General features: G+C 61.3%; 46 protein-coding genes and 2 pseudogenes (1 of these 48 cut by a window edge). 27 read left to right on the top strand and 21 right to left on the bottom strand.

Features of this window, described 5'->3' with window-relative positions:
* Nucleotides 1-206 precede the first annotated feature (206 nt).
* A pseudogene (gene fabF, locus NMG46_RS23015) lies at nucleotides 207-1510 on the bottom strand (beta-ketoacyl-ACP synthase II).
* Between the two features lie 46 nt (nucleotides 1511-1556).
* The gene (locus NMG46_RS23010; protein ID WP_254819816.1) at nucleotides 1557-2135 is read right to left on the bottom strand and encodes a TetR/AcrR family transcriptional regulator; all 579 of its coding nucleotides are present in this window, start codon (nucleotides 2133-2135) and stop codon (nucleotides 1557-1559) included.
* Between the two features lie 80 nt (nucleotides 2136-2215).
* Here NMG46_RS23010 and NMG46_RS23005 point away from each other — a divergent pair, with 80 nt between their 5' ends.
* Complete coding sequence (locus NMG46_RS23005) at nucleotides 2216-2578, top strand: hypothetical protein (RefSeq protein WP_254819815.1); 363 nt, start codon at nucleotides 2216-2218, stop codon at nucleotides 2576-2578.
* A gap of 130 nt (nucleotides 2579-2708) precedes the next feature.
* Here the strand turns inward: NMG46_RS23005 and NMG46_RS23000 are convergent, their stop codons facing one another.
* The gene (locus NMG46_RS23000) at nucleotides 2709-3668 is read right to left on the bottom strand and encodes a LysR family transcriptional regulator (protein WP_254819814.1); all 960 of its coding nucleotides are present in this window, start codon (nucleotides 3666-3668) and stop codon (nucleotides 2709-2711) included.
* A 123-nt stretch (nucleotides 3669-3791) separates the two neighbouring features.
* Here NMG46_RS23000 and NMG46_RS22995 point away from each other — a divergent pair, with 123 nt between their 5' ends.
* The 10 genes from NMG46_RS22995 (at nucleotide 3792) to gph (ending at nucleotide 13766) form a co-directional block, all read left to right on the top strand.
* Nucleotides 3792-4838 (top strand): class 1 fructose-bisphosphatase, encoded by a 1047-nt coding sequence (locus NMG46_RS22995; protein WP_254819813.1) that lies wholly within the window; start codon nucleotides 3792-3794, stop codon nucleotides 4836-4838.
* A 5-nt stretch (nucleotides 4839-4843) separates the two neighbouring features.
* Nucleotides 4844-5716, top strand: coding sequence for a phosphoribulokinase (locus NMG46_RS22990; RefSeq protein WP_254819812.1), 873 nt, complete (start codon nucleotides 4844-4846; stop codon nucleotides 5714-5716).
* Nucleotides 5717-5726: 10 nt separating this feature from the next.
* Nucleotides 5727-7733 carry a transketolase gene (gene tkt, locus NMG46_RS22985; protein ID WP_254819811.1) on the top strand — a complete coding sequence of 669 codons (2007 nt, stop codon included), beginning with the start codon at nucleotides 5727-5729 and terminating at the stop codon, nucleotides 7731-7733.
* Between the two features lie 11 nt (nucleotides 7734-7744).
* Nucleotides 7745-8824 (top strand): class II fructose-bisphosphate aldolase, encoded by a 1080-nt coding sequence (fba, locus tag NMG46_RS22980; RefSeq protein WP_254819810.1) that lies wholly within the window; start codon nucleotides 7745-7747, stop codon nucleotides 8822-8824.
* Nucleotides 8825-8860: 36 nt separating this feature from the next.
* On the top strand, nucleotides 8861-10339 hold the full coding sequence (locus NMG46_RS22975) for a ribulose-bisphosphate carboxylase large subunit (protein WP_254819820.1): 1479 nt from the start codon (nucleotides 8861-8863) through the stop codon (nucleotides 10337-10339).
* Nucleotides 10340-10357: 18 nt separating this feature from the next.
* Nucleotides 10358-10792: a ribulose bisphosphate carboxylase small subunit gene (locus NMG46_RS22970; protein WP_254819809.1), complete on the top strand. Its 435-nt coding sequence runs from the start codon at nucleotides 10358-10360 to the stop codon at nucleotides 10790-10792.
* A gap of 8 nt (nucleotides 10793-10800) precedes the next feature.
* Entirely contained in the window at nucleotides 10801-11739 is a 939-nt protein-coding gene (cbbX, locus tag NMG46_RS22965) for a CbbX protein (protein WP_254819808.1), read from the top strand.
* A 62-nt stretch (nucleotides 11740-11801) separates the two neighbouring features.
* Complete coding sequence (rpe, locus tag NMG46_RS22960; protein ID WP_254819807.1) at nucleotides 11802-12488, top strand: ribulose-phosphate 3-epimerase; 687 nt, start codon at nucleotides 11802-11804, stop codon at nucleotides 12486-12488.
* Between the two features lie 22 nt (nucleotides 12489-12510).
* Entirely contained in the window at nucleotides 12511-13068 is a 558-nt protein-coding gene (locus NMG46_RS22955) for a thioredoxin family protein (RefSeq protein ID WP_254819806.1), read from the top strand.
* Nucleotides 13065-13766 carry a phosphoglycolate phosphatase gene (gph, locus tag NMG46_RS22950; RefSeq protein ID WP_254819805.1) on the top strand — a complete coding sequence of 234 codons (702 nt, stop codon included), beginning with the start codon at nucleotides 13065-13067 and terminating at the stop codon, nucleotides 13764-13766. Before NMG46_RS22955 ends, gph begins: the two co-directional genes overlap by 4 nt.
* 63 nt (nucleotides 13767-13829) lie before the next feature.
* Here gph and NMG46_RS22945 read toward each other — a convergent pair whose 3' ends face one another.
* The gene (locus NMG46_RS22945) at nucleotides 13830-14210 is read right to left on the bottom strand and encodes a cytochrome c family protein (RefSeq protein ID WP_254819804.1); all 381 of its coding nucleotides are present in this window, start codon (nucleotides 14208-14210) and stop codon (nucleotides 13830-13832) included.
* A 359-nt stretch (nucleotides 14211-14569) separates the two neighbouring features.
* Between NMG46_RS22945 and NMG46_RS22940 the strand changes: the two genes are divergently transcribed.
* Nucleotides 14570-14779 carry a hypothetical protein gene (locus NMG46_RS22940; RefSeq protein WP_254819803.1) on the top strand — a complete coding sequence of 70 codons (210 nt, stop codon included), beginning with the start codon at nucleotides 14570-14572 and terminating at the stop codon, nucleotides 14777-14779.
* Between the two features lie 269 nt (nucleotides 14780-15048).
* On the opposite strand, the gene NMG46_RS22935 is transcribed toward NMG46_RS22940, so the two are convergent.
* Nucleotides 15049-15402, bottom strand: coding sequence for a hypothetical protein (locus NMG46_RS22935; RefSeq protein ID WP_254819802.1), 354 nt, complete (start codon nucleotides 15400-15402; stop codon nucleotides 15049-15051).
* Between the two features lie 671 nt (nucleotides 15403-16073).
* On the opposite strand from NMG46_RS22935, the gene NMG46_RS22930 reads away from it, so the two are divergent.
* From NMG46_RS22930 to pqqE, 7 genes are all read left to right on the top strand, one after another.
* On the top strand, nucleotides 16074-17975 hold the full coding sequence (locus tag NMG46_RS22930) for a methanol/ethanol family PQQ-dependent dehydrogenase (RefSeq protein WP_254819801.1): 1902 nt from the start codon (nucleotides 16074-16076) through the stop codon (nucleotides 17973-17975).
* A 155-nt stretch (nucleotides 17976-18130) separates the two neighbouring features.
* Nucleotides 18131-18655, top strand: a complete 525-nt coding sequence (locus NMG46_RS22925; RefSeq protein WP_254819800.1) for a c-type cytochrome, methanol metabolism-related — start codon at nucleotides 18131-18133, stop codon at nucleotides 18653-18655.
* A gap of 1 nt (nucleotide 18656) precedes the next feature.
* A complete protein-coding gene (locus NMG46_RS22920; protein ID WP_254819799.1) occupies nucleotides 18657-19517 on the top strand; it encodes a quinoprotein dehydrogenase-associated putative ABC transporter substrate-binding protein in 861 nt (286 codons plus the stop codon).
* A 465-nt stretch (nucleotides 19518-19982) separates the two neighbouring features.
* Nucleotides 19983-20921 (top strand): pyrroloquinoline quinone biosynthesis protein PqqB, encoded by a 939-nt coding sequence (gene pqqB / locus NMG46_RS22915; protein WP_254819798.1) that lies wholly within the window; start codon nucleotides 19983-19985, stop codon nucleotides 20919-20921.
* Complete coding sequence (gene pqqC / locus NMG46_RS22910; RefSeq protein ID WP_254819797.1) at nucleotides 20918-21673, top strand: pyrroloquinoline-quinone synthase PqqC; 756 nt, start codon at nucleotides 20918-20920, stop codon at nucleotides 21671-21673. The genes pqqB and pqqC overlap by 4 nt, the downstream gene beginning before the upstream one ends.
* Complete coding sequence (gene pqqD, locus NMG46_RS22905) at nucleotides 21670-21966, top strand: pyrroloquinoline quinone biosynthesis peptide chaperone PqqD (protein ID WP_254819796.1); 297 nt, start codon at nucleotides 21670-21672, stop codon at nucleotides 21964-21966. The genes pqqC and pqqD overlap by 4 nt, the downstream gene beginning before the upstream one ends.
* Nucleotides 21963-23084: a pyrroloquinoline quinone biosynthesis protein PqqE gene (gene pqqE / locus NMG46_RS22900; RefSeq protein ID WP_254819795.1), complete on the top strand. Its 1122-nt coding sequence runs from the start codon at nucleotides 21963-21965 to the stop codon at nucleotides 23082-23084. Before pqqD ends, pqqE begins: the two co-directional genes overlap by 4 nt.
* A 22-nt stretch (nucleotides 23085-23106) precedes the next feature.
* On the opposite strand, the pseudogene fghA reads toward pqqE, so the two are convergent.
* The 6 genes and pseudogenes from fghA to NMG46_RS22870 all read right to left on the bottom strand — a co-directional run bounded on the left by fghA (nucleotide 23107) and on the right by NMG46_RS22870 (nucleotide 29836).
* A pseudogene (fghA, locus tag NMG46_RS22895) lies at nucleotides 23107-23944 on the bottom strand (S-formylglutathione hydrolase).
* 381 nt (nucleotides 23945-24325) lie between these two features.
* Complete coding sequence (locus tag NMG46_RS22890) at nucleotides 24326-24544, bottom strand: hypothetical protein (RefSeq protein ID WP_254819794.1); 219 nt, start codon at nucleotides 24542-24544, stop codon at nucleotides 24326-24328.
* Between the two features lie 285 nt (nucleotides 24545-24829).
* On the bottom strand, nucleotides 24830-26284 hold the full coding sequence (locus NMG46_RS22885) for an aldehyde dehydrogenase family protein (protein ID WP_254819793.1): 1455 nt from the start codon (nucleotides 26282-26284) through the stop codon (nucleotides 24830-24832).
* Nucleotides 26281-27555, bottom strand: coding sequence for an FAD-binding oxidoreductase (locus tag NMG46_RS22880; protein ID WP_254819792.1), 1275 nt, complete (start codon nucleotides 27553-27555; stop codon nucleotides 26281-26283). Before NMG46_RS22880 ends, NMG46_RS22885 begins: the two co-directional genes overlap by 4 nt.
* 53 nt (nucleotides 27556-27608) lie before the next feature.
* Nucleotides 27609-28787, bottom strand: coding sequence for an alanine racemase (locus NMG46_RS22875; protein WP_254819791.1), 1179 nt, complete (start codon nucleotides 28785-28787; stop codon nucleotides 27609-27611).
* An 11-nt stretch (nucleotides 28788-28798) separates the two neighbouring features.
* Complete coding sequence (locus tag NMG46_RS22870; RefSeq protein ID WP_254819790.1) at nucleotides 28799-29836, bottom strand: GNAT family N-acetyltransferase; 1038 nt, start codon at nucleotides 29834-29836, stop codon at nucleotides 28799-28801.
* Nucleotides 29837-29890: 54 nt separating this feature from the next.
* On the opposite strand from NMG46_RS22870, the gene NMG46_RS22865 reads away from it, so the two are divergent.
* Nucleotides 29891-30829: an ornithine cyclodeaminase family protein gene (locus NMG46_RS22865; protein WP_254819789.1), complete on the top strand. Its 939-nt coding sequence runs from the start codon at nucleotides 29891-29893 to the stop codon at nucleotides 30827-30829.
* Between the two features lie 144 nt (nucleotides 30830-30973).
* On the opposite strand, the gene NMG46_RS22860 is transcribed toward NMG46_RS22865, so the two are convergent.
* The 6 genes from NMG46_RS22860 to NMG46_RS22835 all read right to left on the bottom strand — a co-directional run bounded on the left by NMG46_RS22860 (nucleotide 30974) and on the right by NMG46_RS22835 (nucleotide 38247).
* Complete coding sequence (locus tag NMG46_RS22860) at nucleotides 30974-32284, bottom strand: FAD-binding oxidoreductase (RefSeq protein WP_254819788.1); 1311 nt, start codon at nucleotides 32282-32284, stop codon at nucleotides 30974-30976.
* Nucleotides 32285-32326: 42 nt separating this feature from the next.
* On the bottom strand, nucleotides 32327-33205 hold the full coding sequence (locus NMG46_RS22855; protein ID WP_254819787.1) for an ABC transporter permease: 879 nt from the start codon (nucleotides 33203-33205) through the stop codon (nucleotides 32327-32329).
* A 31-nt stretch (nucleotides 33206-33236) separates the two neighbouring features.
* Entirely contained in the window at nucleotides 33237-34187 is a 951-nt protein-coding gene (locus NMG46_RS22850) for an ABC transporter permease (RefSeq protein ID WP_254819786.1), read from the bottom strand.
* An 82-nt stretch (nucleotides 34188-34269) separates the two neighbouring features.
* Nucleotides 34270-35940: a peptide ABC transporter substrate-binding protein gene (locus NMG46_RS22845; RefSeq protein WP_254819785.1), complete on the bottom strand. Its 1671-nt coding sequence runs from the start codon at nucleotides 35938-35940 to the stop codon at nucleotides 34270-34272.
* 23 nt (nucleotides 35941-35963) lie between these two features.
* Nucleotides 35964-37628 (bottom strand): ABC transporter ATP-binding protein, encoded by a 1665-nt coding sequence (locus NMG46_RS22840; RefSeq protein WP_254819784.1) that lies wholly within the window; start codon nucleotides 37626-37628, stop codon nucleotides 35964-35966.
* A 451-nt stretch (nucleotides 37629-38079) separates the two neighbouring features.
* Nucleotides 38080-38247, bottom strand: a complete 168-nt coding sequence (locus NMG46_RS22835) for a hypothetical protein (RefSeq protein ID WP_254819783.1) — start codon at nucleotides 38245-38247, stop codon at nucleotides 38080-38082.
* 157 nt (nucleotides 38248-38404) lie between these two features.
* On the opposite strand from NMG46_RS22835, the gene NMG46_RS22830 reads away from it, so the two are divergent.
* The 6 genes from NMG46_RS22830 (at nucleotide 38405) to NMG46_RS30000 (ending at nucleotide 42780) form a co-directional block, all read left to right on the top strand.
* Nucleotides 38405-39730 (top strand): FAD-binding oxidoreductase, encoded by a 1326-nt coding sequence (locus NMG46_RS22830; protein WP_254819782.1) that lies wholly within the window; start codon nucleotides 38405-38407, stop codon nucleotides 39728-39730.
* Nucleotides 39731-39814: 84 nt separating this feature from the next.
* Nucleotides 39815-40888 carry a tartrate dehydrogenase gene (locus NMG46_RS22825; RefSeq protein ID WP_254819781.1) on the top strand — a complete coding sequence of 358 codons (1074 nt, stop codon included), beginning with the start codon at nucleotides 39815-39817 and terminating at the stop codon, nucleotides 40886-40888.
* A gap of 10 nt (nucleotides 40889-40898) precedes the next feature.
* Nucleotides 40899-41375, top strand: a complete 477-nt coding sequence (locus NMG46_RS22820) for an Lrp/AsnC family transcriptional regulator (protein ID WP_023718597.1) — start codon at nucleotides 40899-40901, stop codon at nucleotides 41373-41375.
* Between the two features lie 232 nt (nucleotides 41376-41607).
* Complete coding sequence (locus NMG46_RS22815) at nucleotides 41608-41928, top strand: nucleotidyltransferase domain-containing protein (RefSeq protein ID WP_254819780.1); 321 nt, start codon at nucleotides 41608-41610, stop codon at nucleotides 41926-41928.
* A 104-nt stretch (nucleotides 41929-42032) separates the two neighbouring features.
* Nucleotides 42033-42449, top strand: a complete 417-nt coding sequence (locus NMG46_RS22810; RefSeq protein ID WP_254819779.1) for a hypothetical protein — start codon at nucleotides 42033-42035, stop codon at nucleotides 42447-42449.
* Complete coding sequence (locus NMG46_RS30000; protein WP_368389316.1) at nucleotides 42403-42780, top strand: helix-turn-helix domain-containing protein; 378 nt, start codon at nucleotides 42403-42405, stop codon at nucleotides 42778-42780. Before NMG46_RS22810 ends, NMG46_RS30000 begins: the two co-directional genes overlap by 47 nt.
* A gap of 192 nt (nucleotides 42781-42972) precedes the next feature.
* Here NMG46_RS30000 and NMG46_RS22805 read toward each other — a convergent pair whose 3' ends face one another.
* Nucleotides 42973-44349 carry an aspartate aminotransferase family protein gene (locus tag NMG46_RS22805; RefSeq protein WP_254819778.1) on the bottom strand — a complete coding sequence of 459 codons (1377 nt, stop codon included), beginning with the start codon at nucleotides 44347-44349 and terminating at the stop codon, nucleotides 42973-42975.
* A gap of 430 nt (nucleotides 44350-44779) precedes the next feature.
* Between NMG46_RS22805 and NMG46_RS22800 the strand changes: the two genes are divergently transcribed.
* Complete coding sequence (locus NMG46_RS22800) at nucleotides 44780-45469, top strand: haloacid dehalogenase type II (RefSeq protein ID WP_254819777.1); 690 nt, start codon at nucleotides 44780-44782, stop codon at nucleotides 45467-45469.
* A 153-nt stretch (nucleotides 45470-45622) separates the two neighbouring features.
* On the opposite strand, the gene NMG46_RS22795 is transcribed toward NMG46_RS22800, so the two are convergent.
* From NMG46_RS22795 to NMG46_RS22785, 3 genes are all read right to left on the bottom strand, one after another.
* Nucleotides 45623-47098, bottom strand: a complete 1476-nt coding sequence (locus tag NMG46_RS22795; RefSeq protein ID WP_254819776.1) for an NAD-dependent succinate-semialdehyde dehydrogenase — start codon at nucleotides 47096-47098, stop codon at nucleotides 45623-45625.
* Nucleotides 47099-47117: 19 nt separating this feature from the next.
* Nucleotides 47118-48161, bottom strand: a complete 1044-nt coding sequence (locus NMG46_RS22790) for a tartrate dehydrogenase (protein ID WP_254819775.1) — start codon at nucleotides 48159-48161, stop codon at nucleotides 47118-47120.
* Nucleotides 48162-48332: 171 nt separating this feature from the next.
* Nucleotides 48333-48530, bottom strand: the 3' portion of a protein-coding gene (locus tag NMG46_RS22785; protein WP_023678793.1) for a cupin domain-containing protein. It continues 159 nt past the right edge of the window; 198 of the gene's 357 nt are visible here — the last part of the coding sequence; its start codon lies beyond the right edge, outside the window; it ends in the stop codon at nucleotides 48333-48335.

Genomic DNA, 48530 nt, shown 5'->3' with positions numbered 1-48530 from the left:
ACATAACTGAACAGTTCGCCAGACCGTTCGTCTCCGCCGCGCATGCCTCGCTCTCCGAATCTCTCCGAAGACACTGAATCACGCTCACAGCCTCGCTGCGAGCCACTTTTTCAACAGCCTGCTAGATTGGTCCTGTTCATGAAGGTCACATCTTTCTTCGTGTTTGCATTGCGGGGGAGAAGCGCGAAAGGTCGGAGCGAAAGGCGTCAATCATGAGCGCCTCCGGTGCTCGCGCCGGCCAGATCATCCGTCCAGCGCCGGAACAGCGCGCTGGCATTAACGCCTCCGAAGCCGAAGCCATTGGAGATTGCGTAGTCCATCGCCATGGGCCGGGCCTGGTTTGCGACGAAGTCGATCCCGTCGCCGGCCGGATCGGGAGCGCTCAGATTGAGGGTCGGCGGTGCCATCTGATCCCTGAGCGCCAGGATTGCGAAGATAGCTCCGAGCCCGCCAGCGGCTCCGAGCAGGTGTCCGGTCGCCGATTTCGTTGCACTGACAGCAATCGCGATATCGCGCCCGAACACGCTCTTGATTGCTTCGATCTCACCCAGGTCGCCTACCGGCGTGGAGGTCGCATGGGCATTGAAATGACGAACTTCGCGGGGCGAAATCCCTGCTTGGGCGATTGCGATCTCCATGGCCCGGCGCGCACCGTCGCCGTCCTCGGGACCGGAGGTGACGTGATGAGCATCAGCCGTCGTGCCGTAGCCGACAAGCTCGGCCAGCGGTCTTGCGCCGCGCGCCAGGGCGTGGCTCAATTCCTCGATGACCAGCATGCCGGCTCCTTGCCCATGACGAAACCGTCCCGCGACTTGTCGAACGGTCGGGAGGCCTCTTCAGGACGGTGATTAAAGGAGGTCGAAAGAGAGCGTGCCGCGGCAAACCCACCGAGGCTGACGATATTCATGCATGCTTCCGTCCCGCCGCACACGGCAATATCGGCTTCGTTGGCGCGAATTAGGCGAGCCGCATCGCCGATCGCCTGAATGCCGGCCGCGCACGCCGTCACCGGTGCACCGAGCGGACCTTTGAAGCCATAGCGGATCGAGATGTGGCCTGCCGCGAGGTTCACCAGGAACGACGGCACCGTAAAAGGTGATAGACGGCGGACGCCGCGTCGGTCGACCGTGCGCACCGCCTCGGTTATGGCCGGGAATCCGCCGACGCCCGAGGCGATGATCGTGGCCGTGCGCAAGCGATCAGCTTCCGAGATGGGTGCCCATCTTGCTTTGGCGAGCGCCTCCTCTGCCGCCGCCAAGGCAAACAAAATGAACCGATCTACCTTGCGCTGATCCTTCGGCGGAAAGAAGGCATCCGGATCGAAACCAGCGTCCGGATCTTCTTGTGTGGAAGGCACCACCCCGCCGACCTTCGCCGGCAGGTCGCCCACCATATCATCCGCAAGCCTCCGGATACCCGAGCGGCCAGCCAGGAGACGCGACCAGGACGTTTCAGAATCGGCAGCAAGGGGCGTAACCGCTCCCATGCCCGTAACCACAATTTGTCGCATCTATTTTCCTATCAGTTCGGGCGCGCCGCGGGCGCCGCAACGCCGCTCAAGCACCGGCTGCTTCGCGAACCTGATTGGCCGCCGCATCTAGCAAGGCCTGCGCGAGGTCTGGATCGTTGATGACGCGCGATAACATCAGCGCACCGACCATCGTCGAGAGAATGGCCATGGCTTTGCCGTCGAACTCCCCGCCACCGGTTCCAGCGATGAAACGGCCGAGGATCTCGAGATGCTCCTTGATTCCGGCTTCGAACGGCGCTTTCACGTCCTTGCCCTGTCTGGCGGCATCCGAGCCGAGCGCCACGATCGGGCAGCCGTCCATCTTTTCTCCGCGATGATCCATACTGAGGTAGAACGCGATAACCGCGCCAAGCGGATCATCAGGGTTTGCCGCAGTCGCGGCCGACCATCGACGGGTGGCGCTCTCCATCGCCCGCCGGGACGCCTGCGCCGCCAGGTCGTCCTTGGATGCGAACTGCTTGTAAAACGCGCCTTGGGTCAGTCCGGCGCCCTTCATCAGATCTTTGACGCCGATACCGTCGAAGCCGCGCTCCCGAAAAAGGCGGCTTGCCACGTTGATTACGGTTTCGCGGTTTTCCGCGGCCTGGGTACGACTTACGCGCATCGTTAGCTTCCTTTTTGGATTGCATCCGTAATCTATAAATCATATAGAGGTCGAACGCAATCTAAAAAAGGAGATATGAGATGATCCGCAATACCCTGAGCGCATCGCTCCTGGCCGCGCTGTTTCTCGCGACCCCGGCTTTTGCCGAGGAGGCCACCATCGGACGCCCGATCGAGGGCGGCAGCCTGCACGAGGGACACCTTGACATGGTGGTCTACTACGTCCCGGCCGACGGCGACCTCTTGGAGGTCACCGCCACCTTCGCGCCGAAGACCGGGAGCGATCCGCTGCGCGTCGTAATGGGTCTCGCCGACGACGACTCCGTGGCCTTTTCCATGCCGGGTCACCAGGGCTCGCTCTACGCGTTCTCAAGGTCCGGCGAGCAAGTGACGGTCTCGACCGAGACGAACAGGCGTCTGCGAGCCGACGCGACAATGCGCTGAGCCGACGTGTAGCCGCAACCTGCGTGCTGCTGGCCGTTGGCTCTCGCGTCCGCGCGGCTCGCCACACGGTGCCTCGATCACGCCATCGAATAAGGTTTGGGGAGCAAGCGTTTTGCCTGCACCGCGCGCGCTAACTCGCGCGACCTGCAGTGTTCGGTTCCTCGTGCGGATAGAGCTTGCCGAACAGGGGCAGGTACATCGCGCCCTTGCGCATCAGAAAATCGTGGAAGGTCGCCATCGCCGGCGAGATCGCGTGATCGCTGCGCATCACCGAAAACCATTGCCGGCGGATCGGCATGCCGACAACGTCGAGGATAACCAACCGGCCGGCTTCGGTTTCGGCAGCGATGGTGTGGGCAGAGATGAACGCGATGCCGAGCCCGGCCATCACCGCCTGCTTGATGGTCTCGTTAGAGTCCATCTCGACGCCGAGATCGTCGATGCGACCGGGTACGTCGCTCAGGAATATTTCCAGTGAGATGCGCGTTCCGGAGCCGGACTCGCGAATGAGGAAATGCTCCTCGGCGATCCGCTCCTTGGAAATGTCGCGTGCGGACGCCAGCGGGTGGTCGGGCGGCGCGATGATGACCAGCGGGTGATCGCCGAAGACCGAAGCACGCACCGGGATTTCCTTGGCCGGGCGTCCCATCAGCGCGATATCGATGTCGTGGTTCTTGAGATTGTCGATCGTCTCGGCGCGGTTGCCGATGGCAAGGCGCATGTCGATATCGGGATGTTCCTTCATGAAGGCGGCCATCAGCCGCGGCGCGAAATATTTGGCCGTGGAAACGACGCCGAGCCGCAAGCTGCCGGCGCGCACGCCCTTGATCGCATCCATCTTGTCTTCGAGCAGACGAAGCCGCTCCTCGATGGCCTGTGCCGTCTCGACGAAGGCCAGACCTGCGGCAGTGGGACGCATGCCGTCCGACGTCCGGTCGAACAAGGCCAGTTGGAACTCCTCCTCCACCTGCCGCAACTGGATCGTCACCGCTGGAGGAGACAGGCCTAACACCTTGGCTGCGCTGACGATTTTTCCGTGGCTGACGATTGCCTGAACGGTCTTGAATTGCTTAAGCGTGAGGTTTCTCATAGGGCATACTAAAATTTTTTTACTGCCTGAGTAAAGTTATTGAATTTTACTTATCCAGCGTCGTTTGTTCTCCTTTCCCAATCCGGCCGACCCGAGGAGAGGCGGCTGGATCGGGAGGTTACGATGCCAGCGGCAACGCTCGACGCTTTTCTGAACTCCTATCTTGGCGAGCCGGACGAACTGCGCTCCGCGGTGGTAGCGACCATCCGTCAGCTGACGCAGGCGGCCACCACGATCCGCAACACCATCAATCAAGGGGTGCTCGGCACGGCCTTTGCCGGAACTCGCGGCGCCAACGCTGACGGCGACATCCAGAAGGATCTCGATGTCTTTGCCGATGACATCTTCCTCGACGCGATGCGCCACGCTCCGGTCGCGCTCTACGCTTCCGAGGAACTGGAGCAGCCGGTGCTGCTCGACAGGCAAGCGCCTCTTGCCATCGCCATCGACCCGCTCGACGGCTCATCCAACATCGACACCAACGTGTCGATCGGAACCGTCTTCTCGCTCCTCCCTGCAATTGGTGCGCCGGATAGGAATCCGGCCGCCTCGTTTTTGCAGGCAGGCGTGAACCAGCTGGGCGCCGGTTTCTTCATCTACGGGCCGCAGTTGGCGCTGGTTCTGTCGCTCGGCAGCGGCACCCATGTCTTCGTTCTCTCGACCCGGCTCGGCACCTTCGTCCAGGCCTACGAGAGCCGGATCATCCCACAGCGAACCCAGGAGTTCGCCATCAACGCCGCCAACTACCGGCATTGGGACGAGGCGGTGCGGCTCTACATCGACGACTGCCTCGAAGGCACCGAAGGCCCACGCGAGAAGGACTTCAACATGCGCTGGATCGCCTCCCTCGTCGCGGACTGCTACCGCATATTGATGCGCGGCGGCGTATTCCTGTATCCGGGCGACAAGCGCAAGACTTACCGCCAGGGGCGACTGCGCCTCGTCTATGAGGCAAACCCGATCGCCTATCTCGTCGAACAGGCGGGCGGTGCCGCAACCGATACGATCACCCGCATCCTCGAAATCGAACCAGAGAACCTTCACCAGCGCGTGCCCATGGTTTTCGGATCGGCGCGCGAAGTCGCGCGCATCACCCGCTACCACACCGAACCGAGCGCCATCGGCGAGCGCGCGCCGCTGTTCAGCCGCCGCGGCCTTTTCAGGGCCTGAACACCATGTCGGCAAAGCACCCCATCATTACCATCACCGGGTCGTCGGGCGCAGGCACCACCTCTGTCAAGCGCATCTTCGAGCTGATCTTCCGGCGCGAGAACATCGGGGCCGCCTTCATCGAAGGCGATGCTTTCCATCGCTACGACCGCGCCACGATGAAGGCGAAAGTGGCCGAGGAGGAAAAGGCGGGCAATCCGAACTTCACCCACTTCCATGCCGAGGCCAATGAATTGGCCATCCTAGAAGAGGTATTCGAGGAATATGGCCGCCGGGGAACCGGAAAGACCCGCACCTACATCCATGACGAGGATGAGGAGAAGCAGTACGGCACGCCGCCGGGACATTTCACCGAATGGCGCGAATTCCCGCCGAGCGACCTGCTCTTCTACGAGGGCCTGCATGGCTGCGTCGTTACCGACAAGATCAACCTGGCCAGGCACGCTGACCTTAGGATCGGCGTGGTGCCAGTGATAAATCTGGAATGGATCCAGAAGATCCACCGCGACCGCGCAACGCGCGGCTATTCCACAGAGGCGGTGATGGACGTGATCCTGCGGCGCATGCCGGACTATGTCCGCTACATCGTCCCGCAGTTTTCGCAGACCGCCATCAACTTCCAGCGCGTGCCGATCGTCGACACGTCCAATCCGTTCATCGCACGCTGGATTCCGACGCCCGACGAATCGATGCTGGTCATCCGCTTCGCCAACCCCCGCGGCATCGATTTCCCCTACCTGCTTTCGATGATCCACGACTCGTTCATGTCGCGGCCGAATTCCATAGTGGTGCCCGGCAACAAGCTCGACCTTGCCATGCAGCTGATCCTGACGCCGCTCATCCTGCAATTGATCGAACGCAAGAACCGTGTGTCGTGAGGAGGACGCCATGAACAGCCAGGCAGCAGCATTGAAGCCCGTCGCCGCCGTCTCGGAGCGCGACATGGCCAACGCCATTCGCGCATTGGCGATGGACAGCGTCCAAAAGGCCAATTCCGGTCATCCGGGCATGCCGATGGGCATGGCCGATGTCGCAACGGTCCTGTTCAGCCGCTTCATCACTATCGATCCGTCGGCCCCCAACTGGCCCGATCGTGACCGCTTCGTGCTGTCGGCCGGGCACGGCTCGATGCTGCAGTATGCGCTGCATTACCTGCTCGGCTTTGAAGACATGCCTATCGAAGAATTGCAGCGGTTTCGCCAGTTGGGCAGCCGAACCGCCGGACATCCGGAATATGGCCATGCGCTCGGCATCGAGACGACGACCGGTCCGCTTGGACAAGGCATTTCGACCGCGGTCGGCATGGCGCTGGCGGAGCGCATGCTTGCTGCCCGGCACGGCGCCGATCTCGTTGACCATTTCACCTACGTGATCGCCGGCGACGGCTGCCTGCAGGAAGGCATCAGCCACGAGGCGATCGATCTTGCCGGTCACCTGAAGCTCTCCCGGCTGATCGTCTTCTGGGACGACAATGCGATCTCGATCGACGGACCGACTTCGCTGTCGACATCGATGGACCAGCCGTCACGGTTCAAAGCCGCTGGATGGCATGTCCAGTCGGTGAACGGCCACGACACCGACTCTGTTGCGGCGGCAATCGAAGCGGCGCAGCAATCGGACCAGCCGTCTCTGATCGCCTGCCGTACGGTGATCGGCAAGGGGGCGCCCAATCTGGGCGGTTCGGAAAAGACGCATGGCGCGCCGCTTGGCGATGCGGAGATCGCCGCGACGCGCGAGAACATCGGCTGGGCCTACGCGCCGTTCGAGGTGCCGGACGACATCCTTTTCGCCTGGCGCGAGATCGCCAGCCGCGGTCAAGCGGTGCGGCGGGCCTGGGAGCAGCGGCTTGTCGCCTCGCCGCAGCGTGAGGCCTTCGAGAGCGCGGTCGCCGGCACCCTGCCTGACGCGGTCTTCGAAGCGCTCGGTGTTTTCCGCAAGGAGCATGTCGAAAAGGCGACCAAGGTTGCGACGCGAAAAGCCTCGGAAATGGCGCTCGCTGCAATCAACGCCGCAACCGTACTGACCGTCGGCGGCTCCGCCGATCTGACGCATTCGAACCTGACGATCACCAAGGGCATGGATCGCATCGCGCCGGGCGACTACGCCGGCCGTTACATCCACTATGGAATCCGCGAGCACGGCATGGCCGCAGCCATGAACGGCATCGCGCTGCATGGCGGCTTCGTGCCTTATGGCGGCACGTTCCTGTGCTTTGCCGACTATGCGCGCGGCGCGATGCGGCTCTCGGCGCTGATGGGCCAGCGCGTCATCTATGTGATGACGCATGATTCCATTGGTCTCGGCGAGGACGGCCCGACCCACCAGCCGGTCGAGCACCTGGCAATGCTGCGGGCGACGCCAAACCTCAACGTCTTCCGTCCGGCAGACATCATCGAAACGGCGGAATGCTGGGAACTGGCACTGAGAAGCGAGGACCGGCCAAGCGTGCTGGTGCTCTCGCGCCAGAACCTGCCGATGCTGCGCCAGGGGCACGTCGACGAGAACCGGTCGAGCCGTGGCGCCTACATCCTGCGCGAGCCAGCCCGGCACCGCGCCGTAACGCTGATCGCCACCGGCTCGGAGGTCGAGATCGCTATTGCCGCCGCCGAACGGCTGGACACCGAGCACGGCATCGCCGCCGCGGTCGTCTCGATGCCGTGCTGGGAGCTGTTTGAGGAACAGGATGCGGACTACCGCCAGGCCGTCCTCGGCCTGGCGCCGCGCATCGCCATCGAAGCCGCAGCACGGCTCGGCTGGGACCGCTGGATCGGCGACACCGGCGCTTTCGTCGGTATGGCTGGTTTCGGCGCCAGCGCCCCTGCCCCGGATCTCTACCGGCATTTCGACATCACGCCCGAAGCCGTCGCGGCAGCGGCGCTGAAGCTCATCATCTAGGAGGACGACCCATGGCCCGCATCACCCTTCGCCAGCTTCTCGATCATGCCGCCGAGCACGGCTACGGGGTGCCGGCATTCAACATCAACAACATGGAACAGGGCCTCGCCATTATGGAGGCGGCCAGGGCCTGCGATGCGCCGGTCATCATCCAGGCCTCGCGCGGCGCCCGCTCCTATGCCAACGACATCATGCTGGCCAAGATGATGGAGGCTTTGACCGAAATCCATCCGGCCATTCCGCTCTGCATCCATCAGGATCACGGCAACAACGAAGCCACCTGCCTGTCGGCGATCCGCCACGGCTTCACGTCGGTGATGATGGACGGGTCATTGATGGCGGACGCCAAGACGCCGGCGAGCTACGACTACAACGTCGCCATCACCGAACGTGTCGCACGCATGGCGCATTGGGTCGGCGCTTCGGTCGAAGGCGAGCTCGGCGTGCTCGGCTCGCTGGAAACCGGCCAGGGCGAGGCCGAGGACGGGCACGGCGCCGAAGGTGCGCTTTCCCATGACCAGCTTTTGACCGATCCCGACCAGGCGGTCGACTTCGTGACCGCCACCGGGGTCGACGCGCTGGCGATCGCCTGCGGTACCTCGCACGGTGCCTATAAATTCAGCCGCAAGCCTGACGGCGGTATCCTGGCCATGCAGGTGATCGAGGCGATCCACGAAAAGCTGCCCAACACGCATCTGGTCATGCACGGGTCTTCCTCCGTGCCGCAGGAACTGCAGGACATCATCAACAACTATGGCGGCGCGATGCCCCAGACCTTTGGCGTCCCGGTCGAGGAAATCGAGCGCGGCATCCGCTACGGCGTGCGCAAGGTCAACATCGACACCGATTGCCGAATGGCCATGGCCGGGCAGTTCCGCCGCGTCGCGACGCAGGACCCGCGCGAATTCGATCCGCGTAAATTCCTGAAACCCGCCATGGACGCGCTGCGCGACCTTTGCCGCGATCGCTTCGAACGCTTCGGCACCGCAGGCCACGCGTCGAAGATCAGGGTGATCGCCATGGATGAGATGGCGAAACGTTACGCCGCAGGAAAGCTCGACCCGCATATCGCAACCGCGAAAGCCGCCTGAGCGGCAAACAGGAGACCTGCCATGAACAAGATCGACATGCCCTCAGCAGGCACGCTCAAGGAAGGCAAGGAACGCTACAGGTCGGGCGTCATCCCCTACAAGAAGATGGGCTACTGGGAGCCGGACTACCGAGCCAAGGAGACCGACCTGATCGCCATGTTTCGGATCACGCCGCAACCCGGCGTCGACCACGAGGAGGCGGCTGCCGCCATCGCCGGTGAATCCTCTACCGCGACATGGACTGTGGTGTGGACCGACAGGCTGACCGCCTGCGAGCTCTACCGCGCCAAGGCGTTCAAATCCGAGCCGGTGCCGAACACAGGTCCAGGCACCAGGATCGAGCAACAGTATTTCGCCTATATCGCCTACGACCTCGACCTGTTCGAGCCCGGCTCCATCGCCAACCTGACTGCATCGATCATCGGCAACGTGTTCGGCTTCAAGGCCGTCAAGGCCCTGCGGCTCGAAGACATGCGCATTCCGGTGGCTTACCTCAAGACCTTCCAGGGCCCGGCGACCGGCATCGTGGTGGAACGCGAGCGGCTCGACAAGTTCGGCCGGCCGCTGCTCGGCGCGACGACGAAACCGAAGCTTGGCCTGTCAGGCCGCAACTACGGCCGCGTCGTCTACGAGGCGCTGAAGGGTGGCCTCGACTTCGTCAAGGACGACGAGAACATCAACTCGCAGCCCTTCATGCATTGGCGCGACCGTTTCCTCTACTGCATGGAGGCTGTGAACAAGGCGTCGGCCGCCACCGGCGAAGTCAAGGGCCATTATCTCAACGTCACCGCCGGCACGATGGAGGAGATGTACGAGCGCGCCGAATTCGCAAAACGGCTTGGCTCCTGCATCGTCATGATCGACCTCGTCATTGGCTACACGGCGATCCAGTCGATGGCCAAGTGGGCACGCCGCAACGACATGATCCTGCACCTGCACCGGGCCGGCAACTCGACCTATTCGCGCCAGAAGAACCACGGCATGAATTTTCGCGTCATCTGCAAATGGATGCGCATGGCCGGCGTCGATCACATCCATGCCGGTACGGTGGTCGGCAAGCTGGAAGGCGACCCGCTGATGATCAAGGGGTTTTATGACACGCTGCGCGAGGAGCGCACGCCGCAGAACCTCGAAACCGGGCTGTTCTTCGATCAGGACTGGGCCTCGCTCAACAAGGTGATGCCGGTCGCCTCGGGCGGCATCCATGCCGGCCAGATGCACCAGTTGATCCACTATCTCGGCGAGGACGTCATCCTGCAGTTCGGCGGCGGCACGATCGGCCATCCGGACGGCATTCAGGCCGGCGCGACGGCCAATCGCGTCGCGCTGGAGGCGATGATCCTCGCCCGCAACGAGGGCCGCGACTATCTGCGCGAAGGCACCAAGATCCTCGACCAGGCGGCCAGATGGTGCACGCCACTCAAGGCAGCCCTGGAGACGTGGAAGGACGTCACCTTCAACTACGAATCGACCGACACGGCCGATTTTGTGCCAACCGCAACGCCGAGCTTCTAGACGAAAGGAACCGTCGCCATGATGACCAATCCGGGAAACAAGGTCACGCAGGGACAGTTTTCGTTCCTGCCCGACCTGACGGACGAGCAGATTTCGGCGCAGATCAAATACGCGCTGAAAAACCACTGGGCGGTCAGCGTCGAATACACGGACGATCCGCATCCGCGAAACACCTATTGGGAAATGTACGGTAACCCGATGTTCGACCTGAGGGACCCGGCGGGCATCCTGCTTGAAGTCAACAATTGCCGGAAAGCCATGCCCAACATGTATGTCCGGGTCACCGCCTTCGATTCGACCAAGGGCTGGGAAGCGCCGCGCATGTCATTCATCGTCAACCGGCCGCCCAATGAACCCGGCTTCCGGCTGCTGCGCCAGGAGCGTGACGGCCGCAGCCAGGGCTATTCGATCGTGCCTTATGCGACCGACAGGCCCGAAGGCGAGCGGAGCTAGGCGAAACCATGCTGGACGCGATAGCAAAGGGCGCTGCCGCGCAGGACGAATCGGTCGATCTGCAGGCCGAGTTCGAAGCGTCCAAGATCGACGAGGTGATGGATAAGCTCGACCGCGAACTCGTTGGCCTGAAGCCCGTCAAGACCCGCATCCGCGAGATCGCGGCGCTGCTTCTGGTTGACCGGCTTCGCCGCAAGTTCGGGCTGACCTCGGGCGCGCCGACGCTGCACATGAACTTTACGGGGAATCCCGGTACCGGAAAGACCACCGTGGCGCTCAGAATGGCCGAAATCCTGCATCGTCTCGGCTATGTCCGCGAAGGGCACATGGTCGCGGTGACGCGCGACGATCTCGTCGGCCAATATGTGGGCCACACCGCGCCCAAAACCCGCGAAGTGATCAAGCGGGCCATGGGCGGGGTGCTTTTCATCGACGAGGCCTACTATCTCTACAAGCCCGAGAACGAACGCGACTACGGTCAGGAATCGATCGAAATCCTGCTGCAGTGCATGGAAAACAACCGTGACGATCTGGTTGTGATTCTCGCCGGCTACAAGGACAAGATGGACCGCTTCTTCGACAGCAATCCCGGCATGCGCTCGCGCATTGCCCATCACCTCGATTTTCCCGACTACGGCGTCAGCGAACTCAAATCGATCGCCGAGATCATGCTGGCGGAACAGAATTACCGTCTCAGCGAAGCGGCGGCCAAGGCGCTCGAAGAGTATCTCCCGATCCGCATGCGGCTGCCGCATTTCTCCAACGCTCGATCGGTCCGCAATGGGCTCGACCGGGCGCGGCTTCGCCAGGCCAATCGGCTTTTCGCGTCGCGCGACCGGGCGTTGACGAAAACCGATCTTATCACCATCGAGGAATCCGATATTCGTGGCAGCCGCGTATTCGCGGAAGGTAAGCTCGAAGGTGAACCGGAGACGAAGGCGCGCTGACAAGATGACGGCAGTTGGTGTGCAGTGACCGGAAACGGACGACAGAGCGGGAACCGACGACCATGGGTACCAAGACAATCATCGCGCCCTCGGTGCTTTCCGCGGACTTCTCGCGGCTGGGCGACGAAGTTGAAGCGGTCGTCCGGGCGGGTGCCGACTGGATCCATCTCGACGTGATGGATGGCCATTTCGTGCCCAACATCACCTTCGGTCCGCCGGTGGTCAAGGCGATCCGTGATCGAACGGACAAGATCTTCGACTGCCACCTGATGATCGCGCCGGCCGACGCCTATCTCGGCGCCTTCGCCGATGCCGGCTGCGACATCATCACGGTGCACGCCGAGGCCGGGCCGCACCTCGACCGTTCGCTGCAGGCAATCAGGAATCTCGGTAAGAAGGCCGGCGTGTCGCTGAACCCGTCAACGCCGGAGAGCGTGATCGAATATGTGCTTGACCGGCTCGATCTGGTGCTTCTGATGACGGTCAATCCAGGCTTCGGCGGCCAGGCCTTCATTTCGGCTGTCGTCGACAAGGTCAGGCGGGTCAAGGCGCTGATCGGCACCCGCCCGATCGACATCGAGATCGACGGCGGCGTCACGCCCGAGACCGCTCCGCTGGTCACCGCGGCCGGCGCCAATGTGCTGGTCGCCGGCTCGGCCATCTTCAAGGGTGGCACCGAGGCTGCCTATCGTGCCAATATCGGCGCCATCAGGCAGGCAGCCGACGGGGCGCTCCAGAAAGCCGCGTAGAACCATCTCATCGGAGGGCAACATGGGGGCAATCCCACCTGTCTGTGATTTCGGCTGGCAAGCCGTCGATTTCGTTTTGCCCGGCGTCGACGGCAAATCGCATTCGATCTTCAGCCACGCCGGCCCGAACGGCTTGGTGGTGGCATTCATCTGCAACCACTGCCCCTATGTGAAGGCGGTGATTCCGCGCATGGTGCGCGATGCCAACGACCTCAAGGCAGAAGGCATCGGCTTTGTCGCGATCAACTCCAACGATGCCGATGCCTATCCGGAGGATTCCTTCACCAACATGAAGCTCTTCGCCGGGACGAACGGCTTCACTTTCCCTTACCTCCACGACGAGCACCAGACGGTGGCGCGTGCCTACGGAGCCGTTTGCACTCCGGATTTCTTCGGGCTCAACAACGAGTTGACGCTGCAGTATCGCGGCCGGCTTGACGCGTCGCGACGCGACGCCGAATTGCCCGGGCTGAGGCGCGACCTGTTCGAGGCGATGAAGCAGGTTGCCCGGACCGGCGACGGACCGCTGGACCAGATCGCTTCGGTCGGCTGTTCGATCAAGTGGAAGGATGCTGCATGAACGTCGGCGCAGGCAGGCCGTTTCGATCGCCCAAGGCGGTCCTGTTCGATCTCGACGGTACGCTGGTCGATTCGGCGCCTGATATAACGGCGGCCGTCAACGAATTGCTGGCCGGGCGCGATCTGCCGCCGCTGCGCCTGGATCAGATCAAGTCCATGATCGGCGGCGGCATCAGGAAACTGGTCGAGCGAGCTTTCGCGGCTTCCGGTACGCCGCTCCTCGGCAGCGCGCTCGATGAAGCCAACCGCGTCATGGCGCCGATCTATCGCAGGCATCTGACCGGCCGCACGAGGCTGATGCCTGGCGTAAGGGAGGTTCTCACGCACTTGCATTTGAGCGGAATAGCCATGGGCGTGGTGACCAACAAGCCGCAGTTGGCGGCACGCGAAATCCTGCTGCATTTTGGGCTGACGGACTATCTCGGCGCGATCGTCGGCGGAGACGCGGTGACATACTTGAAGCCGGCGCCAGATGCGCTGTTGCTTGCGCTCGACCAGCTTCAGGTCGAACCTCGTGATACGCTGATGGTCGGAGACAGCAGCGCCGACATGGCCGCCGCCCGCGCGGCGGGCATGGCAGTCATTCTGCTGCGTGGCGGATACAGCCAAATTCCCGTTGAAGAGCTTGGCGCCGATCTCGTTTGCGACAGCCTGTTCGATCTACCGTCCGCGATGCAGACGCTGCAAGACGCTGCGTGACCCCAAGCGCAAAGCCCAGGCCAACGCCGGCCGGGCGCACTCCAAATGGCCGGCGGGACCGCGTTATTTGGAGAATTGCTTCAGGTAGGCGATGACATTGGCGATGTCCTCGTCTTTCTTGAGGCCGATAAACGCCATCTTCGTTCCTTTGACCATCGCCTTGGGATCGCGAAGGTAGGTCGTCAGCGTGGCTTCGTCCCATTTAACGCCCGACTTGCCGGCCTCGGTCATGGCCTTGGAATAGCTGAACCCCGGATGCGTGCCGGCCGTTCGGCCGATGACGCCGTTCAACGACGGACCGACCTTGTTCTGGTCCTTGTCCGCGACGTGGCAGACCTTGCATTTGGCAAACACCTTCTCACCCGCCGCCGCATCCTGTGCCTGGGACTGGGTGGTGACAAAGGTAGCGACGGACACGGCGGCGAAAAATGCGACTGCGCGCATGGCATTTCCTCATTGATCGTGTGAGTGCCCTGGACAATTTACGCGTGTCGATGCCTTGATCGCCGGCATTCGTTTTAAAGCGGGAGAGCGAACTATTCGTCCTTTCCCCCGGGACCGGCAGCACCTACACGCCTCGAAAAGCTAGACTGCCGATGAAGGAAGTCAATCGTACAAAGGTCCTGTTTCGTTTCCCGACTGCGCGAAGGGTGTAGCGACACGCGGTCCACATCATTGACGCCTATTGGCCGAACGCGTAGCCTCACTCCAACCGGTTTGCTGTTTGGGCACCTTCAGGAATCCGCGCAACTCCAAAGCACGAACTCTGGAGAGTTCGCGGCGCAGGCGACGATAAGTGCCAAATGGACATGGTCGATCTCATATTAACGGTGTGCCTTAGCGCCAATCCGGGCAATTGCCGAGATGAGCATCTCTATTTCGAGAGCCGCGGCTCTCTGTTCCAATGCATGTTCCTGGCGCCCGCCGAGATCGCAAAATGGTCGCAGGAACATCCGAGGCGCAGGGTCGTGCGCTGGAAATGTGCCTTTCCGAGCAAGGAACGAGCGATTTGATCGGCATTCCTGGTTCGTCCAGGTCCTGAAAGGGAGGCGCCATGATGATTTCGCGGCGCGCGACGCCGCGCTTGTCGGCTGTGGAGGCAGCCGCCATCCTCGCCTCAAAGCCGGTTGTGAGAGCGACCTTTTGCTGCGTCCACCAAAACCTTCCGGGCGTGACCTGGTCGCCTTACGGCTCGAATGCGGATTGCAAGTTATTTCGCAGCCAATGGCCAATAGAAATGGCGGCCCTGTGAGGCACCGCCACGCGTGCCTGTTCCGCCTGACTAAAAGCAACGTACGTCGGCTTCAGCCTGCGCGCGTTTCAGTTCCGCCCGCGCCGCCTTCGCTGGCGCGCTTTCGCGAAACAACCCTGCCGCCTCCCCTGTCGTCAACGACATACTTTTGAAGGTCTCCGCCCTCTCATAGTGATCGTAGGGGAGGATCGAGGCGATAACATCGATCGAGCACGAACAGCTTTCAAGCGCCTGACGTGTCTGCCCATTTGTTTGCATGCAGCCGAGCACGTAGTCTGCAATCGTTGCCGTCGGGTAGTCTCCCGCGGCGCTGGCCGGGTTCGCAAAGGCCAGAGTCGCCGAAAAGACCAGCGGTAGGATAAAAGATCCAACAGATCTGATCATGAGGGTACCTCCAGTTGGCCTGGACACGATGTATCTGGACAGGATCATCGCCCCAATTGGCGACGTACCGCAAAGCCAGTCAAGCTCCCATGGCCTGCTTATAGGACCAAAGGAGGAATGCCCTGTCGACCGGCAAAAGGCGGATTCGCGGCCCGCTGCGCACCCCACTTCCAGTCGGCATTTCATGCCTCGCCCACTATCGGCAACCAACCAGGCGCACGCATACTTACCTCGAAGCGCCCTTGTAAATTACATGGAAATAAATTCCAAAACGAATTGCATAAATAATACAACAACAATACGGAGATTATATATATCGCCACCTGCAGTCATTTTTTCAATAGTGCCGCGCAGGATACTTCTCTTGTTTGTATCTTAATATTGCCGCGCACCATAATAGATATTGCACCGCAACATCACCTCAGGGTTTTTGCTTGCTTGGCCTTTTGCGATGACATAGCTTTTTCCCTGTTTCCGGCTTCAAGAGCGCCATTGTCAGGGAGCGGTGGCAGTCTTTCGAAGGCCAAGTGGGGCGGGCAATAACGTGCCCTCTGCTTGTCGGGGTAGGTCGTGACAGCTGCCGGAAATTACTTCCCCACATGAATCGCTTGGGCAGGCCCCTTGTGGGCTTGACGGTCGATTCGTCACTGTGAACCTCGGGAGGATGTCGGATGCGTGTACTTGCGAAAACTACCTACATACTGACGACCGCGGCTTTTTTGTCGCTAGGCGCTGCCTATACGGCTTCGGCCAATGAAGACCTTGCAAAGCTCGCATCGGATGCGAAGAACTGGGCGATGCAGACGGGTGACTACGCCAACACCCGCTATTCCAAACTCAACCAGATCACTGCCGACAATGTAAAGAACCTGCAGGTCAAATGGAGCTTTTCCACCGGCGTGCTGCGCGGTCACGAAGGCGGGCCGCTGATCATCGGCGATGTGATGTATGTCCACACGCCTTTCCCAAACAACGTCTATGCTCTCGACCTCAAGAACGACGGCAAGATCCTGTGGAAATACGAGCCCAAGCAGGACTCGAACGTCATTCCGATCATGTGCTGCGACACGGTCAATCGCGGTGTCGCCTATGGCGACGGCAAGATCATTCTCAACCAGGCCGACACCACCGTCGTCGCGCTCGATGCCAAGACCGGCAAGGTCGTCTGGTCTGTCAAGAACGGCGATCAGACCGACGGCGGAAAGGGCGAATCCGGCACGTCGGCACCCGTAGTCATCAAGGACAAGGTGCTCGTGGGCGTCTCCGGTGCTGAATTCGGTGTTCGCGGCTGGCTGGCCGCCTACAATCTGAAAGACGGCAAGCTTGCCTGGAAAGCCTATTCGGAAGGTCCTGATGCAGACACCCTTCTCGATCCCGAGAAGACGACCCATCTCGGCAAGCCCGTCGGAAAGGATTCCGGCACCAACACCTGGGAAGGCGAACAGTGGAAGACGGGCGGCGGCACGACATGGGGATGGTATTCCTATGATCCCAAGCTGAACCTGGTCTATTACGGCACCGGCAATCCCTCGACGTGGAACCCGGTCCAGCGCCCAGGCGACAATCGCTGGTCCATGACAATCATGGCTCGCGACGCCGATACCGGTGTTGCCAAATGGCTCTACCAGATGACCCCGCATGACGAGTGGGACTATGACGGCATCAACGAGATGATTCTCGTCGATGGCATGGAGGTCAACGGCGCCAAGCACGACGTGCTGGTGCATTTCGACCGCAACGGCTTTGCCTACACGATGGATCGCGCCACCGGCGAACTTCTCGTCGCCAAAAAATACGATCCGGCAGTGAACTGGGCGACGGAAGTCAACATGGATCCCAAGAGCGACCAGTATGGCCGCCCTCAGGTCGTCGCCAAGTATTCGACCCAGCAGAACGGCGAAGACACCAACTCGACCGGTATCTGCCCGGCCGCGCTTGGAACCAAGGACCAGCAGCCGGCCGCCTACTCGCCGAAGACCGGGTTGTTCTACGTGCCGACCAACCATGTCTGCATGGACTATGAGCCTTACAAAGTGAGCTACACCGCCGGTCAGCCCTATGTGGGCGCCACCGTGTCGATGTATGCGGCGCCCGGCGGTGACGGCAACATGGGCAACTTCATTGCCTGGGATGCAGCCAAGGGTGAGATCGTCTGGTCGAAGCCCGAGCAGTTCTCGGTGTGGTCGGGCGCATTGGCGACAGATGGCGACGTCGTCTTCTATGGTACCCTCGAAGGCTACATCAAGGCGGTCGATAAGGACGGCAAGGAACTCTACAAGTTCAAGACCCCGTCCGGCATCATCGGCAACATCACGACCTACGAGCATGACGGCAAGCAGTACATCGCCGTTCTGTCCGGCGTCGGTGGATGGGCCGGTATCGGTCTGGCAGGTGGGCTGCTTTCGCCCGATAACGCCGCTGCCTGGCATGGCGCCGTTGATCAGGGCCGTGAGCAGGGCGACCAGGCCGCAGTGGTTGGAACCGCCGGCCTGGGTGCCGTCGGCGGTTACGCGGCACTTGCCGACTATACGACGCTGGGCGGCCAGCTCACCGTCTTCGGCCTCCCGGACTGATAACCGGGAAGAGCCTAACGACTAGGTTGGAAAACGAGAGCCCGGGTCACCCGAAACCGGGAACCGGGCTCTCGATTGCGCCGCGCACCCAAGCACCGATCAATGCCGCTGCACGACGGCAGCCAGTGTCCCTGGCAGATGAAGGAAGAGTCTGAATGATCGTTCGCATTGCAGTTTCCGCTCTCGCCCTGGTTCTGCTGCCTGTGGCCAGCTCAACTCTGGCACGGGCCGAAGACAGCATGGAAAAAGCCAAGGCGGTGAAGCAAGAAGGAGGCAAATATCTAGATGCGGACGGAAATCCGACCTACAAGATCGAAAACGGAACCGTCGATTGGTACACCTTCAGCGGGTACCGCCGGTATCACTCCGATTGCCATGTCTGTCACGGGCAGGACGCAACAGGTTCGAGCTATGCGCCTGCCCTGGTCAATAGTCTGAAAACCATGGACTACGCCACGTTCCTCTCGATCGTCGCCGAGGGCCGCAAGAATGTCGGCGGCGGCAAGGAAAACGTCATGCCTGCCTTTGGCGACAACAAGAACGTCTATTGTTACCTGGACGATCTGTACGTCTATCTGCGCGCGCGCGCTGATGGCGCGGCACCCCGCGGCAGGCCGCCCAAGCACGAAAACAAGGCTCAGGCAGCCAAGGATGCCGAAGCATCCTGCATGGGTGGATGATATGACCAATACTGCATCGAAGCTGCGCGTCGTTCTGCCGATCCTCGGCGCGCTCGCCTTGTTGCCGTCGAACGTTCTGGCGCAAAATGCCGGACTTGGCGCTGCGGGCGAACTGGTGGATCCCAACATTCTGCGCGTCTGCGCCGATCCCTCGAACATGCCTTTTACCGACAAGAACGGCCAAGGCTTCGAAAACAAGCTGGCTGAACTGGTTGCCAAGAAGACGGGGCGGAAATCAGTCGCCTACACATGGTTTCCCACTGTCGTCGGCTTTGTGCGCAACACGCTGGGGGCCAACCGATGCGACATCATCATGGGCTACGCCCAAGGCGACGAACTGGTGCAGAACACCAACGCCTACTATCGCTCCGCCTATGTGCTCGTATACCCCAAAGGCAACGGCATGGAAGGCATCGAGACGATCGAAGACCCGAAACTTTCCGGCAAGAGAATCGGCGTCGTCGAAAGCACGCCGCCAACCGCCAACATGGCCGCCAACAAGCTTCTGCGGACCGCCAAGATCTATCCACTCGCGGTGGATACGCGCGTCACTCCTTCCATGGGGGAGGTCATGATCAAGGACCTGCTCGCCGGCAAGATTGACGCGGCGGTCCTGTGGGGGCCGATGGCAGGTTACTATGCCAGGGAACTCGGAGCCGATATCACCATTGTTCTGCTGCTGAAGGAAAAGAAAGGCTCGCGCATGTCCTACCGCATCACCATGGGCGTACGTCCGTCCGACCAGGAATGGAAGCGGACGCTCAACCGGGTGATCAGGGAGAACCAGGCGGAGATCACCAAGCTCCTGCTGGGTTATAATGTGCCGCTGATCGACGAGCACGATAATCCGATTACGCAATAGTCGGGATGTGTGAGGAGGAGGACAAACCTGCGCGATGAAAAATTGAAGAGAAAGACTAGGCTACTTTCGATAGTTTTGTTTTTCGGCCTTTCAAAACCTTGTGTTTCATTTGTCCATTTGAGACGTGATGGACGAGCCATTGCTTCGGTGCCCTGCAATGGTTGGCTAACCACCGGATCGGCCCCTTCGGGCTGGTAGAAGAGGAGAAATGTTATGAAGAAGAGCTGGACAAAACCGACCATGTGTCAGGTTGCTGCGGGCTTTGAAATTTCGCGGTATCTGCCTGCTGAGATTACTCCCAAGAAGTAGGCCGCAGAGGTGCGTGTCCCTGGCAACAGGGGCACGCATCCCCTTGCCGCATGGGTTTTTCGTGAAAGATCTTGAGGCACGCAAAGCGAGCGGGACGTTTTTTGCGGCTGCAAATTGGCTGCTGGTGGTCAGAGAAGCCGCGGGGCGGGCGTTTTCATGCGCTTGAGAATCATCGGATCGGCGGCCGGCGGTGGCTTTCCGCAGTGGAACTGCAATTATCGTCTGAGCCGTGCGGCTCGCACCGGGATGGCTGGCGTGCATTCACGAACCCAATCAAGTGTCGCCGCGTCGGCGGATGGGCTCGGCTGGGTTCTGTTCAACGCGTCACCCGACATTCGCCAGCAGATCGCGGCAACACCTGGATTGCAGCCCGCGCACGATGCGCCGCTGCGCTCGACGCCTATTCGCGCGGTGGTACTGACCAATGCCGATGTCGATCATATCGCCGGCCTGCTCAGCCTGCGTGAGCGGCAGCCTTTCGCTATCTATGCAACGACACAGGTTCTGGCGACGCTGGAGGCGAATTCGATTTTCAATGTCCTCGATCCGGCGCTCGTGCCGCGACGCATCTTGCCACCGGCGCAAGAACTGGCGATCTGCGATGCAGACGGCCACGACACCGGCGTGGCTGTCGAGAGCTTTCCCGTGCCCGGGAAGATAGCGCTCTATCTCGAAGAAAGAGGTCAGCCGGATGCGAATTTCAGCTCTGACGCCGGCGACACGATCGGCGTCCGTATCGCCGGTGCCGGCAGTCGCGGCTCCGTCTTCTACATCCCCGGCTGCGCCCGCATTGATGCGACCCTGCGCACGCGTCTAGCCGATGCCGCATGCCTTCTGTTCGACGGCACGGTCTTCACCGACGACGAGATGATTGCTGCCGGCGTCGGCCAAAAGACCGGTGCGCGCATGGGGCATCTGGCGATGTCGGGAGACGCAGGGTCGATCGCCGGCTTGGCCGATGTGAGGATCGGCCGTCGTGTCTTCGTCCACATCAACAACAGCAATCCCGTTCTGGACGAGAATTCTCCCGAGCATGCAGCAGTCGCAGCGGCTGGCTGGGAAGTGGCCCGCGACGGGATGGAGATGGAACTTTGAGTGATTTCCACGACGCAGCCAGCAACGGCCTGTCCTCCAGAGAGCTCGAAGCCGTGCTGCGGCAGGTCGGTGCCGAGCGCTATCACAACCGCCATCCTTTCCATCACAGGATGACCAGCGGTGCGTTGTCGAGGACCGAGATGCAGGCCTGGGCGCTGAACCGCTATTGCTATCAGGCTGTCATTCCGCGCAAGGATGCCATGATCCTCGCGCATGCCGAGGATCCGGCGTTTCGCGCCGCCTGGCGCAAACGCATCGAGGATCATGACGGCAAGGACGGCTGGAGCGGCGGTATTGCGCGCTGGTTGCACCTGGCGACCTCGCTCGGTCTGGATGCCGAAGCGGTGAAGACCGAGAGGCTGGCCCTGCCGGCGACACGTTTTGCGGTTGGCGCTTACCTCTCTTTTTGCGCGAACCGGACCCTGCTGGAGGCGGTCGCGTCGTCGCTGACCGAGATGTTTTCGCCGCTCATCATCGGCGAACGGGTGCCCGCGATGCTGGCCAGGTACGATTATATCACCGAGGACACGCTGACCTATTTCAGCCGACGGCCCGAACAGGCCTCACGCGACGCCGACTTCGCTCTTGCCTATGTGCTCGAACATGCCGACACGGCGGAACGCCAGCAGCGGGCGATCGATGCACTCGTGTTCAAATGCGATATACTCTGGGCCATGCTCGACGCGCTTCAACACGCCTATGGCGAGCCGGGCAATATCCCGCCCGGCGCCTTCCGTGCGGAGGCCCCATGATGGCACTGCGCGGAAGAGCCATGGTGTCGCCGCAGTCGGTTCCATCGCTGCCGAAACACGTGCGCATACAGTATGACCCCGTGCGCCAGGCGTTCGCCGTGCTTTCGCCTGAAAAGGTGTTCTGGCCAAACGACATCAGCCTCGACATATTGCGCCGCTGCGATGGGCGGTCCACGGTCGGCCACATCATTGCCGGCCTTGCCGCAGATTATGATGCCGAACAGGAGGCTGTGGCGGCCGATGTCATTGCCTTCCTGCAGGAATGGTCGGACAAGCTGCTGGTGAAGCTATGAGCGAGCCCCCTCTCCCCCCGATCGGCATGCTGGCGGAACTGACGCATCGCTGCCCGCTGCAATGCCCCTATTGCTCCAACCCGCTCGAATTGCTGAAGGCCAATCGCGAACTCGACACGCAGAGTTGGCTCGACTTGTTCTCGCAGGCGGCCGATCTTGGCGTTCTTCAGGTGCATCTGTCTGGCGGTGAACCGACGCTGCGTCGCGATCTTGAGCAATTGATCGCCGGGCTTTCGGCGCGCGGCGTCTACACCAACCTGATCACTGCCGGCGTCGGCATTGCGGATGGCCGAATCGAGGCATTTGCCGAAGCCGGGCTCGACCATCTGCAATTGAGTTTTCAAGGCGCACGGCCGGCGACCACCGAGCGCATCGGCAATCACAGGGGCAGCCACGAAAAGAAGCTGGAAACGGCACGCCGCGCCCGCGCGGCCGGCTTGCCGCTTACCATCAACGCGCCGATCCATCGCCACAATATCGAGGAGGTACCGGAATTCATCGATCTGGCCCTTTCGCTGGATGCGGAGCGTCTCGAGATAGCCAACGTGCAGTACGCCGGCTGGGCGCTGACCAATCGCGATCAACTGATGCCCGAGCGTGCTGCCGTCGATCGGCACGCGGAGATCGTCGCGGCGGCGCGCGAACGGCTCACCGGCATCATGAACATCGATTTCGTCACGCCGGATTATTTCGCCATCTATCCCAAGCCGTGCATGGGCGGCTGGGCGCGCGACGCCTTCATGGTGACGCCAGACGGCACCGTACTGCCATGCCATGCCGCCCAGACCATCCCGTCGCTCAGCTTCGAGCGTTTTGGACCTCGCAGCCTGGCCGCGATCTGGACCGTTTCCCCGGCATTTAATGCCTTTCGAGGCACGGACTGGATGCAGGAGCCCTGCCGCAACTGTGAGCGGCGCGAGATCGACTGGGGCGGCTGCCGCTGCCAGGCGATGGCAATCGCCGGCGATGCCGCCGCCACGGACCCGGCTTGCGCGAAATCGCCGATCCATGCGCGCATGGCAATGCTGATCGACGAAGCCCAGCGCGCTGCCACGGTTCCTTCGAAGGACGAACTGTTCGTCTACCGGCGTATCGGCGTCGTCACCGAGCCGGCCTGACTGCCGACCTATTCCTACGGCCTTAGCCTCGTGAAAGCCGTTCGGCATGCCACGTCATATGGTCCTGCATGAATGTCGAAATGAAAAAATAGGAGTGATCGTAGTCCTCCTGCATCCGCAATTTCAACGGAATGCCTGCCTTGGAGCACGAGTCTTCGAGCAGCCAAGGCCTGAGGCCCTCCTTGAGGAAACCGTCTGACGTCCCCTGATCGACCAGGAATTCCGGGAAACGGTATCCGTCCTCGATGAGCGAAGTGGCATCGCAGCGCCGCCACGAGGCCTCATCCAGGCCGAGATATTTTTGGAAAGCCGGCTTCGACCAGCCGGCTGTGCTTGGTTGCACGATCGGCGCGAGGCCGAGCAACTTCTGAAGCGCGCCGGATTTTTCAGTGCGATCGTCAGCGCGCCATGCCCGCCCATCGAATGGCCGAAGATCGACTGGCGCCCCATATCGGCGGGAAATTCGCGCCCGATTACGGCTGGCAGTTCCTCGACGATATAGGAATACATGCGATAGTTCTTGGCATACGGCTCTTGCCTGGCGTCGAGGTAGAAACCGGCGCCGGTGCCGAACTGCCAATTGTCCTTTTCATCTGGAATGTCGGCACCACGCGGGCTGGTGTCGGGACAAACGACGATGAAGCCGAGTTCGGCGGCAATACGTCTGTATTCACCTTTTCCATTACATTCGCATGCGTGCAGGTGAGTCCGGAGAGGTACCACACCACGGGGCAACGCCTTTCCCGCGCCTGCGGAGGCACGAAAATGGCAAACGTCATTTCGCACGAGCAGCTCGTCGACAGATGAGAGTAAACGTGCTGGGCACCGCCATGCGACTTGGCAGTCGAGACGAGTTTCAGGTGCTCTGGCATATATTCTTCTCCGCCAATTTTCTGACCGCCGACCATAGCCTCTACGACATCGTGGGCGATCGCGGCAACCTTGGTGGGCTGGCGGCGCGCAGGGCTCTTGATCGGAGCCGGGATGGCCAACACTGCCCAGTACCTCAGCAATGCTTCCGGGACGACGAGCTCTGCGCAAATGCACCGTGGCTTTCAGCGGCGACAGCAGGTTCGACGCGGCTATGGCGGACGAGCACGCACGCGTCATCGCGTGGGTTCGCAGCATGCGTGACCAGGGACCGAGCAAGAAAGTGTTGCGAGTGATAGTTACCTCCTAATAGGAGGGCTCCTAAGCACGACACCAACTTTCCGACTCTTAGCCATCCTGTGAGCCGACGGCTATTTCCGAGCGTCGAAAGCCACGGACAGGCCCAGGGCAGTTGCTGCCTCGACGATCGCCTCGGTCAGCTCTTCGTCGGATGCGACCAGATAAGGGGCGGCTTGCCGTGCTGCGTTTAATGTCGCTGTGATCGAGATGGTGTCACCACGATCCTCCCTATTGAGGACTGCGGCGATTGCCTGCTCTACTACCGGACTGACCCTCTGCACCTTACTCATCCAACCCTCCCCATAGCTGCCCATAGTGATGGTACTCTATCCGTGGTTGTGTTCCAAATCGATGTACGAAAACGTACACACTCGATCGGCTGGACCGCTACGGCCAGACATCTCTAATTTCGACGGCATTCGGGATCGACCAAGCCTGGCTAGCGGCCTCGACCGGTTTCTCAGCAGATGGCTAGCGCGCTGCAGAGCCATGTCAAATTGCCAGGTACGTACGCGAGCCCGGTCCAGGAGCTCGGCTCGGCCCACGGGCGCCCCTGCGCTGGGCGAAGATGTCGCCTAGAAATAGCCGAGGATGGATTTTACCTCGAGATACTCCAACATGCCCTCGATCCCATATTCGCGTCCGTTTCCAGACTGCTTGAAACCGCCAAACGGGGCGTGCGGATCCCAGGCCGGGTAGTTGAGATGCACCTGGCCGGAGCGGATCCGCGAGGCCACGTCCCTGACGGCGTCCACAACCTGGCCCTGCACATGAGCCCCCAGACCGTAGACCGTGTCGTTGGCGATGGTGACGGCTTCCTCGATTGTGTCGTAAGGGATGATGCAGAGAACTGGCCCGAAGACCTCGTCCTGGGCAATGCGCATGGTCGTGCGCACGTCGGAAAAGATGGTCGGCCTCACATAGAACCCGACGTTCAGATCGTGCGGACGGCCCGGTCCGCCGGTGAGGAGCCTGGCGCCCTCAGAAATGCCGACGCCGATCATGGTTTGGATGCGGTCGAATTGGGCACGGTTTGCGATTGCACCATGAGTAGTGGCTTCGCAAAGAGGATCGCCAATGACAATCTGGGCTGCGGCCCTTTTGGCGATCGCCTCGATCTCGGAGAGCCGCGGGCGTGGCACGATCATGCGCGTCGGGGCACTGCATGACTGGCCGAGATTGCGGAAGGCGGCGGCTACGCCCAGAGAAACGGCGCGATCGAGATCTGCGTCCGGCAAGATCACGTTCGGCGACTTGCCGCCCAGCTCCTGCGCGACACGCTTGACAGTCGTCGCTGCCGCCTGGGCCACCGCAATGCCCGCGCGGGTGGACCCGGTAATGGAGATCATGTCGACATCCGGATGGGAGGCGAGACCCATACCCACGCCTGGACCATCACCTTGCAGGAGGTTGAAAACCCCGGCAGGGAAGCCGGCTTCCTCGATTGCCTCGGTGAATAGCAGGGCGTCCAAGGGAGAAAGCTCACTCGGCTTCAGCACGATCGTGCAGCCTGCAGCGAGCGCCGGCGAAACCTTGGCGGTGATCTGGTAAAGTGGCCAGTTCCACGGAGTGATCAGGGCACAGACACCGATCGGTTCGTGGGTGACGGCGGTTTGCCCCCGTTGCTTGACGAAGCGAAAGTCTGTCAGCACATCGCGAGCGACCTTAACATGCGTGATCGCCAGCGGCACCTGGGCGCTGCGCGCATAGCCGATCGCCGCGCCCATTTCGAGGCTCAGGCATTGAGCCAGCAGTTCGCCGCGCGCCTCGAGCAGCGCTTGCAGGCGACCGAGCAGACGCGCGCGGTCTTCTGGCGTGGTCCGACTCCAGGTGGCGAATGCCCGGCGGGCCGCTGCAACGGCCGCGTCAACGTCCTTGCCATTTCCAAGCGGAAACTGGCTCACAACCTTTTCTGTGGCGGGATTGACGACGACGCCCGTCGCGGTGCCGCTCGGCTCAACCCATTGACCGTCGATGAAGAACTTGTCCAAGTGGCCGTTGCGGGCCAGGTGTTCGAGAGGCGTCATCACCCTACAAGGTCCTTCATGCGGTAATAGGCGCCGACAATCGGCAGGAACCAGGGGCGCCCGAAATAACCGGGGATCGCTGGCCAGTCGAAATCCTTCCAGGGATTGAGCTCGGGGCGCCCGTCCATGACGTCGGCCATGATGGTGCCCATCAACGTCGACATCTGGGTCCCGTGTCCGCTATAGCCCATCGAGTAATAGATGCCATCGCGCTCTCCGGCGCGCGGCAGACGATCGCGGGTCATATCGACCATGCCGCCCCAGCAGTAGTCGATGCGGGTGCAGGCCAGTTCCGGAAAGACCTCGACCATCGCCGCCTTGAGTATCCGGCCGCTTTTTTCGTCGGATTGAGGGTTGGACACGGCAAAGCGCGCCCTCCCGCCGAACAGAAGGCGATTGTCCGGCGTGAGCCGCCAGTAGACAACGAGATTGCGCGTGTCGACGACATTGCGACGGGTCGGCATGAGGCGCTCGAGTTGCGAAGGCGACAGCGGCTCGGTCACGATCAGAAATGCGCCGACCGGGATCATGCGCCGGCGGATCCAGCCGAGCGGGCCAACCTGGGAAATGCCGCTTGCCAACAGGACTTGCCGCGCGACGATCTTGCCCTTTGGCGTCGTTACCTCATGCCCGCCTGAAACCTTGCGCATCGCCATGACGGGCGAGCGTTCATGGACCTCTGCGCCACGCCGGGCAGCGGCGGTCGCGAGGCCCCGGACGAACCGGCCGACATGCATGGCCGCGCTCTTGGGAAAGAGCAGCCCGCCATGGTAGCGGTTGGTGCCGACTTCGGTTCGCAGGTCCTCGCGCGCGATCATCCTGGTGTCGGGATCGACATTGGCAGCCAGTAGTTCCTGGCTGCGCGCCAGCATGTCGTAGTGCTCGGGCTTGGCGGCAAGCTTGAGCTTGCCGACGCGGGAGAAGCTGCAGTCGATCTTCTCTCCCTGCACCAACCGCTCGACCATATCGACGCCGGCGTCGAAAGCCTTGTAGAGCGCATTTGCGGCAGGCTTGCCGTGCTTGCCAGCCATGATTGCATAGTTCTGGGCAAAGCCGTTGTTGCACATGCCGCCATTGCGGCCGGACGCGGCATTGCCGATCGTTTCGGCCTCCAACAGGGCAACCCGGGCGCCCTTTTTGGCAAGAGCCAGCGCGGCGGAGGAGCCGGTCAAGCCGCCGCCCACAATCGCCACGTCGTAGTGGCCTTCGAGCGGTTTGGACGACCCTTCATTGAACGGCTGAGACGTATCCAGCCAGTAAGAGGTAAACTTCATTTTCTTGACCACCGTTGATTTGAGTGGGGCGACATCCGAGCCTAGTCGCGCGCCTACCAGCCGCCCATCCGCTCCCAACGTGCTTCAATCTTGGGGCTGGCCCCGTTGACGACGCTGTAGAAATCATGCTGGGCGGCCATCGCACACGCATGGTTGGGCAGAATCCGGATCCGTGTCCCGAGCGGCAGCTCGGGCATGGACTTTCCAGAACCGGCACGAATGGCGAGGATACCGTGTTCCTGGCTGGCCTGCGCCACGATCACATCTTCAAGCACCCGCCCCTTTTCGTCGCAGACCACGCCGTAACCCTGGTCGATCTGCTGGTTTGCGGTTCCCCGGTCGCGCGAAAGCGCCATCCATCCGGCGTCAACCAGCACCCATCCCTTTTCCGGCTTGGACCCGATCACCGTGGCCAATACGGAAATCGCGATGTCATCGAGTTCGCACACCCCAACGCCGTGCTGGACCAGGTCGAAGAACATGTAGACGCCGGCACGCAGCTCCGTGACCCCCTCAAGATTGCTGGCGAAATGCGCTGTCGGCGTCGAGCCGACGCTGACGATCGGGCAGGCATGGCCATGGGCGCGCAGGATTTCAGCGGCGCGCACCGCGGCTGAACGCTCGTTCTCGCCTGCCTTGACCAGCGCATCGGGCGTGTTCAAGCCATAGGATTCGCCTGCATGGGCGAGAACGCCGACGAGTTTGGCACTGGCCGCGACGACACTGCCGGCCACGTCGAGCAACTTCGGGTCGTCCGGTCTCAAGCCACCGCGATGGTCATCGCAGTCCAGTTCGATGAAAACAGATGGGGTCATACCGGTGGCTTCGCGGACGCTGGCCAGGGCATCGGCCTGCTCGGCCGAATCGAGCAACAGCTTCACATCAGCGCCGGTGCGGCGACAAAGCTCCATGGCCCGCTTGGCCGAGGCCGGCGAGATGCCGACCGCATAGGTCATGTCTCGAAAGCCATGGCCCGCGAAATACTCGGCCTCGGCGATGGTCGAGACCGTGATCGGTCCGGGTTCGCGGTGAAATGCGTATCGGGCGACATCGATGCTCTTGGCCGTCTTCATATGCGGGCGCAGCACCACGCCAAGCTTCCTGGCGCGCTCAGCCAAGCGCTGAATGTTGCGTCCGAGCCGCCCACGGTCGAGAAGCAGCGCGGGCGTGACCAAGGCGTCGATCGTCCTAAACGTCTCGCTCACTGCCAGGTTTGCGACCACCTTGCTCATAATCTCGTTTCCTAAGTGAACGACTGGTTTGCCAACGCATACATATGGGCTGGCCCCTCGGCGACGGGTCGTTGTCCTTTGACCATGGCGGTCGCAGTGCCGGACCGCTGCAGGCCAAGGCTCGCAAGCCAGTCGCCCAATCCATCCTCGGCATAGACGTCGATGCGAACGAATTGATTGTGAAGCTTCGAAAGCTGGGCCAGGATCAGAAGCCGCGCGTCGTGGTCGCTCTCGGCTCCACAAGGGCCGACGACATAGCCGCGGCCAAACCTCCTGGCGACAGCGTAGCCTGCAATCCGTCCCCTGCGCTCGATGACCAATGCGTTGCCCACATCGGCGAGCGCAGCCACCATCGCCAGCCGGGGCATGCCCGTGGCCCGTTCGTCGAAGGCCTGGATCGCCGCTAGGTCAGAGGTTGTAGCTTGACGGATGTCGTCGCGGGTACTCCGCGTCACTGCGACAGCCAGCGAGCCCTGGTGCTGAAGCACCGTGCCCCAGGCAGTGAAGCCGCGTCGCTTGTAGAGCGCCAGCCCCTGTTCGGTTGAGTTGAGCAGCAGGTTGCGACCGTGTGTCGTCTCAAGCAATCCATCAAAGAGCCGGGTCCCGTTGCCACCGCCTTGCGCGGAGCTAGTAACTATGATCATCCCGACCGAGGCATAGGACTGTCCGTAATTCCAGGACATGGCCGTGCCAATCACCTGCCCTGCCCGCTCAAGGACCAGGCCATTGCCGACCATCAGGGCAAATTCCCAATCCTCCTGACGGTAGGGCCAGGCCATCTCCTGCGACAGCTTCAGCGCGCCCGGCAAATGGCGCGTTTCCAATTCCATCAGCTCGATCGGGGCGCTGACGATATCTCTGTCATGCTCAAAGGCCATAAGGTGCAACGCTGTCAGTTGATCCAGAGTCGGATTGAAGTCGGATCTTAGGGTCGGGCCCGGCGCACAGATTTCGCTGCTGTTTTGCCCCTTCAAATCAGCGGTATTATTCGTTTTACCCAGTTCCTCGGCATGCCAAATCGTGCAAATCGGGCGAGGAATACCTGGCACCTTGAATCGCCGCTTCGTGGTTGCCCGATCGGCGATGCCCAGGAGGAATTTTGGATGATCTACATCAGCGAAGAGGAGTCAGCCGCCCTCGTCACGCATGAACTTGCTTTCGAGGCGGCGCGCGAGGCTCTCGTGGCGGCAGCATCGCGGCAGAGCTGGGTCTTTCCGGCTGTTCTCGGGCGCACACAGGAGGTGACCAATACCTTCTCAATCAAATCCGGTTCGTCGGGCGAGCTGACCGGCGTGAAAATTGGCTCCTTCTGGTCGGGCAACCCGGCACGTGGCCTTCCCCGCCACAACTCGACCATCGTGCTGCTCGATCAGCATACAGGTCGGCTCGGTGCCGTAGTCGAGGCCGGGAAGGTCAACGCCTACAGGACGGCCGCCGCCGACGCGGTTGCGGCCGATCTTCTTGCGCGCAAGCAAGCCAAGGTGCTGGCGATCTTCGGGGCCGGCAACCAGGCGAGTTTCGAAGTGATGGCGCTGGCACGCATCCGCCCAATCGAAACCGTGCTGGTCGTGGCCCGGCCTTCGCCGCGGCGCGACGCTTTTGTCGATCAGATCGGCGAAAGGGGACTGAAGGCGCGCGCTGCCTTGCCGGAAGAAGCCGTGCGCACGGCCGACATCGTGGTGACGGCGACACCCGCACGCGAACCGCTGTTCAATGCCGCTTGGGTGGGACCCGGAACCCATATCGTCAGCATCGGGTCGGATGCTCCGGGCAAACGCGAATTGCCGAGCGAATTATTTCCCAAGGCACGTCTGTTTTGTGATCTGCTTTCCCAGTCCGTCCAGATCGGCGAGTTCCAACACGTGCGCGACGAAATCGATGCCGGCGTGCTTGCGGTAACACCAATCGGCGACGTTATTGAAAGGCGTGCGCTCGGACGCCACTTCGACAATGAGATCACGGTCTTCGACAGTTCCGGCATCTCCCTGCAAGACCTCTACATGGCCGACGCGCTGATCCGCGCAAAGGCGTCCCACCGGTGATCAGTTTTCGCACCAACGCCCCAGTCCCGACAGATTTTTCGACACGGCAACAAGGTGGCCGCGCGCGATCCTGCAGTCGTATCAGCGGCAGGCGCGCCAAAGGGGTGCCCCGCATGAACCACGGATCGCCCCCGATGTCGGCGACTAGCGTCTGGCGCGCCAGAAGGCGAGACGGTCCTGCAACCGATAGCCCTGAATAATCGCCGGCATGAACCATGGATTGCCACGATAGAGCGGGACGGCCGAAGGCGGTCGAAAGTCGAACGCAGTGCGCGACTGCTCGCCATGCCCCATCAACTTGTGGGCCGCACGCATGCCAATCCATGGCGCCCAGACCACGCCCGAACCGCAGAAGCCAGTTGCATAGACCACGCCGTCCGTCTCGAAGATGCGCGGCAGCATGTCTCGGTTCATCGCCACATTGCCGAACCAGCAATGCGAAAGGCGCACGTTCTCCAACTCCGGGAAAAGGTTCACCAGGCCCTTGCGAAGGAGAAGTTTCGGCGCCGCCGGATCGCCGACGCGGGAACTGTCACGGCCCCCCAGCAGGATACGTTTTCCGTCGGGCGAGGGACGATAATAGAAACCGAGTTGCCGGTTCTCGGTGACCGTCATCAGCTTCGGCATCAGTTGCGCCATGACATCGGGCGCAAGTTCCTCGGTGACGATGATCCGGCTGCGGACCGGAACCAGGCGGCGGCGCAGGAAGGGAGCAGCGCCGTCGGTATAGCCGTTGGTACAGACCAGAACCTGCCGTGCGTCCACCGTCCCCGCCGAAGTCGCGACGCGGAACCCCGAACCGTTCCTCTCGATCGACTTGACCACTGTATGCGAATGGACCGTCAACCCGGATGCGAGCGCCACCCGCAGGAGCTCAGCATGGAATTTTGCGGGGTGCAGCCCGCCAATGTCCATCCGAACGGTTCCGCCGCGGTAGAAGTCGGTGCCGATATAATTTCGCTGCTCCGCATGCGGAACCGCGTAGGACTCGATCCCCAGTTTCTTCGCCAGCGTCTCGGCGCCGCGCGCCATCTTCTCATACTGTTCATATCCGAAAGCGCCCTTGAATTGGCCAACCAGTCGGAAGTCGCAGTCGAGCCCTTCGGTCTTGATGAAGTCGTAGAGGAATTCGCGTGCGACCTTTCCCTCGGCCTCGATCGCCATGGCTTTCTCTTCCCCGAAGCGCCGGGTGATCGTGGCATAGTCGGGCCGGATGCTCGCGCTCGTAATCCCGCCGTTGCGGGTGGAAGCACCCTCGCCCGGATTCATTGCGTCAAAAGCTGCGACCGAGCGTCCTTCGCGCGCCAGCACAAGCCCCGCCGAAAGACCGGCATAACCGGCGCCGACGATTGCCACGTCAAGCTTCTTTGCGAGGGGCTGCCGCGGCAGCGGCATGACGGGCGCTGCTTCCCACCAGTAGGGTGTGTTCTTGTCGGCGATATGAGGCTCTTGCACGGGGCTGACTTCTCGCTGGGGTGATCTACGGTCGGTGAAACTTCAGATGTGGTCGTCTCGGACGTCGAGCGCATCACGCAGCCCGTCACCGATGAAGTTGAAACTGGTTACCGCGATCGTGATTGCAGCTCCGGGAATGATTGCCAGCCAGGGTGCGCTGCCCAGATATTGCTGGGCGCCATTGAGCATGTTGCCCCAGCTGGGCAGTGGCGGCTGGATCCCGTAGCCGAGGAAACTGATGTAGGCTTCCATGAGAATGGCGCGCGCGACCGTCAAGGTGGAAGCAACGATAATCGGCCCCATGGCGTTGGGCAGTATCTCGCGGAACATGATGTGGGTGCCACTCAATCCCAGCATTCGCCCGGCCAGGACGAACTCGCGTTCGCGTAACGAGCGGACTTCGGCTTCGACTATGCGGGCAACCTCCATCCAGCTGGTGAGGGCGATAATGACGGTGATCATCACAGGACTGGGCTTCAGTGCGGCAGCCAGCGCCAGCAGCAGAAAGATCGATGGGAATGACAGGAAACCATCGACCGTGCGCATCAGCGTGGCCCCGACCCAGCCGCCGCGATAGCCGGCAATTACGCCGACCAGCGTGCCGATGAGCGTCGACAAAACCATGGCAAAGAAACCCACCAGCAGCGAGATTCGTCCCGCCATCAAAAGCCTTGCCGCCACGTCGCGGCCAAGCGGATCGGTACCTAGAAAGTGGTAGCCCGTCAGCGGAGGGGCAAAGCGGGCCCGCAGATCGATATACAGTGAGTCATAAGGCAGGAGATGGGGGCCGAGGACGCAAGCGAGGCTCAGGAAGATGATCATCGCCAACCCGAGCAGCGCCAAGCGATGACGCATGAAACGACGTGCCGCGCGGTTGTTACTCCATCGGCTTGGAGCTGCATTTGCGGTGAGAGCGGTCATATCGGCTGTCTCCTGTCGGGAAGTTGCGCGCTCAAGCCAAGCGAATGCGCGGATCGACAATAGCGACGACAATGTCGGCGATCAGGTTTCCAAGCAGAACGAGGATGGCGGAGAACATCAGCAGCCCCATCACAACCGGATAGTCGCTGTAACCAAGGCTATCGAGGAACAACCGTCCCATTCCTGGCCAGGTAAAGACGGTTTCGGTCACGAGCGCGCCGGTAAGGACGCTGGGAAGCTGCATCCCGGCCAAGGTAATCATCGGCAAAAGTGCGTTGCCGACGACATGCTTCATCAGAATCCGGCGTTCACTCAACCCTTTGGCCCGGGCCGTCTTGACGAAGTCCTGGCTAATGGCGTCGAGAGTCGCCGTCCGCATGTAGCGGCTCCAGATCGCGACATGGACCAGCGACAGCACGATACTTGGCAGGATCAGATGGTGGAGATAGCCCAGGATCGAGGCATCGCCGATCTCGGACATATTGCCCGCGGGCAGCCAGCCCAGCTTCAGGGAAAAGACGTAGATGCCGACGAGTCCGAACCAGAAGGTGGGGACCGACAAGGCGACCATGGCGCCGACAGTTGCAAGATAGTCGAACAGCGAGTAGCGGCGCGTGGCGCCGCGGATTCCGATCCAGGCGCCAATGGAGATTGCAATCACGGTTGAGGAACCCATCAGCAGCAGCGTGGCAAAGAGATGGCTGCCTATGACGTCCAAGACCGGCGCTCCGTCGCGGAAGGAGTGACCCCAGTCGCCCCGCACCAGCCGCCATGCCCAGTCCAGATATTGGATCCATATAGGACGATCGAGGCCCAGCAGCCCCTTGAGACGCTCGATATCCTGCTGGGTCATTCCGGGATCGAGCCCGAATTGGGCTAGCGGGCCGCCGGGAAGGAGGTTCAGAATGCCGAAGCCGATGATCGAAACGATCACAAGCAGCACCAGGCTCTGCAAGAGGCGATTGAGCAGGAAGCCGCGCATTCGAGTCCCTCCATTGTGGGTTGATGATTTTCGTCTGTTGCCGCCGCCGCGGCGGAATCGGGCTGGGCGGCGGCAACTGCGTCTAGGCCTTCCACTTCCAGGCCGCGGCATTCCACGACGCGGTGCGGGTGTTGGCGTTGGGCTCGAAGCCGTCCAACCCCTTCTTGCGCCCGAGGACGATTGAGTACGCGAACAGCGGCAGGAAGGGCAGATCGTGGCGCACGACTTCCTGCACACGATTGTAGATCGCGCGCCGTTCTTCCGGATCGAAGCTGCGAGCACCTTTTTCGAGCAGAGCATCGACCTCAGGATTGGAATATTGCCCGGTGTTCGAACCGTGTCCGCCTTGAGCGGCGATTGCCTTCGTATGGAGCCGGTTTGTGGCGTCGGGGTCCGCGGCAATCAGATAGGTGACGCCCACCATGGCGGTGTCGAATTGCGATTTCAGCCAGAACTCGCCCCACATGACTGCAGCCGGCAAATTCGAGATCGTCATCTCGACGCCTATCTCGGCAAACGTCTGCTGCAGGAACTGCTGCGTCTGCTCGCGCAGGTTGTTGCCGGAAGTTGTCGAGTTCGAGAAGGACAGTCGCACCCCATCCTTGGCGCGGATTCCATCCGGTCCCGGCACCCAGCCGGCCTCATCGAGGATTTGGCGCGCCCGGTCCAGATTGAATTCCTGAACCGGCAGGTTCGGGTCATAGTAGTAGGACTCCTTCGGCATGAAGGTCTCGGTGAGGGTACCCACCCCGTAATAGATCGTGTCGACAATCGCCTTCCTGTCCAACGCGGCGTAGAGCGCCTGGCGCACTGCCAGGTCCTTGAACTGCGGGCGGCCCAAATTGAGGTAGATCGACTCCAGGGATGCCCCTGTCTCCAGTGTCACTACGCGGTCTGGCAGTTCGCGGGCTTCAGTATAATGGTCGGCGGTGATGAACGACTGATCGACAAGGTCCACGTCGCCGCTCTTGAACTGAGTGTAGAGCACGGTCATGTCGGGGATGTATTTGAAGATGAGCTGCTCGACATAGGGACCTTCGCCGGCGTACTCAGGATTGGCGACGAGCTCGATATGATCGCCCGCAACACGCTGGCCCCATTTGAATGCTCCGGTGCCGACCGGCGCCTGGTTGAACGCGGCTGTATTCGGATCGGCTTCTTTCCCCAGAATGTGCTTGGGCACGATGAAGGTTTCGGCCAAGAACGAAAGATAGGGCGCGAAGGCCTCCTTCATCCGCCATGTGATCTCGGTGGGCGAAACCACTGTGATGTCCTGCACGAGCGAATGGCCGCTCGTGCGCCAAGCCCGAAACTTCGGGTTCGTGATGAGCTCAAGGGTGAATTTCACGTCTTCGGCCGTGAAGGGCTCACCGTCGTGCCAGCGGGCATTGTCACGCAACCGGATGCGCCAGTTGAGACCGTCCTCCGAAATGCCGCCGTTCTTCTGGCTTGGCACCTCGGCCGCGAGGTTTGGATGTAGGCCACCTTGGGGATCCATGCGGACCAGCGCGTCGAAAACCGAGAAATGGATCGCGTCATCGACTTCGATATGCGCCATCAGCGGATTGAACACGGTCGGCTCTTGGGAGAGGCCGACGACGACGCGCCCGGCCGGCCCTGCCGGAGGGGTCTTGGCGAAGGCGGGCTTGCCCAACAGATTGGGCGCGATGAGGCCTGCAGCCCCACCTATCGCCATCAGTCGCAGCGCTTCGCGCCTCGAGTAGTTGGACGTAGTCGATGAATTTTTGGTCATGGTAGTTCCTCTCTTGTTATTTCTTATGCGTTTGCTGCTACTGGACCGGCATTGCCCGGCCGCTCTCCTGGAATCGCCGCTACCAGTTGGCGCGTGTAGGCTGCTTGCGGGTTCAGGAATATTTGCGAGGGCGGTCCGCGCTCGACGATCCGGCCCGTCTGCATCACTGCGATTTCGTCGCAGATCTGGCTGGCGACGCGCAGGTCGTGCGTGATGAAGACCATCGACACGCCCGTCTCGCGCTGGATCTGGTCCAGAAGCTGCAGGATCTGCGCCTGGATCGACACGTCGAGTGCGGAGACCGCCTCGTCGGCAATCAACAGCTTCGGCTTGAACATCAGCGCACGAGCGATGCCGATGCGCTGGCGTTGCCCACCCGAGAACTCGTGCGGGTAGCGGCCAAAAGCGCCGGCATCGAGACCGACATGGGCCAGAAGCGCACGCGCTTCATCGCGCGCTTGGACATAAGGCATCCCGTGCGCCAGCGGGCCTACCGTCATGATGTGACCGACCGTCGAGCGTGGGTTCAGAGAAGCGAAGGGATCCTGGAAGATCATCTGGATCCTCGGTCGAAGCGGGCGGAACTTCGCTTCGGAAAGCTTGGCTATGTCACAGCCCTCAAACAAGATCCCGCCGCCGTCACTGTCCAGCAGCTTGATCAGCAGCCGGCCCAGCGACGATTTCCCCGAACCGCTCTCGCCTACGACCCCAAGCGTGCGGCCGGGCGCCAGTTCGAACGAAACCTCGTTGACCGCTGTCACAGTCCGTTGCGCGCCGAACAGCGCGCTGCCACCGCGATAGGTCTTCACCAGACCCTCAACCTTCAGGATCGGCTCGTTGCTGGCAGCCTCCGGACGAGGGCGATCTTCGCCGGTCAAATGCGGTACGGCTGCAATCAGGCGCTGGGTATAAGGGTGCTTGGGCGACTTCAACACCTGCTCGGCGCTGCCTTGTTCGACGACATGGCCCTTCTCCATCACCACGACGCTGTCGGCGATCTCGGCCACCACGCCGAAATCGTGGGTGATGAACATCACGCTCATGCCCTTGCGCCGCTGAATGTCACGGATCAGTTGCAGGATCTGAGCCTGGGTGGTGACGTCGAGCGCAGTGGTCGGCTCATCCGCAATCAGAACCGTCGGCTCGAGCGCCAAGGCCATGGCGATCATGACGCGCTGGCGCTGCCCGCCCGAAAGCCGGAACGGGTACTGGTAATACATGAGTTCGGGATCTGGCAGGCCTACTTCAGTGAGCAGTTCGATTGCGCGGTTGCGACAGGTTTGTGGCGTGCCGAAGCCGTGCGCGGCCATGACCTCGTCAATCTGCGCGCCCACCGTCATCAGGGGATTGAGCGCCGAGAGCGGGTCCTGAAAGATCATCGACACGACCCGCCCACGCAGGTTGCGCAGCTTGTCTGGCGACATGCCAACGATGTTCATCCCTTCCAGCTGGATGACACCCGATGAGAGGCGGATCACCTTCGGCAGAAGCCCCATGATCGCGTTCGCCGTCACCGACTTACCCGATCCGGACTCGCCTATGATGCAAAGGATCTGGCCGCGTTTCAGATCGAAGGAAATGTCCTTGACAGCATGGGTCCGTTCCATGCCTTGCGGCAAATTCACTGTGAGGTCGCGCACCGAAAGCGCCACATCGTGGGGGGCTACAGCCTGGATGCTTGCGATCATCGAGATCACCTCCCCTTTCAACCGAGCGCGTCCACCCTGTTGCGGACCGCTTCATCGCCCTTTGAGCAGAAGCGCCTGACCCTAGCGGCCGTAGTCCGGCCTTCTCGGCGCTTCGCGCGCTGAGGCTGCGAGAGACGGGCTCTGCTCATCCTGGCGGCTCCTTATGAAATCCGGTCCGTGTACCGGACTCTGTTCCCTTTTTTCTTGGAGAACTCTCCGAAGGGGCAAGCCTTGCCTGTCGAATGTCCTCTGGAGCCTGCCTGCCAAAAGGAAGGGTTGCTCCGTTCTTGCAGCCAGTTTGACTGTTCTGTTTCCGCAGAGTCTTCGAAACTTGGCCCTCGGGCGGCAGGAACTTCTGAAAAGAACATCCAGTTCGGCATTTCACTCTGTTCCCGTTTCGGCGCGGAAACCGGGATCCGGCAACCATATCCTTCATTCGGCAATACGCTCACTAGGGATGGGACCAAGGCTTTCCGGTGTACATCGACACCATTTGCGGGCCATGGCGCCCAAACGGATTGGTGACCGTGCGGCCCATCGCAATGTCGGCCAAGGCGCTGCCGATCAAGCTCGACGACTGCGCCGTGTGCCGCCCATGCCGCAGATGACGCGACTGCATGAAGTGTACTCCCGCTTGCCCGCGCAGCGAGCTTTTCGCGCAATAATTGCCTGTCTTGGGGGCTGCTAAACGCAGGAAATTCCGTCCAGGCACAAACTCCGCAGTCTGCCTCTGCGGGCGGCAGGTTAGGATGCTTCAAATTACCGGAGTCCCATCCATGCCCGCGCCGCTCATGCATATCGACTGCAGCCCTTCCCTCCCTCGCGAGGCGGACGTCGTCGTCATCGGCGGCGGGGTGGTGGGCGTGTTCAGCGCTTACTATCTGGCGCGCCGCGGCCTCAAGGTCGCCCTGGTGGAGAAGGGGCGTATCGCGGCCGAGCAGTCCAGCCGCAACTGGGGTTGGTGCCGCCAGCAGAACCGCGATGCGCGTGAGCTGCCGATGGCGACCAAGAGCCTCGACCTCTGGGAGAAGGTAGCACAGGAGACCAGCCAAGACACCGGCTTTCGCCGCTGCGGGCTCCTCTATCTCTCACAAGACGAAAATGAGCTGGCAGGCTGGGCAAAGTGGCGCGATTTTGCGAGAACGGTCGGCGTCACCACGCACATGCTGAGCGCGGAAGAAGCCACCGAACGGGGCAGAGCGACGCGCCGCAAATGGAAAGGTGGCGTGTTCTCGCCAACCGACGGAACGGCGGACCCTTCCAAGGCAGTGCCGGTTGCGGCGCGTGGCATCATGGCGGCGGGAGGCACCGTACATCAGCACTGCGCGGCGCGCGGGCTGGAATTGAGCGCCGGCCGGGTGAGCGCTGTCGTGACCGAAGCGGGTAGCATCCGGACAAAGACCGTGGTCATGGCCGGGGGCGCGTGGGCGTCTTCCTTCTGCAACCAGCTCGGTGTGCGTTTTCCGCAAGCTGCCGTGCGTCAGTCCATTCTGGCCGTGGCGCCAGGCGCAAACGGTCTGCCAGATGCCCTGCATACCGCTCGCATCTCCCTGACGCGGCGCAGCAACGGTGGATATACGCTGGCGATCAGCGGTCGGGCGCGTGTCGATCCAACGCCGCAACAGTTCAGGTTCAGCCGCGAGTTTGTACCGATGTTCGCCCGCCGCTGGCGCAATCTCGCCCCGGGCGCCTTCGAGGGCTGGCGTCAGGGCCACGAAAGCCTGCGCAAATGGACCCTCGACGACATCACGCCAATGGAACGGAACCGGATTCTCGACCCGAAGCCCGACATGGGGCAGATTCGGCTGACATATCGAAGAGCCTGCGAATTGATCCCCGAACTCCAACGGGTCGCGATCTCCGATGTGTGGGCGGGTTATATCGACAGTACACCCGACGGCATTCCCGCAGTCGGCGAAGTGGAGGGGATTCCGGGCTTCATCCTGGCGGCGGGATTCAGCGGTCACGGCTTCGGGATTGGCCCCGGCGCGGGGCATATGATCGCTGACATCATCACAGGCAGCGAGCCTATTGTCGATCCGCGTCCTTATAGGCCCGAGCGTCTGAAGGCCGCTGCGTGGGGCAAGGTCGCTGAATTCTGAGAAGACCGTCTTGCCAACATACAACCGATCGCACACCAGATTGAGGTCACGAGGCGACCAGCACCAAAAAACAGGGAAGTAACGATGCGCGAATATGAGATTGCCGCCATTCCTGCCGACGGGATCGGCCCAGAGGTGATTGCCGCAGGTCTCCAGGCGCTTGAGGCGCTGCAGCAGCGCTGCGGCGACTTCAAGCTGCGCGTCCAGCACTTCGACTGGGGCTCAGACTACTACAAGGCCCATGGTCGGATGATGCCCGAAGATGGCGTGGCGCAACTGAAGCGCTTCGACGCCATCTTCTTTGGCGCGGTGGGCGCTCCCGACCTGCCCGACGATATCACGCTCTGGGGCCTCCGGCTGCCGATTTGCCAAGGCTTCGATCAATACGCGAACGTGCGGCCGACAAGGATATTGCCCGGGATTGTTTCTCCGCTGGCGGGTGTTGGCCCTGGCGATCTGGATTGGGTGATCGTGCGGGAGAATTCCGAGGGCGAGTATTCGGGCCACGGCGGCCGCGCCCATCGCGGCCTCCCCGAGGAGGTCGGAACCGAGGTCGCGATCTTCACGCGCGTCGGCGTCACCCGCATCATGCGCTATGCATTCCGGCTGGCGCAGTCACGGCCGCGAAAGCTCCTGACCGTGGTTACGAAATCCAACGCGCAGCGTCACGGCATGGTAATGTGGGACGAAATCGCAGCCGAGGTGGCGCAAGAGTTCCCTGACGTCGCGTGGGACAAGATGCTAGTCGATGCTATGACAGTGCGTATGACGTTGAAACCTCGGAGCCTCGACACGATCGTCGCCACCAATCTTCACGCCGACATATTGTCGGACCTTGCAGGCGCGCTCGCGGGCAGTCTCGGCGTTGCACCGACCGCCAACATTGATCCCGAGCGTCGCTATCCCTCGATGTTCGAGCCAATTCACGGCTCGGCATTCGACATCGCCGGCAAGGGTATTGCCAACCCGGTCGCCACCTTCTGGACCGCTGCCCAGATGCTCGAACATCTGGGCGAGAGCGCAGCGGCCTTGCGGTTGATGAGCGCTGTGGAAACGGTGACGAGTGAAGGCGTGCTGACGCCGGACGTGGGAGGGACAGCGACCACGCAGGAAGTGACGGACGCCGTCTGCCGAGCGATCCGCGGTTCGAACATGTGACAGGTTTCCAATGAAGCTCGACAAGATCGACATCAAGATCTTATCCCAACTGCAAAAGAACGGGCGAGTCACGAATGTCGAGCTTGCCGACCTTGTCAACCTTTCGCCGAGCCCTTGCCTGATGCGGGTGAAGAAGCTTCAGGCGGAAGGCTTCATCACCGGCTATTCCGCCCAGATCGACGTGTCCAAGCTCGGACAGACTCTAACGATCTTCACCGAAGTCACGCTCAAGCACCATCAACAGAACGACTTCGCGAGATTTCTCACCGCAATTCAGAAAGTCGATTCTGTCATCGAATGCCATCTGGTGTCAGGCGGATACGACTATCTTGTGAAGTTTGTCACAGCAGGCATCAGCGAGTACCAGACGATTATGGAGCGCATGATCGAACTGGATATCGGAATCGACAAATATTTCAGCTTCGTCGTGCTGAAGTCACCGATCGTGAAATCCCATTTGCCTCTCGACATCATTTTCGACAAATGAGAATGCAGCTCCGGCTCGGTCCTCAAGCGGCGGGCGCTCGTGCCAAGCTCCATCTTGTTGCGCGCGGCATTTGTCGAATGACGATGTCACGTTTCGGGGGAGGCCGTCATTGCCACCCTGTCCTCAAATGGCTTGAATATGAATGATGTATACGCAGGTAGCGCGCACAGCTTGCGGAGTTGCGACAATCTCGCCTCGGGTCACAGTTGGAGCAAAGGCAACAGGCGAAAAGATGAACAAGATTGACACTTTGATCCACCGAAGAGCTGACGATCGCCGGATGACTGCGCAAGCCTGTGTATCGCGTATTCTCCGGGACGCCAAAGCCCGCGGCGTCGATATCTCTGTTGTCGGATCCCTCGCGAAAAACCGTTTCCGCGTCCACTCTGACGTAGATCTGCTGGTGCACGGACGCACTGATCCCGCGCGCCGGGCCATGGTGGAGCGCTTGGTCGCAGACCAGCTTCGGGGAATGAACATTCCCTATGACCTGATCTTTGCCTCAGACGTTTCGTCCGAACGAGTGCAGGAATTGCTTAATGGCAGCGTTTAAGCATCCGGCGTTCGCAAAACTGTCGCCAAAAATCGACCGCGCTGCGAAGGAACTGCAGCAAGCGAGGAATATCTGGCGAATCGGAGTGAGCTGTCACTCGGCGAATGGGGCGCGATCGCAGCAGTTCGCTGGGAGTCCACAATGGCTACAACAGCATCGAGGACATCCTGCTCAGCCTCTCCAACGACATAGACGGCCTCGTTCCCCAAGGGCCTACGATGCACCAGGACGTGCTCGATCAGATGTCGGCGGAAATTGCAGGCATCCGGCCGGCTGTGCTCGACCCCGAGCTTTATCAGTCCTTGAGTGAGTTAAAGGGATTCCGTCACTTGGTGAGGCATCGGTACGGTTTTGACCTGAAAACCGACAAGGTGCAGGAAAGCCTCGACAGGGTAAAAGAGGCATTTCCGTCTTTCGTAGAGGCCATTGTTTACTTGGAAAGCACTCTTACTGAGGAAAACACGCACGGCAGTGATGGCGGCGGCGACGGCTCAGGGGGCCGGGCATCTGGTGGACCCTGAACCAATGGCTCAGTCGTGTGCGCCGGAAGAGATTCTGCGGGCGTTGACCCCTGAGAATTGTCGGCTGGTGGCGCTGATCCATCGGTATCGACCGCAAAGCATCTCGGAATTGTGCAGGTTGGCGGCGCGTCCGCAGCCGAACGTATCCCGCTCCTTGGCGGCCCTTGAGCGGGCGGGAATTGTCTCAATGGCGGGCTCTAGGCCAAAGAGACCCGAACTCGCCGTGCAACGAGTCACGATCGACCTCGCTGAGCTTCAGAATGGCCGATGCGAGGTCGACGATTCGTGGAGACAAATCGCCCGACCATCATCTTTGCTGCGCGATGGGTGACAGGGGCAAAAGTCGATCAGTGGTGCGCCGCTGACCAGGTTTGGCAAGTGGCGGACGTGAAGCCTCGGTGACGCCGAGCCAAGCGTTCGTACAGCGGAGAAAGAAGCGTCTGGGCTGATACTTAGGCCGGGACACATGCGAAAAACCCGGACGGCGTGAGTTTAGCCCTGGTCAATGCAATGCGCCCGCTGATCATGCCTTCATCGCTGCCCGCACATCCTTATCTTCGAGTGTTTGGTCCAGCGTCATCCGCGTGCGTTCGAGGATTCCATCGATATCGTCCTCGGTGCAGCAGAGCGGCGGCGCAAAGCCGAGGATGCCGCTGTTGAAGGCACGGATGACAAGGCCGTTTGCCCACGCGCGCTCGAAGATGCGGCGCCCCGGATCGGCCGCCGCCGGCAGCGGTGTCTTGCGTGCCTTATCGGTGACCAACTCGATTGCTGCCAGCATGCCGCGACCGCGAACGTCGCCAACCAGCGGGTGGTCGCCGAGCGAGCGAAGGCCTTCCATTAAGCGCTTCCCCACCTTCCGCCCGTTCTCGAGCAGGCCATCTTCATAGAGACGCAGGCATTCGAGCCCGACGGCCGCGCTCACGGGATGGGCCGAATAAGTATAGCCATGGCCGACAGCCGCCTTGCCGGCTCCGTCCGCGATCGTATTATACACATGGTCCGACATGAAGACGGCGCCCATCGGCACGTAGCCCGAGGTCAGTCCCTTCGCCGTGGTCATGAAATCCGGCACGACCTCGTCTTCCTCACAGGCGAAGAGAGGGCCTGTGCGGCCAAACGCAGTGATAACTTCGTCGGCAACGAACAGAATGTCGTGTTCCTTGCACACGGCATGCAGAGCCTTCAGCCAACCTGTCGGAGGAACGAGGACACCGCCCGAACCCTGGATTGGTTCGGCGTAGAAGGCCGCAACGCGGCCCGCGCCGAGTTCTGCAATTTTGGCCCGCAGGGCCGCGACCGATGCGCCGATGATCGCCTGCGGATCGGAACCGACTGGATTGCGATAGGCGTAGTGCGAGGGAATCTTGTGCTGCCAGTCGTAAGGCACGCCGAAACCCGCGTGAAAGGCCGGGATCGCTGTCAGACCTGACCCTGCCGTCGAGGATCCATGGTAGCCGTGCTCGACCGAGATGAACTGGTCCTTTTGCGGCGTACCCTTGGCATGGTAGTAATAGCGAATGAAGCGGATCGTACTGTCGACCGCGTCGGAGCCGCCAAGCGTGAAATAGACATGGTTCAAATCGCCGGGCGCCAGCTCGGCAAGCCTGGCAGCAAGGCGAATGGCAGGCTCGGATCCCAACCCGAAATATCCCGTCGCATAGGGAAGCTCTCTTAGCTGCTTTGCCGCTGCTTCAATGACGCTTTCCTGGCCATATCCGATATTTACACACCATAGACCGGCGAATCCGTCCAGCAGGGTTTTCCCGCTTGCATCGGTCACGGTTGCGCCTTTGGCGGATTTGAGCACCCGCACGCCCGTCTCCTCGTGGCTTCGATAGCAGGAAAACGGGTGAACCAGATGTGCGCGATCGAGTTCGATCAGTGAGCTTGCCAGCATTTGCTTCCTCCGATTCAGCGTAGTGCCTGACTTACGAGAGCGTAAGTCCGGTGTGGTGCGGTTTCGTCCTTCAGCTCGTTTTCCAGCGTGATCTGCTGCGCGGTCACGGTTCATTTCGGGCCTGAATTCGCCTAGGCCGAAGATACCCCGCCGCGGGCAGCAGTTCCTCCCGACCAGAACCTGAGCGATGGGCGTTTTGACTTTCCTTTGTCGCCGGCGCCGCATCTTATGCCGACGCACGGCTGAAGGATCGCGCTCCCGCCGAAGCTCGAAACGAACTCAGGCGCAACTCTCTGCCAAAGCTCTCACGCAATACAAAACAATCTGCTTCAGGGCGCATCGAATGCGGCGACTAGTCTTCTGCGGTCCTCATTATGATCCTTGCTGTTAAAGGCACGCGGTGCCGACAGGATTGGAAGGATCGACGCCCATGACCCAGTTCAGACCGAAATACATCACCTTCGACTGCTATGGTACGCTGACCAACTTCGACATGGCCGGTGCGGCGAGACGCGTTTTCGGCGCGCAGCTCTCCCCGGCTGGGATGGCGCAGTTCATCAAGGATTTCTCGGCCTATCGCCTCGACGAGGTTCTTGGCGCCTGGAAGCCGTACGGCGAGGTCGTGCACAATTCCGTGGAACGGACCTGCAAGCGCAACGGCGTCGCATTCCGGCCCGAAGATGCCCAGCGCATCTATGCGGAAGCGCCGACGTGGGGTCCGCACCCGGATGTACCGGCGGGCCTGGCCAAGGTCGCCAAGGAGATTCCGCTGGTGATCCTGTCGAACTCCATGAAGAGCCTGATCATGTCGAATGTGGAAAAGCTCGGCGCACCCTTTCACATGGTCATCACGGCTGAGGAGACCGGCGCCTACAAGCCCCAGATGAAGGGCTTCGAATATATGCTCGAGAAGCTAGGCTGCGGCCCGGAGGACATCACACATGTGTCGTCTTCATTCCGCTACGATCTCATGACGGCTTATGATCTTGGCATCAAGAGCAAGGTCTGGGTGAACCGCGGCCATGAACCTGCGAACCCCTTCTACGAATATACCGAAATCAAGGATATCGGGGGTCTGGCCGGCGCCGTCGGGCTGGAGCCTGTTCGGGAATTCGCCTGAACTTTGTTTGCTGGCGCAGTCGCACCAGACTGAGGCGCTCCCAAAACGTTAATAGTCATTGGTCGCGATAGAGAAAGGGGCGGTTTTCACCGCCCCTTTCTTGTGGTTCCAACGCTTTAGAGCTGCAAGTGTTTCCACCTGCGTGCAAGATAACTAGTTAAGCCCGCCAACATGAAGCGCCTTGACCTCGAGATATTCCTCGATGCCGAGCTGCGATCCTTCGCGCCCCACTCCTGACTGCTTGACTCCGCCGAAAGGCGCAACCTCGGTAGAGATCATGCCTGTGTTGAGCCCGACCATACCGAACTCCAGCGCCTCGGCAACACGCCATGAGCGCTTGAGGTTGTCGGTGTAGAAGTAGGCGGCAAGGCCGAACGGCGTACCGTTCGCAATGGCGATGGCCTCTTCCTCCGTCTCGAAGCGAAAAAGCGGCGCCACTGGACCGAACGTCTCTTCCGATGCCAGGAGCATCCCCGCAGTAGCTTCTCCCAGCACGACGGGCCGTGCATATTGCTTACCCTCCGGCATAGTCTCGCTTTGGGCGATGATCTGCGCACCTTTCGCCTGAGCATCGGCGATGTGACGCTCGATCTTGTCGATCGCGGCTGCGTTGATCATCGGGCCGATCTCAGTGCCCTCATCGGTCCCTGCGCCAACCTTCATCCGCGTGACGCGCCGGCTCAGCTTTTCGGCGAAAGCGTCGTAAACGCCTTCCTGCACAAGAATCCGGTTCGCGCAGACGCAGGTTTGACCGCCATTGCGGAACTTGGATGCGATCACCCCTTCAACTGCCTTATCCAGATCGGCGTCATCAAAGACGATAAAGGGTGCGTTGCCGCCAAGCTCCAGGCTCAGCCGCTTGATGCTATCGGACGCGCCACGCATGAGCAGCGCACCGACGCGCGTCGAACCGGTGAACGAGATCTTGCGCACCGTCTGATTGGCCGTCAGTTCGTTGCCGATTTCGACGGGCATGCCGGTCACAATGTTGATCACGCCTGCAGGGATACCTGCCCGTTCCGCCAGAACGCCGAGCGCCAGCGCCGAGAATGGCGTAAATTCCGACGGCTTGATGACAACCGTACAACCTGCGGCCAGCGCCGGTGCTACTTTGCGTGCGATCATCGCGTTGGGGAAATTCCACGGCGTGATGATGGCGCAGACGCCGACGGGTTCTTTCAGCACCAGAATGCGGCGGTCGGCCGTGGGTGACGGAATGGTCGAGCCACCGATCCGGCGCGCCTCCTCCGCGAACCATTTCACAAAAGATGCGCCGTAGCGGATTTCTGCCAACGCCTCGGCAAGCGGCTTGCCCTGTTCCAGCGTCAGCAGGAGCGCGAGATCCTGTTCGTGCTGGCGGATGAGGTCGTGCCAGCGTTCCAGAAATCCTGCACGCTCGGCATGCGTCCTTTTCTTCCAGCCTTTGAAGGCCTCGGCCGCGGCATCGATTGCCGCTCTCGTCTCGTTCTCCCCCATTGCGGGAACCGTGCCGAGAACACTTTGGCTGGCAGGGTCAACGACATCGACCGCGCCCTTCGTTTCCGCATCCCGCCAAACACCGCCAATCAGCGCCTGCTGGCGAAAAAGGTCGGAGTCGTTGAACATGCCACTCTTGGTCATCGCATTCATGGTCTTTTCCTCTTCCCTTTCAGCTTAATCCTGCCAGCACGGCCTGCGTGATCGTTTCGGTCCTGTCCTTGCCTGCGATCGTGCCAATCCCCCGCGCGGTTGCGGACTCGATTGCCGACATCACTTCGGCCGCAGCGTGCCCCTCGCCCAGATGCTCGAGCATCATGGCACCGGACCAGATCGCGGCGATCGGATTGGCGACGCCGAGATGCGCGATGTCGGGCGCCGAACCATGGACCGGCTCGAACATGGAAGGCACGCTGCGATCGGGATTGATATTGGCGGAGGCCGCGTAACCCAGCCCTCCCTGAATGGCCGCTCCAATATCGGTGAGGATGTCGCCGAAAAGGTTCGATGCGACGATTACGTCGAGGCTTTCCGGCACCAGGACCATGCGGGCGGCAATGGCGTCGATGTGGTAGTGCGAGACCTCCACGTCGGCATAGTCTTTCGCCACCTCGCGCGTGACCTCATCCCAAAAAACCATGGAGTGTTTCTGCGCGTTGGATTTGGTGACAGATGCGAGCTTCTTGCGACGCGCCCGCGCCTGTTCGAAACCGAAACGGATGATCCGTTCGACACCCGTACGCGTAAAGATCGCAGTCTCAACCGCGACCTCATCGGCCGTGCCGGAATGAACGCGCCCACCGGCGCCGGAATATTCGCCTTCCGTATTCTCGCGGATGCACAGGATATCGAAACCATCGGAGCGGAGGGGCCCCTGAACGCCCGGCAACAGCCGGTGCGGTCGTATGTTGGCGTACTGCGTGAAGCCTTTCCGGATCGGCAGGAGCAGTCCGTGAAGCGATACTGAGTCGGGCACTTCCGCGGACCAGCCCACAGCGCCGAGATAGATCGCATCGAATTTTCGGAGTGTATCGATGCCGTCTGACGGCATCATTGCACCCGTCTCCAGGTAGTAGGCGCACGACCACGGGAATCTTGTGTCATCGAGGGCGAAGCCGCCCCGCTTAGCCGCCGCCTGCAGCACCTGCCATGCCGCCTGCGTCACGTCCTTGCCGATGCCGTCGCCGGGGATCAGCGCTATCTTGTAGGTCTTCATGGATGGAGGTCCTCACTCGCACTGGCGTCACCGGAACAGTAGTCGACCGCCCGCCGCATTTTCCGTCGAGGTTGAGCCCTCCGACGGCGTCGAATCGCGTCAGGCGGAACCTGGAAAGCCGATTGTTCTGGAACCACCGCGCGCTATTCGGCCGGACCTTCAGCACTGAACTCAGTCATAAACGCAGACGTAGATCTTGCGTACGGTCTCGATCGTGCGCCAGACGCCGACGAAACCGGGTTTCATCACGAAACTGTCGCCGGCGCGGTAAGTCTTGGTCTCACCGCCCTTCTCCTCGATTTCGACGAGACCCGAAACGATATGGCAGAACTCGTAGATAGTGCCCTTGATCGAATGCGTCTCGCCGGG

The organism is Mesorhizobium sp. LMG 17147 (genome assembly GCF_024297145.1).
In the GTDB taxonomy this organism is placed as follows: domain Bacteria; phylum Pseudomonadota; class Alphaproteobacteria; order Rhizobiales; family Rhizobiaceae; genus Mesorhizobium.
The sequence above is the reverse complement of the archived record's forward strand: the minus strand, read 5'-3'. Positions and strand labels throughout refer to the sequence as shown.

Coding starts and splice junctions, on each gene's coding strand:
- NMG46_RS22975 (WP_254819820.1), top strand. CDS start 8,861: ATGCCCTCAGCAGGCACGCTCAAGGAAGGCAAGGAACGCTACAGGTCG.
- NMG46_RS23010 (WP_254819816.1), bottom strand. CDS start 2,135: ATGCGCGTAAGTCGTACCCAGGCCGCGGAAAACCGCGAAACCGTAATC.
- NMG46_RS22805 (WP_254819778.1), bottom strand. CDS start 44,349: ATGCTGGCAAGCTCACTGATCGAACTCGATCGCGCACATCTGGTTCAC.
- NMG46_RS22795 (WP_254819776.1), bottom strand. CDS start 47,098: ATGAATGCGATGACCAAGAGTGGCATGTTCAACGACTCCGACCTTTTT.
- NMG46_RS22935 (WP_254819802.1), bottom strand. CDS start 15,402: ATGATCAGATCTGTTGGATCTTTTATCCTACCGCTGGTCTTTTCGGCG.
- NMG46_RS22850 (WP_254819786.1), bottom strand. CDS start 34,187: ATGCGCGGCTTCCTGCTCAATCGCCTCTTGCAGAGCCTGGTGCTGCTT.
- rpe (WP_254819807.1), top strand. CDS start 11,802: ATGGGTACCAAGACAATCATCGCGCCCTCGGTGCTTTCCGCGGACTTC.
- NMG46_RS22970 (WP_254819809.1), top strand. CDS start 10,358: ATGATGACCAATCCGGGAAACAAGGTCACGCAGGGACAGTTTTCGTTC.
- pqqB (WP_254819798.1), top strand. CDS start 19,983: ATGCGCTTGAGAATCATCGGATCGGCGGCCGGCGGTGGCTTTCCGCAG.
- NMG46_RS22815 (WP_254819780.1), top strand. CDS start 41,608: ATGAACAAGATTGACACTTTGATCCACCGAAGAGCTGACGATCGCCGG.
- NMG46_RS22925 (WP_254819800.1), top strand. CDS start 18,131: ATGATCGTTCGCATTGCAGTTTCCGCTCTCGCCCTGGTTCTGCTGCCT.
- fba (WP_254819810.1), top strand. CDS start 7,745: ATGGCCCGCATCACCCTTCGCCAGCTTCTCGATCATGCCGCCGAGCAC.
- cbbX (WP_254819808.1), top strand. CDS start 10,801: ATGCTGGACGCGATAGCAAAGGGCGCTGCCGCGCAGGACGAATCGGTC.
- NMG46_RS22835 (WP_254819783.1), bottom strand. CDS start 38,247: ATGCAGTCGCGTCATCTGCGGCATGGGCGGCACACGGCGCAGTCGTCG.
- NMG46_RS23005 (WP_254819815.1), top strand. CDS start 2,216: ATGATCCGCAATACCCTGAGCGCATCGCTCCTGGCCGCGCTGTTTCTC.
- gph (WP_254819805.1), top strand. CDS start 13,065: ATGAACGTCGGCGCAGGCAGGCCGTTTCGATCGCCCAAGGCGGTCCTG.
- NMG46_RS23000 (WP_254819814.1), bottom strand. CDS start 3,668: ATGAGAAACCTCACGCTTAAGCAATTCAAGACCGTTCAGGCAATCGTC.
- NMG46_RS22995 (WP_254819813.1), top strand. CDS start 3,792: ATGCCAGCGGCAACGCTCGACGCTTTTCTGAACTCCTATCTTGGCGAG.
- NMG46_RS22820 (WP_023718597.1), top strand. CDS start 40,899: ATGAAGCTCGACAAGATCGACATCAAGATCTTATCCCAACTGCAAAAG.
- NMG46_RS22800 (WP_254819777.1), top strand. CDS start 44,780: ATGACCCAGTTCAGACCGAAATACATCACCTTCGACTGCTATGGTACG.
- NMG46_RS22955 (WP_254819806.1), top strand. CDS start 12,511: ATGGGGGCAATCCCACCTGTCTGTGATTTCGGCTGGCAAGCCGTCGAT.
- NMG46_RS22930 (WP_254819801.1), top strand. CDS start 16,074: ATGCGTGTACTTGCGAAAACTACCTACATACTGACGACCGCGGCTTTT.
- NMG46_RS22845 (WP_254819785.1), bottom strand. CDS start 35,940: ATGACCAAAAATTCATCGACTACGTCCAACTACTCGAGGCGCGAAGCG.
- NMG46_RS22945 (WP_254819804.1), bottom strand. CDS start 14,210: ATGCGCGCAGTCGCATTTTTCGCCGCCGTGTCCGTCGCTACCTTTGTC.
- NMG46_RS22920 (WP_254819799.1), top strand. CDS start 18,657: ATGACCAATACTGCATCGAAGCTGCGCGTCGTTCTGCCGATCCTCGGC.
- NMG46_RS22825 (WP_254819781.1), top strand. CDS start 39,815: ATGCGCGAATATGAGATTGCCGCCATTCCTGCCGACGGGATCGGCCCA.
- pqqE (WP_254819795.1), top strand. CDS start 21,963: ATGAGCGAGCCCCCTCTCCCCCCGATCGGCATGCTGGCGGAACTGACG.
- NMG46_RS22830 (WP_254819782.1), top strand. CDS start 38,405: ATGCCCGCGCCGCTCATGCATATCGACTGCAGCCCTTCCCTCCCTCGC.
- NMG46_RS22990 (WP_254819812.1), top strand. CDS start 4,844: ATGTCGGCAAAGCACCCCATCATTACCATCACCGGGTCGTCGGGCGCA.
- NMG46_RS22880 (WP_254819792.1), bottom strand. CDS start 27,555: ATGAAGTTTACCTCTTACTGGCTGGATACGTCTCAGCCGTTCAATGAA.
- NMG46_RS22790 (WP_254819775.1), bottom strand. CDS start 48,161: ATGAAGACCTACAAGATAGCGCTGATCCCCGGCGACGGCATCGGCAAG.
- NMG46_RS22855 (WP_254819787.1), bottom strand. CDS start 33,205: ATGACCGCTCTCACCGCAAATGCAGCTCCAAGCCGATGGAGTAACAAC.
- tkt (WP_254819811.1), top strand. CDS start 5,727: ATGAACAGCCAGGCAGCAGCATTGAAGCCCGTCGCCGCCGTCTCGGAG.
- NMG46_RS22940 (WP_254819803.1), top strand. CDS start 14,570: ATGGACATGGTCGATCTCATATTAACGGTGTGCCTTAGCGCCAATCCG.
- NMG46_RS22865 (WP_254819789.1), top strand. CDS start 29,891: ATGATCTACATCAGCGAAGAGGAGTCAGCCGCCCTCGTCACGCATGAA.
- NMG46_RS22810 (WP_254819779.1), top strand. CDS start 42,033: ATGGGGCGCGATCGCAGCAGTTCGCTGGGAGTCCACAATGGCTACAAC.
- NMG46_RS22890 (WP_254819794.1), bottom strand. CDS start 24,544: ATGAGTAAGGTGCAGAGGGTCAGTCCGGTAGTAGAGCAGGCAATCGCC.
- pqqD (WP_254819796.1), top strand. CDS start 21,670: ATGATGGCACTGCGCGGAAGAGCCATGGTGTCGCCGCAGTCGGTTCCA.
- NMG46_RS30000 (WP_368389316.1), top strand. CDS start 42,403: ATGGCGGCGGCGACGGCTCAGGGGGCCGGGCATCTGGTGGACCCTGAA.
- NMG46_RS22840 (WP_254819784.1), bottom strand. CDS start 37,628: ATGATCGCAAGCATCCAGGCTGTAGCCCCCCACGATGTGGCGCTTTCG.
- NMG46_RS22875 (WP_254819791.1), bottom strand. CDS start 28,787: ATGAGCAAGGTGGTCGCAAACCTGGCAGTGAGCGAGACGTTTAGGACG.